This is a genomic window from Lentimicrobium saccharophilum, from assembly GCF_001192835.1.
GTDB lineage: Bacteria > Bacteroidota > Bacteroidia > Bacteroidales > Lentimicrobiaceae > Lentimicrobium > Lentimicrobium saccharophilum.
The window spans coordinates 719,748-777,418 of record NZ_DF968182.1; the positions used below are offsets into that span (position 1 = coordinate 719,748).

37 protein-coding genes are annotated in these 57,671 nt (G+C 48.9%); 7 read left to right on the forward strand and 30 right to left on the reverse strand.

The window, feature by feature from the left end; all coding sequences use genetic code 11:
- From TBC1_RS02565 to TBC1_RS02645, 16 genes are all read right to left on the reverse strand, one after another.
- The coding region (locus TBC1_RS02565; protein ID WP_062038071.1) for a GEVED domain-containing protein at window positions 1–2,828 on the reverse strand (2,828 nt) is incomplete at its 3' end.
- A 433-nt stretch (window positions 2,829–3,261) separates the two neighbouring features.
- On the reverse strand, window positions 3,262–5,091 hold the full coding sequence (locus TBC1_RS02570; protein WP_062038074.1) for a poly(ethylene terephthalate) hydrolase family protein: 1,830 nt from the start codon (window positions 5,089–5,091) through the stop codon (window positions 3,262–3,264).
- Window positions 5,092–5,243: 152 nt separating this feature from the next.
- On the reverse strand, window positions 5,244–11,660 hold the full coding sequence (locus TBC1_RS02575) for a hypothetical protein (RefSeq protein WP_137305386.1): 6,417 nt from the start codon (window positions 11,658–11,660) through the stop codon (window positions 5,244–5,246).
- A gap of 53 nt (window positions 11,661–11,713) precedes the next feature.
- Window positions 11,714–11,980, reverse strand: a complete 267-nt coding sequence (locus tag TBC1_RS02580) for an acylphosphatase (protein ID WP_172668810.1) — start codon at window positions 11,978–11,980, stop codon at window positions 11,714–11,716.
- A 128-nt stretch (window positions 11,981–12,108) separates the two neighbouring features.
- Window positions 12,109–14,046, reverse strand: a complete 1,938-nt coding sequence (locus tag TBC1_RS02585; protein ID WP_062038083.1) for a tetratricopeptide repeat protein — start codon at window positions 14,044–14,046, stop codon at window positions 12,109–12,111.
- Between the two features lie 101 nt (window positions 14,047–14,147).
- Window positions 14,148–18,689 carry a C25 family cysteine peptidase gene (locus TBC1_RS02590; protein WP_062038086.1) on the reverse strand — a complete coding sequence of 1,514 codons (4,542 nt, stop codon included), beginning with the start codon at window positions 18,687–18,689 and terminating at the stop codon, window positions 14,148–14,150.
- 432 nt (window positions 18,690–19,121) lie between these two features.
- Window positions 19,122–23,564, reverse strand: a complete 4,443-nt coding sequence (locus tag TBC1_RS02595) for a C25 family cysteine peptidase (protein ID WP_137305388.1) — start codon at window positions 23,562–23,564, stop codon at window positions 19,122–19,124.
- A gap of 501 nt (window positions 23,565–24,065) precedes the next feature.
- On the reverse strand, window positions 24,066–24,629 hold the full coding sequence (frr, locus tag TBC1_RS02600) for a ribosome recycling factor (RefSeq protein WP_062042668.1): 564 nt from the start codon (window positions 24,627–24,629) through the stop codon (window positions 24,066–24,068).
- Window positions 24,630–24,729: 100 nt separating this feature from the next.
- On the reverse strand, window positions 24,730–25,437 hold the full coding sequence (gene pyrH / locus TBC1_RS02605; protein WP_062038092.1) for a UMP kinase: 708 nt from the start codon (window positions 25,435–25,437) through the stop codon (window positions 24,730–24,732).
- Between the two features lie 12 nt (window positions 25,438–25,449).
- The gene (locus TBC1_RS02610; RefSeq protein WP_062038095.1) at window positions 25,450–27,447 is read right to left on the reverse strand and encodes a M28 family peptidase; all 1,998 of its coding nucleotides are present in this window, start codon (window positions 27,445–27,447) and stop codon (window positions 25,450–25,452) included.
- Between the two features lie 51 nt (window positions 27,448–27,498).
- Window positions 27,499–30,789 (reverse strand): preprotein translocase subunit SecA, encoded by a 3,291-nt coding sequence (gene secA / locus TBC1_RS02615; protein ID WP_062038098.1) that lies wholly within the window; start codon window positions 30,787–30,789, stop codon window positions 27,499–27,501.
- Between the two features lie 227 nt (window positions 30,790–31,016).
- Entirely contained in the window at window positions 31,017–31,238 is a 222-nt protein-coding gene (locus tag TBC1_RS02625) for a DUF2795 domain-containing protein (RefSeq protein ID WP_062038104.1), read from the reverse strand.
- Between the two features lie 112 nt (window positions 31,239–31,350).
- Entirely contained in the window at window positions 31,351–31,920 is a 570-nt protein-coding gene (locus TBC1_RS02630) for a cob(I)yrinic acid a,c-diamide adenosyltransferase (protein WP_062038107.1), read from the reverse strand.
- Window positions 31,921–31,973: 53 nt separating this feature from the next.
- On the reverse strand, window positions 31,974–32,708 hold the full coding sequence (locus TBC1_RS02635; RefSeq protein ID WP_062038110.1) for an ABC transporter ATP-binding protein: 735 nt from the start codon (window positions 32,706–32,708) through the stop codon (window positions 31,974–31,976).
- A 130-nt stretch (window positions 32,709–32,838) separates the two neighbouring features.
- Entirely contained in the window at window positions 32,839–33,633 is a 795-nt protein-coding gene (locus tag TBC1_RS02640) for an O-methyltransferase (RefSeq protein ID WP_062038113.1), read from the reverse strand.
- A 27-nt stretch (window positions 33,634–33,660) separates the two neighbouring features.
- Complete coding sequence (locus TBC1_RS02645) at window positions 33,661–35,199, reverse strand: YifB family Mg chelatase-like AAA ATPase (RefSeq protein ID WP_062038116.1); 1,539 nt, start codon at window positions 35,197–35,199, stop codon at window positions 33,661–33,663.
- 265 nt (window positions 35,200–35,464) lie between these two features.
- Between TBC1_RS02645 and TBC1_RS17755 the strand changes: the two genes are divergently transcribed.
- Entirely contained in the window at window positions 35,465–35,662 is a 198-nt protein-coding gene (locus TBC1_RS17755; protein WP_137305390.1) for a DUF1289 domain-containing protein, read from the forward strand.
- Here TBC1_RS17755 and gldB read toward each other — a convergent pair whose 3' ends face one another.
- Together gldB and TBC1_RS02660 are read right to left on the reverse strand one after the other, a co-directional pair.
- Window positions 35,663–36,685, reverse strand: a complete 1,023-nt coding sequence (gene gldB / locus TBC1_RS02655) for a gliding motility lipoprotein GldB (protein ID WP_062038120.1) — start codon at window positions 36,683–36,685, stop codon at window positions 35,663–35,665.
- A 91-nt stretch (window positions 36,686–36,776) separates the two neighbouring features.
- Window positions 36,777–37,367: a porin family protein gene (locus TBC1_RS02660; protein ID WP_062038123.1), complete on the reverse strand. Its 591-nt coding sequence runs from the start codon at window positions 37,365–37,367 to the stop codon at window positions 36,777–36,779.
- 132 nt (window positions 37,368–37,499) lie between these two features.
- On the opposite strand from TBC1_RS02660, the gene TBC1_RS02665 reads away from it, so the two are divergent.
- Window positions 37,500–38,195, forward strand: coding sequence for a porin family protein (locus TBC1_RS02665; RefSeq protein WP_062038126.1), 696 nt, complete (start codon window positions 37,500–37,502; stop codon window positions 38,193–38,195).
- Between the two features lie 217 nt (window positions 38,196–38,412).
- Window positions 38,413–40,062, forward strand: a complete 1,650-nt coding sequence (locus tag TBC1_RS02670; protein ID WP_062038129.1) for an NAD+ synthase — start codon at window positions 38,413–38,415, stop codon at window positions 40,060–40,062.
- A gap of 673 nt (window positions 40,063–40,735) precedes the next feature.
- Here the strand turns inward: TBC1_RS02670 and TBC1_RS02675 are convergent.
- A complete protein-coding gene (locus TBC1_RS02675) occupies window positions 40,736–40,981 on the reverse strand; it encodes a NifU family protein (protein ID WP_062038132.1) in 246 nt (81 codons plus the stop codon).
- A 33-nt stretch (window positions 40,982–41,014) separates the two neighbouring features.
- Window positions 41,015–42,115 (reverse strand): Mrp/NBP35 family ATP-binding protein, encoded by a 1,101-nt coding sequence (locus TBC1_RS02680; protein ID WP_062038135.1) that lies wholly within the window; start codon window positions 42,113–42,115, stop codon window positions 41,015–41,017.
- Window positions 42,116–42,279: 164 nt separating this feature from the next.
- On the opposite strand from TBC1_RS02680, the gene TBC1_RS02685 reads away from it, so the two are divergent.
- Window positions 42,280–43,572: a T9SS type A sorting domain-containing protein gene (locus tag TBC1_RS02685; RefSeq protein WP_062038138.1), complete on the forward strand. Its 1,293-nt coding sequence runs from the start codon at window positions 42,280–42,282 to the stop codon at window positions 43,570–43,572.
- 83 nt (window positions 43,573–43,655) lie between these two features.
- Entirely contained in the window at window positions 43,656–44,681 is a 1,026-nt protein-coding gene (locus tag TBC1_RS02690; protein ID WP_082189451.1) for a S1 family peptidase, read from the forward strand.
- Window positions 44,682–44,686: 5 nt separating this feature from the next.
- Here the strand turns inward: TBC1_RS02690 and TBC1_RS02695 are convergent, their stop codons facing one another.
- The 6 genes from TBC1_RS02695 to TBC1_RS02720 all read right to left on the reverse strand — a co-directional run bounded on the left by TBC1_RS02695 (window position 44,687) and on the right by TBC1_RS02720 (window position 49,834).
- Window positions 44,687–45,031, reverse strand: a complete 345-nt coding sequence (locus TBC1_RS02695) for an MGMT family protein (protein WP_062038144.1) — start codon at window positions 45,029–45,031, stop codon at window positions 44,687–44,689.
- Window positions 45,032–45,036: 5 nt separating this feature from the next.
- Entirely contained in the window at window positions 45,037–45,693 is a 657-nt protein-coding gene (gene trmB / locus TBC1_RS02700) for a tRNA (guanosine(46)-N7)-methyltransferase TrmB (RefSeq protein ID WP_062038146.1), read from the reverse strand.
- Window positions 45,694–45,810: 117 nt separating this feature from the next.
- Window positions 45,811–46,770, reverse strand: coding sequence for an HU domain-containing protein (locus TBC1_RS02705; protein ID WP_062038149.1), 960 nt, complete (start codon window positions 46,768–46,770; stop codon window positions 45,811–45,813).
- 124 nt (window positions 46,771–46,894) lie between these two features.
- Entirely contained in the window at window positions 46,895–47,674 is a 780-nt protein-coding gene (kdsB, locus tag TBC1_RS02710) for a 3-deoxy-manno-octulosonate cytidylyltransferase (RefSeq protein ID WP_236695631.1), read from the reverse strand.
- Window positions 47,649–48,263 carry a deoxynucleoside kinase gene (locus TBC1_RS02715; RefSeq protein ID WP_062038153.1) on the reverse strand — a complete coding sequence of 205 codons (615 nt, stop codon included), beginning with the start codon at window positions 48,261–48,263 and terminating at the stop codon, window positions 47,649–47,651. The genes kdsB and TBC1_RS02715 overlap by 26 nt, the downstream gene beginning before the upstream one ends.
- Before the next feature lie 38 nt (window positions 48,264–48,301).
- A complete protein-coding gene (locus tag TBC1_RS02720; protein WP_236695632.1) occupies window positions 48,302–49,834 on the reverse strand; it encodes a GH3 auxin-responsive promoter family protein in 1,533 nt (510 codons plus the stop codon).
- A gap of 193 nt (window positions 49,835–50,027) precedes the next feature.
- On the opposite strand from TBC1_RS02720, the gene ispE reads away from it, so the two are divergent.
- A complete protein-coding gene (gene ispE, locus TBC1_RS02725) occupies window positions 50,028–50,843 on the forward strand; it encodes a 4-(cytidine 5'-diphospho)-2-C-methyl-D-erythritol kinase (RefSeq protein WP_062038155.1) in 816 nt (271 codons plus the stop codon).
- A gap of 115 nt (window positions 50,844–50,958) precedes the next feature.
- On the opposite strand, the gene TBC1_RS02730 is transcribed toward ispE, so the two are convergent.
- Together TBC1_RS02730 and tgt are read right to left on the reverse strand one after the other, a co-directional pair.
- Entirely contained in the window at window positions 50,959–52,035 is a 1,077-nt protein-coding gene (locus TBC1_RS02730; RefSeq protein ID WP_062038157.1) for an LptF/LptG family permease, read from the reverse strand.
- A 47-nt stretch (window positions 52,036–52,082) separates the two neighbouring features.
- Window positions 52,083–53,213 (reverse strand): tRNA guanosine(34) transglycosylase Tgt, encoded by a 1,131-nt coding sequence (gene tgt / locus TBC1_RS02735; protein ID WP_062038159.1) that lies wholly within the window; start codon window positions 53,211–53,213, stop codon window positions 52,083–52,085.
- A gap of 279 nt (window positions 53,214–53,492) precedes the next feature.
- Here tgt and TBC1_RS02740 point away from each other — a divergent pair, with 279 nt between their 5' ends.
- On the forward strand, window positions 53,493–54,026 hold the full coding sequence (locus tag TBC1_RS02740) for a hypothetical protein (RefSeq protein ID WP_062038162.1): 534 nt from the start codon (window positions 53,493–53,495) through the stop codon (window positions 54,024–54,026).
- A 191-nt stretch (window positions 54,027–54,217) separates the two neighbouring features.
- Here the strand turns inward: TBC1_RS02740 and TBC1_RS02745 are convergent, their stop codons facing one another.
- Both TBC1_RS02745 and TBC1_RS02750 read right to left on the reverse strand, forming a co-directional pair.
- Window positions 54,218–56,575, reverse strand: coding sequence for a glycoside hydrolase family 3 N-terminal domain-containing protein (locus TBC1_RS02745; protein ID WP_062038164.1), 2,358 nt, complete (start codon window positions 56,573–56,575; stop codon window positions 54,218–54,220).
- Window positions 56,576–56,669: 94 nt separating this feature from the next.
- Window positions 56,670–57,452, reverse strand: a complete 783-nt coding sequence (locus TBC1_RS02750; RefSeq protein ID WP_236695633.1) for a glycoside hydrolase family 16 protein — start codon at window positions 57,450–57,452, stop codon at window positions 56,670–56,672.
- Between the last annotated feature and the right edge of the window lie 219 nt (window positions 57,453–57,671).

The window sequence follows — 57,671 nt, forward strand, 5'->3', positions numbered from 1 at the left end:
GGAACAAGCATAAGATCGGTAAAAATCTGCTCGTTGGGATCGCTCCAGGTTCCGTTCATGTTAAAATCGATCCAGGCGTTCAGCAGGCCGTTTACAGATGCAACGATGTTCAGGGTGGCTGCCTGTCCGGAGACAATGGCCGAGGTAAAGGTTACCCCGTCCTCATCATCGTTGGGCGGCGGATAAAGGATGTCGTTGTCGTCGCCCAGGGCCTGCGGATCGGGTTGCCCGTCGGGTTCCGCATCAATGGAGGCGCCGAGCATAAATCCGGGGACAATCGTATGGTAAGCCCCGTTGCTGGCACCCAGGGTCGGGTAAGGCCCGTCGGGGGCATCGCCCCAGTCGAACTCTTCGGGCTGGGGTTCAATATTTACGGCGTAATCTTCCACTTCCCCGTCGGGGGCCATTCCTGTAAAAGAAAGTCCCTGCACGGTGCTGAAGCGGAACCTGGCATAGGTCTGGCCGGTTGAGGCAGTGGGAGGTATCAGCATCACAAGAGGGTTGAGCCCGGCAGGGATAAGGATATCGGTGAATAACTGTTCACCCGGATCAAGCCATGATCCGTTGTTGTTGAAGTCAAACCAACCATTCAGGAAGCCCTGAACAGATACTGTAACGTTGATATTTGCCGGCTGACCTGGAATAAGTTGTCCCTGGAAAACAACACCGTCTTCATCATCGTTGGGGGGCGGGTAAATAAGATCGTTATCATCGCCCAGGCACATGGGGTCTGGCTGTCCATCGGGTTCCGGATCAATGGATGTGCCCATAAGGATTCCCGGTACGATCAGGTGTCTGGCGCCGTTGCCGGAGCTCAGTGTCGGGTAAGGCCCGTCGGGGGCATCGCCCCAGTCGTATTCATCCTGCCCTGATCCTGATATAAATACCTGATAGTCTTCGACTTCCCCGGGGCCTCCATTGCCATAGAAAAGGATTCCTCCGTAAGTATTGAATCTGAATCGCGCAAAGGTCTGACCCGGAACGGCGACCGGTGGAACCGCGAATGTAAGATTGTTGACGCCGGCACTCAGTTGTATGTTCTGAAAGATAAATTCTCCCTGGTCGGCCCAGACATTTAAGCCGTTAAAGTCAATCCAGGCATTCAGCCAGCCGGCTACAGAAGCAGTTACCTGTACCGAGGCGGTCTGGCCGGGGATCAGTTGACTGGTAAAAACAACCCCGTCGTCATCATTGCTTCCGTTAAGGTCGTCGCCGGTTGCATTTGCATCTGGCTGTCCGTCGTTTTCAGCATCCACCGTATTACCCATGTAAGTGGTCCCGTCCATCAGGTGATATGCGCCATTGTTTGCCGAGCGTGTCGGATAGGGTACGTCGGGGGCGTCCCCCCAGTCGTAATAGGTCTGGGGAGGAGGAAAATTCAGGATAGCCGCCTGGATATCAGGTCCGGGGCCGATATTGCCTGAAGGCCCGGATACCTGCGGAGTGCCGTAGGTGGCAAGGTGCGACCGCATGTATGAAGGGGTGGGGGGTATGGTTGAAATATTGGCATTGTAATAACCCTGTGCACAGGCCAGGGCGCCCGCAACGATGGGCGATGCGCTTGAAGTGCCGCTGAAATCGGATCGGTAATAATAGTTGGGCCCTTCGCTGCTGTAATAGGTGCCGTAGCCGGTGGTGAACACATTCTCACCCCAGCCCTGCATGTCGAAACGGGGGCCATAGCTTGAAAAACTGAGTCGCTGCAGGTTGTTTGAGGTGGTGGCTCCTCCGGCTCCGACAATGATTGCTCCCGAGTTGCCATACCACTGCAGATTCTGGGTATTGACATTGCCGTTGCCTCCGGCTTCAACTACATGAATTCCGTTGGCAATGGCGGTTACAATGGCTGCATATACGCCGTTGTAGCTTTGTTGGTTGGGAGAATAGTCGGTCCACCATTCAATAGGGATAAAGTTTTGCGTTCCTGAGGTATATTCCCATTGCTGTTCAAGCAATATGATATCTCCGGCAGAGAGGGAGGCAATTGCATAAGCAATGGCACCCGGTACATCCCAGCCAATGCCTGAAGTCCAGTAAGTTCCGCAGGTCATGAGGGTTGCACCGTAGCAAATCCCGGTGGTCCCCCAGCCATTGTTATCTGAGACAAGTTCACCTATCACTGCCGTTCCATGATTGTTGTCGTTAAACGGATCGGATATGGCGTTGGGGTTGATCTGTGAGCCGGGGGCCTGGGTGAGGTCGGCATGATTGTAATTCCAGCTGTATTCAAGATCGCATACAGTCACTCCTGTCCCCGTCCCCCCGGTTTGGGTCCATGCATAAAGGGCGTTTACGCCTGAAGGGTTGTTTGAAGCGGCATTCAGATATCCTTGTTGACTCTGGTAACTGCCCGGCGGCATTGCCGGAAGGGGCATGGGTTTTGGTACCGGACGGGCAAGGTAAATGCCCGGCAGGGATTCCAACCCGGCAGCCAGCGACCAGATATCAGTCCCGCGGGGAATTTTCAGCCTGAAGATGTTGTTCAGGTTATAAAGATCCTCGCCGGTCCGCTGTTCACCATTGATTTCCCATTGATCGAGCAGGGGCTCGGGAAGGTCGGTCATCCTGTACCACTCATGCCAGGGGAGCGCCCCAAGGATCGACGCAACGCCTTCCAGCGCATTTGTTTCAAGGTCAATGATGGTTCCGTTGCGCATCCTTACCCTGGACTGCCGGTCAAATAAAACTTCTATCCACTGCTGTTCACAGGCGTATCCGGGATGCGAAACGGATGATTTTTCATGCCCGCCGCTTTGGGCCATTAAGGGATTGCTTATTGCGTAATCCATCAGAAAGCAGAAAACCAGCAGATAATGAATCTTTTTCATAAGGAACTGATTTATAAATGAATGATTTTTCAGCCAGAAATGGAATTCAGTTCAGCAGTGTATTATAGCCCTGACTCAGGATATTGAAAATTGAAATGTTTTAGTCAGAATTGCCAGTACGACAAGGTTAAGTTATATGACCTCTGGAAATTTAAGCGGGAAGGATCAGCTTGATTAGCCAGTGAATCAGGGTAATCCAGGGGCATATGCAATTACAGGAATTTGCAGAATAAAGGTCTGATTGACTTTAGTTAAGGTTTGTGTCTGCTCAGGCAATTCTTGATACCTGTAAATATACAATATAATTAAATAAATTGCAATAGTATTTCCATTGATTTTGGAATCTGACGCGAATCGATTCAGCATTAAATGAGAATGGCAACCGTCACCAGCAAAAAAAAACGTTGAAAATTGCCGGATTACTCATAGCGACTCAGGGAAGTGCGGCATTCACAAATGCTGCAGCGTTATTGTCTATAAGGGTCATATCGGCAGTATCGGTAATGCCGTCCCCGTTTACATCGGTTGGCAGGTAGCCGGTAGAAAAGCTAAAAGCGTCATTTTCTACTTTCGTCATGTCGGCAGTGTCAATTAAGCCGTCCTGATTCACATCGCCCGAATAGATCAGCCCGGACCCGTCTGCAGCCAAAAAGAGGTTGGCCCCGAAAACACTGCCGGGATCTGTAAAATCAATAACAATCTCATCGCTGAGCAACGAAACGGGGATCGCTGAAGCGGACTCTATGCTGTTGCGGTGCTTTACAGTGATATAGTATGCTGCCTGGAATTCAGCCGGAATTAACACCTGAGCCAGGCCTGCCGTTGTGAGTTCAGTATTTTCACTGATGTAGACAGGGATTCCGTAACCATCTGCAGGATGCAGCTCTACCGTGATCAGGTCGGCGATATTCCCGGCATACTGATCGCCGGAACCGTTGCGGGCTTTTCTCATTGTCCCTTCAGATTGATACAATCCCTGCAGAAGCACGGTAAGTGTCAGTACCTTGTTTTCAGGCAAGGTAGTAGTTTCGGCAAAAACTCCCTGTGAATAAGTGAATGCGCTGTTGTAAGAAAAGGCCTTGTAATGGCAGGTGGACGACGCCATCAGCCCGTTATGGACAAAGCTGTTTCCAGGCCCTGAAAAAAGCACTTCACCGCCGCCCGGGATTGTTATTCCCGGCTGATATGCTGTGCCCGCATCAGGTTCGCCAAACAAGCCATCCAGTGCATAACAGAGCAGCACAGGCTGGTCGGCAATGTTTGGTGTCCAGGTAATTTCTACCTGGGTGCTGCCGTTGGCGATCGCGCTGAGGTTAAGCGGAGGTGCAATCTCATCGCACAAAACGCAGTTTTTAAGCCAGGTAACTTCAGGATCGACCCTCAGGGTGGAATCAAACACCTCGCCGGCCGCTGCATCGCCCTTCAATATTGACTGAAGCCAGGGGATCAGGTACCGGTTGATCACTACATGTTGCTGTGCCCGGCTGATGGCTGGCGAGGGACTGCAGGTGGCTTCCCCGAAAGCGCAGTAAAAGTTGTATTCCGCCATCTGGCAGTGACTGCCGCCGGTAATGCTGATATAGGTTTTGCAATCACTCTGCAAGGCGTTGTACATGGGTAGCTGATGGTCGGGGGGCGGAGTAACGCAATCGTTGCCCCCGGCAAGCAGCAGGGAGGGAATGGATAGTGACGCGGCAGCATTGATGGCCGATGGTGAGGTTTCCGCCGCAGCCAGGGTGGCGATGGCTTTGATGGATGCAGACTGCTGGGCGGCCAGAAATGCTGCCCCGCCGCCCATGCTGTGGCCCATCACACAGTTCATGCTGTCGATACGCTGATATAACAGCGAAGCACTGTTCTGCCCCAGCACCTGCATCTGCGTTGCCACAAAAGCCAGATCGGTGCCAAAGGCACTGTGCGACGGGAAAAGAGAACCTTCCGTTTTCGGGAACGCCAGGATAAAGCCCTGTGGCGCCAGCGCTGTCCAGATATTTTCATACGCACTCCATGTCATGGTAAACCCATGGCCGAATACCAGCACCGGAAACCGGTCCTGCACAGCTGTTGTGACCGGTACATTGTTGCCCGATACATCGGCAGGATAATAAATTTCGGTGGCGATGCTGCGGTTGTTCCGCGCCGGATCAGTGAAAGTAACACTTGTGTGCCCGGTCTGAAACGGTTGCGCAATCCCTGTGAGTGTTGCGCCGATGGCCAGGGCAGCCACAATGATTTTCCATTTGGCGGTACTGAATGGTTTCATGGTACTACTTTTCTCAAATATACGTATAAATGCCTGATTCTGCGCATCATTATTATATTTTTTATCATGGCAGCCCGGATCTGAATCAATGAGTCCCCGGCTGCCGCTAAAGCAACCGGGGACTTTTGTCTGATCATTGAAATCCTGGTTTTTCAGGGAGTGACGCTGCTCACAAATGCCGCGGCATTGTTGTCGATAATGGTCATATCTCCTGTGTCAATGGTACCATCCCCGTTTACATCAGTGGCCAGATAGCCGGTAACAAAAGCGGAAGCGTCATTGTCCACCGGAGTCATATCGGCGGTATCCACCGAACCGTCCTGATTCACATCGCCGCCGTAAATCACATACTTTCCGTCAATCATCATCAGCAGATTGCCGCCAAAGGCTTTTGAAGGATGGTCGAGGTTAAGCGCAACATTGCTGGCGCTGAACGAAACAGGTGCAGCAGTGGTGGTGGCCAGGCTGTTACGATGGCGGATGGTGATGTAATAGGAACCGCTGAATGCACCGGGTACAGTCACAACGACCTGACCGTTTGTGCCCAGATTCACAGGCGGTGAGGTATAAACGATGTTACCGTAGCCTGAGGCATCGTGAAGTTCAATCACAATCTGATCGGCAATGCCGGGGCCGAAATGCGGCCCGTTTTCATCAAATGCCTGCCGCATGGTATTTGATCCGTTGTAAAGCCCTTCCAGGAAAAGCTCCAGCGTAAGCGTTTTCTCGGCAGGATCATTTGAAAATTCATCTGCTCCGATATCCGGGGTGGCCGGTGAACGCGGATCTCCGTCAATATCAAGTACAACAGCGGGGACTGGGGTACCGAGGTTATCGAAAGCAAGGCTGGTACAATGCAGGTCGGTATTGCTCACAAAGCCGGGGTCTGAAGAAACGGAATTCATATCATGCCCTGTAAGCGACCTCCAGGAGGCCATATCAGGATAAGGTGCCTGATCAACGGAAAACATGACCGGACCGTCAGTAACCAGATTGTTATAATTCATCTCCGTGATAAATCCGGGGTTTTCCAGGAAGTTGTTGTATGTAACGCAGATCCCTCCCGATTGATTTACAAGATTATTATTCAATATCGTGTTGGTGTATTCCTGAGGCGTATCTGCCCCCTGGAAACCCAGCAGTGAGGAGATGTTTTCCGGGGGGCCGTAGATATTAATACTATTGTGGACAAACAGGAGATGTGTTGTTACGCCCAGGTAAGCCCCGAAATTTATAAAACTGCCTGATTCCAGGGTAATGAAGTTGTTAGAAATCAGCATGGGTTGCGATGCCTCCATATTGCAATCAAACAGCTGTATGCCATACTTTACTTCAGCATTTCCTGTAAGCTGAATCCGGTTATTACTGATATCAGCTCCGTTGATTATATCTGCGAAAGCTATCCCGTTTGCCCATTGTGTACTCAGCGGGTTGTTGCTTAAGAAATTTCCGGTTATTTCAAGGTGGTCAATAAATCTTAAATCAATGCCAATGTAACGGTATCCGGTTATCTCATTGTTCCGGATCAGCAGATTGTTCACTGGTCCGGTATTTAAGTTTGCACCTTGTATGTTGATACCGGTCATCCCGTTGCGGATCCGGTTATTTTCAAACAGCAGATCGCTCCCTGAAAAGTAACTCGCATAAATCACGGCGTTCTCAAGACCGTAGTGTGCGTCATCGGTAAACCCTTCGAAATAGTTGTTAATAAATGATAATTGGCTGCATCCGTTACCCAGATGAATCACCCGGCCATAGGTATTCTCGAAATCCGAAGAGCCCAGCGATTTCAGGTGCAGGCCGTCGAAGGTCAGGTTGGTGCAGTTCTCGAGCCGGATGGTGAAATTGCTGGTTTTTGTCGGCACTGCTACAATGGTTGCCGTATCTGCATAGTCCGGATGGCGGGTAAACACGATTCCTTTATCCGGTCCCAAACCGTTTATTTGGGTGAAATGCAGTTGCCCGATAAATTCTTCCGGCATCAGGCGGAAGGTCACGGGGTCAGACATGCCGCGGGTAAGCAGTGCATCCAGTGCTGCGGCGGGACTTACAAAATCGCATTCAGCACTACCGATCGTGTAAATGCCGTGCAGCGCGTCCGTGTGGTTCACCAACGGATCATACCAAAGTACATAGTCGTTGGCGGTGGTATTGTCGCAGTTTCCGTTTCCGTTATCACAATTGAGGCCAAGGGCGATGTGCCACGTGCCATAGGTGAAGTCGAAACCAGGTATATTTCCGGCATCTGCAGAAAAGGTTACATCGAAGAATTCGTCCACCTCAAGGGGTGGGATCTTTGTGGTTCCCAGGGTAACTTCGGGCGTGCCATCCGGAGGCGAACTTTCGAGATAAACGGTAATGGAAACGGAATCGGCCAGGTTATAATATCCCCAGTTGGCCAGTCTCATCCCGATATCTATCGTGGTGCCGTGCAGGTTAATCGTGCGCATGGTGGAATCTTCTTCTTCCAGATTGCTGCATGCCCCCGCCATTCCTATGACTAACCCATTGTTTCCGGCCCTTAATCCCGATGAATTCACGGCTCCGGTTACCCTGTAGTAATACCGCTGATTGGGGACGGCCGTAAGGTCTGTATAATAATTGTTGAGGGTATTGCTGTAGTTGGCCAGGGTGGAGTACACCGGGTCTTCAACCGTGGCGCGCTGCACCCGGTAATAGGTTGCTCCATCGGCCGGTTGCCATGTTATGGTGACCCTGTCGGCCTGCGCACCGATGGTGGTGCTGACAACAGGTGCGGCGATCCGGCGGTAACCTGCATCGTAAGTGGCATAATTACTCACTATATAGTTTGTATCACTGGCCACCCTGATGGAGTATTGATACAGGGCGCCCGGAATGCCTGTATTGTCGGTCCGGCTGGTTCGGGTGATCCAGCCTGATACAGGGGCATAAGGGTCAATGGTACTGTTTCGCCTGTAAACCCTGTAATAGGAGGCTCCGGTCACGGCGGTCCAGGATACATTGGTATAACTGGTCGATGTGCCATCGGTGGCCGTAACCGGCGGCGGGATAAAGTTGCGGTAACCCTCGTCCTTTGGGCCGTAGCCTGTGGTTATTGTTCCGGCGGCATCCTGTGAGGCTTTGATCCAGTAATAATATTTTATGGCAGTCCCGGCGGTCAGATCGCTGAATGAGGTGGCCGTTTGCCAGTCACTGACCGGATCCGATAAGAGCGGATGAGAATATGTACCCCGGTAGACGCGGTAATAATTAGCGCCGGGCACGGTATTCCAGGTAATTTCCACTCTGTCGGTGTATGTTCCGTCGCTGGCCGTCGCGGTCGGAGCGGTAACAAATCCCAGATATCCGCTGTTGGCTGCACTGAAGCCGGTTGCATATGACCCGAATTGACTCATAGCGGCCCTTACCCAGTAGTAATAGGTGTTCCCGTAAGCCGGGCCGTAATCGGTATAACTGGAGTCGAGCACTACCCAGGTAGGCCCGGTGATGACATTCTGTTCGGTTGCCACAGGGGTAAGGCTTCTGTAAATGCGGTAATGGGTTGCCCCGACCACCGGTGTCCAGGTAATTACCACCCGATCGCTGTAGGAGCCGTCGCTGGCTTCCACATTTGCCGGAGTTACCAGCGCGGTGTGGCCTATGTTGTAGCTGCTTTGAGCGGAAGGCCTTATGCCTGAAGGATAACGGGAGGCTTTTACCCTGTAATAATAGGTTTGACCAGGCACTGCCGAATAGTCATCATAGGCCAGTGAAGTGGTCCATGCCGGGCTGATCTGATCAGGGGCCAGGTCGAATAATGACTCGGCCCTGAAAACGGCAAAATACAGCGGTTCACCGGTATTGTTTTCCCAGGTAATGGTCACCTTGTCTGGATAATCCCCGTCGCTGGCCTGCACATTGACCGGCGCGGCAGGATTTGCCGGGATCACTACCTGTGTGGAAGCTACCCATTCATTGTTCATTTCATTGGTTTCGTCTACCTCTTCCAGATTGTCGATCAGCAATCCCAGGTAATAAGTACCCGGGGCAAGTTCCGGTAACGCAGCGGCCACATCGGTAGCAAGCTGGGCAAGGTGATTCATCCCCGGAGCAATGTTGGAAACTTCGGTTTGAAGCAATAAATTGTCGTTGTTTGAAATAACATTATTTTCTGAAAGGTAGTATCCATAACTGAACTGGTTAATGGTAACCATCGATTGGCTGGTATGGTACTGATTGTAAGAGTTTACGTAGGTTCCGTTGATGGTGGTAGTATTTTCGGTACCGCAGTAAATATCGGGTACATAGGAGGGTAATACCGTTGTTTTCCAGATGCCCCTGCCGAAAGTTCCTGCAAAAAGCTGAGCCGGCGTGGTTGAATAATTGATGACCATATCTTTTACCTGGGTCAGTGGAAGCCCGGTTTTAAACGGCACCCAGTCTGTCATAGTCGTATCTTTATAATATACCCCGGCGGTGGTCCCAACATACAATCCTTCCGGGGAGCCGTTCATATAGGCAATGGACAACTTGCCCAGTTCGGTCAGGTTGCCTGTGATGTCCTGCCAGCTGTTGCCCCTGTTGATGGAACGGTAAATATTGATACCTTTTACAATATAAACAATGTTCGGGTTGGTCGGATGCGTTTCAAATCTTACACCACCCATGTCATTGGGTTGCTCTAATTCCACCCAGACGGGAGAGTAGTCAAGTGCGTTACTCGTCCGGAACATCCTTCCGTTGTTGTAAGCAATGTAAAGAAGACTTTCCTGCGCCCTGGATTGTTTCATATACTCAATGGTAGTGCCCATGTCGGTACCTGCTATGTTGTCGGATATCTGAAAGAAAGTCACAATGTCAGGGTTGGCTGTTTTGATGTTGTTACTCCAATAAACATCGTGGGCCCCGTAAAACATCATGTTGGGATTAAAATAGCTGATTGCGTATGCAGTTTGCCAGTTCCCCTTTTGGGTGATGCCATTAACGCCATTTGAAGCAATGGTTCTGTACAGGGAATCTATAACGCCTCCATTTGTAGCTCTTCTTACATTTCCTTCCTGACTGCTTGTATATATATAATTTTCATCTGTATGATCAAAACGGCAGGTCATGCCATCCCCGCCACAAACTTTATGGGTAGTGCTGTTTAGTGTAATAAAAGTAGCTGCATCCTGATTCCCTGAGATAATCCGGTTTGGATTTTGTGCCGAAACATCAATGCGGTAGCTTGAAGTGATATTCAGCCCGTTGCTTGAATAGTAGTAATCTGTTCCATTGTCTGTATACCAGATGCCTGAATCATTTCCGATATAAAGCCGGTGGGTTACAGGATGAAATTCAAAAATATGCTGGTCATCCGCATAAACAGGTTCCTGGTTTACAAATGTTACGCCTCCGTCTGTTGATTTGTAAAAGTTGATCATGCCTGCATAAACGATATCCTGATTGTTGGGGTCTATGATTACATCCAGATTGTATCCTCCCTGCTTGTCGCCCGGAGTAATCCCTGTTGAATAAATTGTTTCGAACGTCTCACCAGAATTGGATGAGCGATAGACTCTGTGAAACTTTGAATCTTTGGTGGTGAAAAGCAACACTCTTTCGGGGTTTGCTGCCGTGACCCCTATCGCCATCCGGTGGGTTGTCTGCGTCAGTTGAGCGGTCCAGTTGTATCCGAAATCTGTTGATTTGTAGAAAGTTGTTTTACTAACGGCATAAAGCGTCAAAGGTTCTCCCGGCTTTTGTTCCATATCAATGATGTAAGCTATCAGTCTTTTTTGCCAGGTTTCTCCGCCATCTACAGAGTAAAAAATTCCATAGTTCGAGGCAACAGTCATGATGTTCGGATTGGTTGGGTTGAAATAAATTTTATGTACAATTTTATCATGCCTTGTTGTTAATGGTTTGGCTTCCCAGGTAAGGCCGCCGTCTGTTGATTTGTAAATCCCCTTGCCAAGGGTATTCTCACTATCCCTGTCTCCTGTACCAATAAAAATCGTATTGGGATCCGTCGGGTGCACTGCGACTGCTGATACGCCCAAAGAGGTAATGATATCTGTATTCATGTTTTCCCAGCTATCACCATAGTTAGTGGATCTCCACAACCCTCCAAGGGGTGCACCTACATAAATTGTATTGTTATCATGAGGGTTGAACCCGATTGTGGTTACACGCCCCATGGCTGCGGTAGTAGTGGTCGTTTCATTTACATAATTGATTGGCTGAAAAGGACCCGCGTAAGACCAATCTCCGGAAATCGTCATTGAATTGGTTTGCTGCATAATTTCCAATGCCTGTTGCAGATCGTCCTCCGGCAACCGCAGTGTACCATCCGGATTGGCATAGGCCTCCTTATGCGTCAGCCACCTGCTTATCTGCTTGTATCCGGAACCCTTGACCGGAATTTTATCTTTCCAGTAGTCATGAAACTCATTTTTAAGTTCAAAGAAGTTGATATCTCTGTCCTGAATTTTCTCCTGCCAGTAATCCAGGCTGCCAAAAGTGGGTGGAACCGGTTTCTCAGGTGCCTGTTCAGCGGTTTGTCCGGGGCAAAAAAATGTGATCAGCATCAGGGCCATCACCATACTAAGGCGGGTCAGTGTTTTCATGATTTCAGTATTTTATATAATGCGAAAATGTATAAATCAATACTTATCAAATGCTAAGCGGTATGCCGGTAGATGTCGAATTCTTTGTAGTTGAAAGGCTGGCGGTTTAGTTGCTGATTGTTGAAGTGGTTGATAAGGCCGGCATGCTGGTTGATCCAGTCAATAAAAGCCGAAAGGCTCTCTTCCTCCCCTTCAGCCAGGATAGTAACCCCCTGCTGGGGGCTGTAGTCCATTCTCCCGCGGATGCCCAGCTTATAGGCAGCCTGCATACATGAAAAACCGAAGCCATCATCATAGGTGGCCCGGTGAAACGTAATCATGGAGCAGGTGGTCATAGCTGAATGTGCCGGATACACAAATTTAAGCCTCCAACAAAGGGTTCAGCAAATTTTAGGGAGGGACAAAGAGGGGGACAAAAATGAATATTTTCTGCAGCAGGAATCTTTGTTCAGATCTTTTTCAGCTCGGACGTCAGGTCGCAACTGGGAGGCAGGTTCATTTTTTTTCGCAGCCGTTGCCTGTTTTTATGCGCGGTCTCAATAGATACATTCATCATACCGGCAATTTCCCTGGAACTCAGGTTGATGCGCAGACAGGCTGCCAGGCGGGTGTCGTGCTCGGTAAGATCAGGATAGTTTTCCTTCAGCCGGTCGAAAAATCCTGAATGTACCTGCTCAAATTCAAGCCTGAACTTTTTCCAGTTGTGATCGGTGTCGGTATTTGAATTGATAAACCGGACAAGTTCATTTAAGGCATCACCGTTGCCGGATGTCCGGATCCTTTCCCGGATCTCATACATAATTTCATTTTTTCTGACAATATTGAGCAGTGAGTTGGCCAGTTCATTGTTTTTTACGTCAATTTCAGCCATGTGTTTCTCCCGCTCCAGCCTGTTGATCTGCTGTTCGGCGAATATCCTCTCCTCCAGTACCTGATTCGCTGTATCCTTCCGGGCAATTTCAAGATTTGCCAGATAATTGTCCTGTTGCAGGATCAGTTGTTGTTGATTAAGGTATTTTGACCTTATCCTGAAAAGACTCAAAGCCATGATCAGCAGCAGCAATAGTCCTGCGGTAAAAATCAGCAGCATTTTCTGCCTTCTTGCCTTGATCTCATTGTCCCTTAACAGCAGTTGGTTTTCTTTTTCATGTTTTTCAGTTTCATACATAATCTCGTAGCGGGAGATAAGATCATTCGTTTCGTTTGTGAAAATGGAGTCTTTTACCCGGGAGTAATCCAGGTAGTAATTTAATGCAAGGTCGCTGTTTTCCTGTTCTTTCGCCAGCTCAAAAAGGCTTTTGTAACTGCGGCTCAGATGGTGTAACGACTGGTTGCGCGATGCAATCGAGGCGCTTTCTTTGTAACAGGCTTCCGCTGCCAGGATATTGCCTGTTTTACGGTATAAGTCACCCATATCTGCCAGGGTAATGATCTGGGATTCCAGGATGCCAGCTGACCTGAAAACGGCCAGCGCTTCCTCGTGCAAACGGATAGCTTCAGCATATCGTCCCATCGCAGCCAGTACGCTGCCGATTTCATTTTTCCTGACTCCCGCCCGGATGGGTTGTTTGTATTTCATATCAATTTCAAGCGCCTGATTAAGGTACTGAAGCGCTTTTTCATAATCTTTCAGATTATACCAGGCCATGCCGATATTACTGAGCTTAACCGGTTTTTTAGATTCCTCTGAGGTAAGTTCAAGCGCTTCGGTATAAAACTCCAACGCCCGGCGGTGCTTACCCCATCGGCTGTATACCATCCCCAGGTTATTCAGCGAAATGGCAATGGCGGAAGAGTCTCCGCTTTTTCTGTCTATAGAAAGCGTCCTGTTGAAGTAATCTACCGCCTTATCGTACTGCGCCCTGAAAAAGTAGTTGGTGCCGATGTTGCAGAGGTTATTGCTTATTTCTGTCTGATTGCCAAGTCTTTGCTGTATTCTCAAAGAAGCGGAATTCAATTCCAGCGCCTTGTCATAAATACCCAGCTCCTGGTAACAATAGGCGGCATCGGTAAGCCTTTCGGCCATGAATCCGGAAGAATCCCTGTCAATTTCATAACTGTACATGGCTGATTGCAGGTAGAAATCGATGGCTTTAAGGTAATCGTTTCTGTAGTAGCAGGCCTCAGCCATCCATCTTGCTGCCAGCGAGAGCCGTTGCAGGTCATTGATTTCCGTCGCCATTTCCAGCGCTTTGCCGGCCATTACGAATGCCGTGTCCGGATTCTCCTCCGCCATCCGCCCGCTGCGCTCGATCAGGGTGTCGATGGAAGCAGCTTTGTTTATTCCCGGAGTTGACTGCAGGTTTTGCCGTGCGGGCTGGCCTCCCGAAACAGAGGAGAGGGCCAGCAACAAAAAGGTAATAATGATATTGTAAATGAATTGCATATCTGCTCAGGCTTTCAGGTTAATCATCCCGGGGTTTTTTATGCATCAGCTAACTTTTCTTTGAGGTTCTCATTTCCGGAAATGGCGGCGGATGACCGGATCTATGGCGTGATGCTGCTCACAAAGGCCGCCGCATTGTTGTCAATAATGGTCATATCTCCTGTATCTATCATACCATCCCCGTTTACATCAGTGATCAGATAACCGGTAGCAAAAGCGGAAGCGTCATTGTCCACCGGGGTCATATCGGCGGTATCCACCGAGCCGTCCTGATTTACATCGCCGCCGAAGATTGCGCAATGGCCATCGGTCATCAGCAGCATGTTGTTGCCATATGCCTGGGTTGGACCATCGAAGCTATAGTCAATGATATCGGTTCCGAAAGAAACAGGGAGCTTTGAGGTAGTCGCCAGGCTGTTTCGGTGTTTAATGGTAATGTAATAGCTTCCATTCAGGTTTGCCGGGATTTCAACCACTGCTTCGCCTGTAGTGCTGAGGCTGACAAAGGGCTCTGTATAAACAATGTCACTGTAATTCAAGCTGTTGTGAAGTTCAACAGTGATCTGGTCGGCGGTGTTGCCCGCATATTGGTCGCCTCCGGCATTCCGGGCTTTGCGCATGGTGCCGCTGCCGTTGTAAAGGCTTTCAAGGAAAACGGTCAGATTCAGCGTTTTATTCAATGCAGGAATAATAATGGTGTAGTCTTCCGCTTCCCCGTAAGTTGCCTGATCGCATGGGCCCGGATTACTGCTGTACCTTTCGGCTACCCTCATGCGGTAATTTCCGGGCGGCAGACCTGCGGGGACAGCGATATTTCCGGAAAGGATATGCGTGCCGGACGTGCCTGGCGTTTGTCCCAGGTCAATGGCTTCACCGGTGTCGGTAAAGCTGCAGTTATTGTTCCAGTCAATCCAGGTAAAGCATTGTTGGACCCATGCGCCGTTTACCGTAATACTTACAGATACGGGATATGTCTCTCCTGGCGTGAGTTCCGTTGAAACGGAAGTGAAATCGGAATATGAAGTTGAGCCGCTCGCATTGTTTATGGTATTCAGCTGCACATTGCTGATAAAGTCATCCGAGAGATTGGAGTAGGATGTCTCACAATAGGTGCAGTTGACCACATTGATATAATTTGCTTTAACCTTAGTGTCAGATCCATAGGCGTTGGTAACAGTCAGGGTAACGCTGTAAAAGCCCAGGTTTGAAAATAAAACTTCAGGGTTCTGGGAGTTTTCTGTAGTTCCGTTCACAAAAGTTACATCCGCCGGACTGAAACTCCAGACCCATGAGGTGGGCACATTCTCCGAAAGATCAGAGAAGATCACAACAGAATTTAAAGCCGGAGATGAAGTGGATGCTGAAAATTCTGCTACCGGTGGCTGGGCAGGGTTATAGCAACTGATGGAAGCCACCCAGCCGTCGCGGGTCACACTGCCATCGGAGGTGAAATTGATGGTCAAGGCACCCGGTGAGTTGTTAGCAGTGATGGTACCGGGGCCGGATGTGCCGTTCCAGGTTCCCATCAGGGGCGCGGAAGTGCTGGTTCCGTTATAGATGCTCAGAAAATCATATCCCGATTCAGTGTAAAAAGCAGAGAATTCCAGACGGATCAGGTTGCCCGCAGTTGCGGGATAGATCGTCATGGTCAGGTCCTCACTATCGCCGTATGGTGCAGATGCTCCTCCCGAATCATAGAAATATCCGGTGCAGGTGGTAATGCTTGCGTCGGCCATATTATACTCCGGAATCAGGCCGATGATTACCTGCTTTGTTTCCTGAACTGAATATTGTGAGGCTGCTCCTCCTGAAAGGGTAAACAACAGGTCAACCGGAGTGCCCAGCGGAACGGAAGCTTCAGCAGTTACATTAAAAATGGCTGATGCTGTTCCGCCGATGCTCAGAGAGCCCAGGCTGTAAGATGTGCTGTTGAGTGTCAGATAGGGGCTGGCTCCGCCGGCTATTTCCAGCAGGCCGTTTACATTGGAAATGGCGCTGTGCCCGGTGTTTGAACATACGATCACCAGATCGGCCGTTTCGCCGGGATCAAGAATGCCGTCGTTGTTGCACCCCGGTCCGTTATCGGTCACGGTCATTGCACCGATGGTCAGAAGCGGTGCAATGGCTGTGATGTTAAAGTTTGAGTTCCAGGTGTCTGTCCCGTCTGTCGCCGAAACCGTAAAAGCAACCACTTCCTGGTCAGGGATGTTATCGGCCACCTGGAGCATATATCCGTCTGCAACTGTAATTGTTTCATTGGGATTGATGTTTCCATATACTGCCGAATTATCAGTAATGGAAATGTACGGATCCGCTGTTGAAAGATCTGCAACCACGTTCAGGGCTGTTTCGATACCAACATTTCTCAGTGCAACGGAAAGCAGGATGTCCTCACCGTAGTCCACATGGCCATTGTTGTTTCCACCTGGCAACGGGTCGCTGATCTCAACGTCATTAAATACAACATAAGGGCCTTCGGCAGGAATAACATCGACCAGCGCGCGGTACCTGTAAAAATTTTGTTTGGTTACCGTAACAACCATCTGCGAAGGTGGTACTTGTGGAGGGATCAGAATACTGAGCAGCGAACCGGTGCCTGTTCCGGTCCCGATGATTTCACCGTTTACTGTTAAGGCTATCAGGGATCCGGCATCGGCCGTGACACTGAAGGAATTGGCTCCGGCGAACAGAACAGGGTTGTGCGCCACACTCAAATACTGTGGCACTTCTGAATAAACTGTGAGAAAAGCATCTCCGTGATGATGAAAAAGATTGTAGGTAACCTCTTTATTCCCTGTATTGTAGGGCCAGTTTGATTGTGCAAGAAATATTTTCCCGGCTGAATTTCCGAAGGCCGGCAAAATACCCCTCGAAGCAGGGGTAGTGCCTTCGGCCGGCATAAAATCAGGCCACATATTATCGTACATTCCCCATACATACGTGTCGTTCACAAAGGAATACGAAACTTCCGAGGCCGCCATGATGCCCAAAGCGCCGGCATTGTTGTCGCCGTATGTGTAGCGGTGGAATTTTTCCGCGAAACATTCGCTTGAATAATTGTACTTCCCGGTAAGGCAGTTGATCGACATTATATAGGTCAGGTCTGTATTTGCCAGTCCATTGATATTTGAATTGACATAGTAGGGCTCCCCCCAGCCTGTTTCCATGCCATGGTCGCGGTGCTGAAGCATAAATGCCCCGCTGTTGATGGCGTTGTTGATGTCAGTGGCATTACCACCGGTCCAGTTTCCGAGGGTCTGCGGGCTGGAAGGGATATACCCAAGCCCCGATGGACCGAAATAGTTAACAACCGTGCTGGTATTGGTGGCTGTTGACCAGGGATCACCCGAAGGATTGCCTTCATAAACTTCATTGATGCGCACGGGGTTCTTCCCCAACTCATTTTTCCAGAAGCCGCCAACCGTTTCTGAACAGATCTGGAACCACCGTTCGGTCTGCCAGCCGAGGGCTGTGATGGGATGGTCGTAGAAATCAGCACTGGTAGGCGGGTTGCGTTCATAATTCAGAAATTTTGTAACCATCACAGCCAATTGTGCGGCATTGTTGGCAGTTATCCTGGCCATTGAAATTTCAGGCAGGTGGTCGCCATCAACATCTCCGTATATATTATCCGAAACGCAATAACTGTCATAAATCGGTGAAATAACACTGTTGCCAGCGTCGGTCCCGTAATCGCCCAGCAAGAGTATTGCAGCCGGAGGAATTGTCCAGGTATTATAGGCATTGTTAATGTATGTTTCTATGGCGGTGGTTGTATTTCCCCCTACCTGCGAAAGTGTCCTGATAAGTGTGGTAATACCCTGTTCGGTCCTGAATTTTTTTATGGAATCGGCCCATTGCACAAAATCGGCCCCGTTTGGTGTAATTATCAGATATTCGGCCCCGGTATCTTCGGTCGGGCCTCCGGATGTTATGTTCCTGTTGTAGTCAATGGCCGGCAGGGATGAGCGATTGAAAAGTGCATCTTCGAGAATTGGGTCCCACCAGCGGCTGCGCAGACGGTCGTCGCCGTAATGGCCATTCCCGCCGCTGAAAGTGATTTTTACCTTCAGATCGCGGTATATGATCAGCTCTTTTGTTACCGGATTATACTGGAATGGAGTAATTCCCAACATTACGGCATCAACTCCCCTGATTTTCATAGGGCTTGAAATAATTACCGGTTGTGCGGGATAAAAGGCGTCGGTTGAATAAATTTCCTTGTTTTCAGCGTACTGTAACGGTATATTCTCATCATCTTTAGGTATTCTGGGTGCCGGGGCAATCTCTACATTGTGCATCTCTTCGGTTCGTGAGGAGATAATTTCAAGCGAAGGCACGCTCCCTTGCGGGATGGCTAATAACTTTCCGTTACCGGGAAGATCAGGCGCCCCTTCATTGTTGAAAAGAAAACTGCCGGGCAATGAAATGTCCTTCATTACTTTCCCTTCAACTGTGAGGTCCTCCAGGGAGAACGAATTGATCGAATAGCTGACTTCAACGAAATCCCGGTGATTGCCCTGTAGTGAAAATCCATGTTTGTTCCAGGCATCAGGATAACTGAAATGCTGGGCATGGCCAGTTCCTGCGATAATCATGAACAGAATTATTCCCGGTAATTGAATCGTAAGTGATCTTTTCATTGGTATTTTTTCTTTGATTGTTGTTACTGCATAAACCCTCCCGGCATAACCCGTGATCAGAAATACTTATATTACCGGCCGGACATTGACCGAATCAAATTTATCAACCCCGGCAATTTAAGAATTCGGATAGCAGGACTTTCTGTTTTTATCAATCCCGGTTCTTCGTTTTTAAAATTATAAATAGGTAACCAGTAACGAAATAGTACTTTTCTGAACCATCCGTAATCAAAAACACGCATTTCCTCTCTTACCGCTCTTTACTATCTGATCTGCCCCCGGGTTCTCTGTCTGGCCTTTCTCAATGCCCCCCTGCCTTCAGCTGCCTGTGTGAATACCACAACCCTTTATTTTATCCAATATTCTTTCGGATTCCTCACTGCGTTGAACTTTTTATTGAAAAAGTCATCAAATCCCTGTTATGGCCGGTTTTCAGGGCGTAACTGTCCCTGTGAAAGTGGCTGCATTATTATCAATAATCGTCATATCCCCGGTATCCACCGTGCCGTCGCCGTTTACATCGGTAACCAGGTAACCGGTAGCAAAATCGGAAGCGTCATTGTCCACCGGGGTCATATCGGCGGTATCCACCGAGCCGTCCTGATTTACATCGCCGCCGAAGATTGCGCAATGGCCATCGGTCATCAGCAGCATGTTGTTGCCATATGCCTGGGTTGGGCCATCGAAGCTATAGTCAATGATATCGGTTCCGAAAGAAACAGGGAGCTTTGAGGTAGTCGCCAGGCTGTTTCGGTGTTTAATGGTAATGTAATAGCTTCCATTCAGGTTTGCCGGGATTTCAACCACTGCTTCGCCTGTAGTGCTGAGGCTGACAAAGGGTTCTGTATAAACAATGTCACTGTAATTCAAGCTGTTGTGAAGTTCAACAGTGATCTGGTCGGCGGTGTTGCCCGGATATTGGTCGCCTCCGGCATTCCGGGCTTTGCGCATGGTACCGCTGCCGTTGTAAAGGCTTTCAAGGAAAACGGTCAGATTCAGCGTTTTATTCAATGCAGGAATAATAATGGTGTAGTCCTCAGCTTCCCCGTAGGTTGTCTGATCGCATGGGCCCGGGTCCGTCGAAAAACGTTCAGCTATCCTTATCCTGTATGTGCCGGGGGGTACATTTGCAGGAACCGTAATATTCCCGGTCAGGATATGCGTTCCCTGAGTGCCCGGCGTTTGTCCCAGGTCAACAGCTTCCCCGGCATCGGTAAAAATGCAGTTGTTGTTCCAGTCTGTCCAGATGATACAATGCTGGGTCCATGAACCGTTTACTGTTACACTTACCGACACCGGGTATGTTGTTCCGGGTGTGAGTTCAGTGGCAATGGAAGTGAAATCGGAATATGAAGTAGAACCACTCGCATTGTTTATGGTATTCAGCTGCACATTGCTGATAAAGTCATCCGAGAGATTGGAGTAGGATGTCTCACAATAGGTGCAGTTGACCACATTGATATAGTTTGCTTTAACCTTAGTGTCAGATCCATAGGCGTTGGTAACAGTCAGGGTAACGCTGTAAAAGCCCAGGTTTGAAAATAAAACTTCAGGGTTCTGGGAGTTTTCTGTAGTTCCGTTCACAAAAGTTACATCCGCCGGACTGAAACTCCAGACCCATGAGGTGGGCACATTCTCCGAAAGATCAGAGAAGATCACAACAGAATTTAAAGCCGGAGATGAAGTGGATGCTGAAAATTCTGCTACCGGTGGCTGGGCAGGGTTATAGCAACTGATGGAAGCCACCCAGCCGTCGCGGGTCACACTGCCATCGGAGGTGAAATTGATGGTCAAGGCACCCGGTGAGTTGTTAGCAGTGATGGTACCGGGGCCGGATGTGCCGTTCCAGGTTCCCATCAGGGGCGCGGAAGTGCTGGTTCCGTTATAGATGCTCAGAAAATCATATCCCGATTCAGTGTAAAAAGCAGAGAATTCCAGACGGATCAGGTTGCCCGCAGTTGCGGGATAGATCGTCATGGTCAGGTCCTCACTATCGCCGTATGGTGCAGCTGCTCCTCCCGAATCATAGAAATATCCGGTGCAGGTGGTAATGCTTGCGTCGGCCATATTATACTCCGGAATCAGGCCGATGATTACCTGCTTTGTTTCCTGAACTGAATATTGTGAGGCTGCTCCTCCTGAAAGGGTAAACAACAGGTCAACCGGAGTGCCCAGCGGAACGGAAGCTTCAGCAGTTACATTAAAAATGGCTGATGCTGTTCCGCCGATGCTCAGAGAGCCCAGGCTGTAAGATGTGCTGTTGAGTGTCAGATAGGGGCTGGCTCCGCCGGCTATTTCCAGCAGGCCGTTTACATTGGAAATGGCGCTGTGCCCGTTGTTTGAACATGCGATCACCAGGTCGGCCGTTTCGCCGGGATCAAGAATGCCATCGTTGTTGCACCCCGGTCCGTTATCGGTCACGGTCATCGCACCGATGGTCAGGAGCGGCGCATTGGCTGTGATGTTAAAGTTTGAGTTCCAGGTGTCCGTTCCATCGGTTGCAGAAATCGTAAAAGCTACCACCTGCTGATCAGGGATATTATTGGCTACATTGACTAAGAACCCATCAGGAACAGATACCGTTTGATCGGGTGCAATGTTGCCGTAAACTGCATTGTTGTCTGTTATGGTAATGAAAGTGCTGCCTGAGGATAAAGTTGCAACAACATTGCCAGCAGTTTCAACGCCAACATTTTTCAGGTCAACCGAAAGCAGGTTGGTTTCATCATAATCCATGACTCCGTTGTTATTTCCTGAGGGTGGCGGGTCGTTGATGGTGTTGCCCGTGTAAACGATATACGGCCCTTCCGCGGGTATCACCTGAATGGTGCCTGTGTGCGGCTGCCGGTTCTGTTTTGTAATCACAATGTCCAGATTGCCCGGTGCGCTCAAAGGGGAGAAGTTCAGCGTAACCGAACCTGACAGCCCTGTTACCTTTGCATCGAGCAGCACGCCATTGCCGGATAAGGCCACGGTTGCATAGGCTTCGGTGGTAACAGTCAGCGAATTCATCCCGATCATCAGGGTGTTGAGATAGGTTGCACTCAACGGTGGCGGTACCGAATAATAGATCATCAGCGACGGGTCGCCCATCAGGTGGTAGATTTCCCAATAGTAGGTTTTCATGCCTGAATTTGATTCCTCCACGGCATAATTGCCACATACCACCATTTGTCCCTGGGTAACGAACCAGTCATCCGTTGGTTCGCCATGGTCATGAAATGTGCCGTCATATGCACCAATATGATTGCCATCGTACACGGGGTTCAGGGCAACTGTTTTAAATCCGCAGCCCCACCAGAAATCTTCATCCCAGTAAGTACTGTTTGATCCGCCAATATAACCGACTGCTCCTTTGTTTTCGGCCCTGAGGATTTCTTCGGCAAAGCAGGTGCCATCAAACGTTGCCGACTGGCAGCAATTCCCGACAAGCAATCCGTACTTTCCCTGGTTGGTCAGCGCCGGAATGTGTGCAGTGGTAAAGGACGGATCGGCCCAGCCGCTGGAGCTGCAATGTGCCGTATAATTTCCATAGGCCACGCCGTCTGATACATTATTACGGATCTGTTGCGAGTAGTTGCCTCCGGAAGGTTCAGGCTGCAGGTAGGTATGCGACAGGATGTTGTGCGCTGCATTAAAATATGTTTCAGTTCCATAATTTATCTGACCGTTGCTCCATGTCTGATGGCCTGCATCTGCTCCCGCTACCATCACCACTTCTCCCAGGAAAGAGGGGTCGGGCATCAGGTATTGCTCATATTCAAGGGTTTTATCGATCTGCGGTTGCAGTTGCGCCGGATTGTTGGCCGAGAAACGTCCGTAAAACACTTCAGGCAGGTTGTCGCCGGTGTATTCGCAGTACCTCAGGTCGGTAACATGCGATCCGGCTGAACCTGACCACGCCGGAATCTGGGCTACATCGCCCACAAACAGCACAAAGCTCGGAGCGGCATATCCGTCCGGCGGCGTATTGTAAAGGTTTTGCAGGTATGTTTTTATGGATGTTGTGGTCGTCCCCACGGCCGGATTGCTGGTGTATGCCTGTATGACATTGAATCCTTTTTTAACCTTCCACTGTATAAAAGGCTGCAATGCTGACTGGAACATCGGATCCGAAACAATTACGTAGGTTGCCGGTGCGCTGGTTATCAGGGCATCCTCCGGACCGGGCGACCTGTAATTTGCCGCCATTTTGTAAGTGCTGATAAAATAGGGAGATGCCTTGGACAGTTTCAATTCTTCAGTACCCTGAATATCGGCATTTTCAAAAACAATTTCGATTTCCAGATCATCATAGATTTTCAGCATCCGGGTTACCGGGTTATATTGCACGGGTGAAATATCGACCCTTGCCAGGTTGAGAGCCCGCATCAGACCAATGTTGGTCACTGTGACCAGTTCATCTTCAATATACCGGTCGGTATTGTATAGAACCTTGTTTATAATGAAAGGCACCTTGTCGGGATCATCGCTTTTCGACAAGGGCGGCTGGGCAGGAAATACAGGGAATCTTACCCCGTGCTGACCAAGGTCGATTTCCGTGATGTGGCTGTGTCTGATCCTGACAGAATATGTAGCCCCCAGGGGGACCTCTATCAGCTTCCGGTAAACGGGCAGTGCCGGCTCCCCTTCCGCATTTCTCAACCCGAACTCCTTTATATTAAGCAGGGTAAAAAAACCTTCAGATGTATTGACTTCGCTGAAACCAATGCCCGATACAGTGGCCCTGAAAACCACTCCGGTATATGATCCCTCAGGGATAGAAACTTTAGTTCCGCCTTTTTTAATACTGATATTTTCTCCAATGGCAGAAGCCGGAAAAATTGCTGTAAACACCAGCAGTGATAAAGCAAATGCAAAAACCGATTTTTTCATATAACTGAAATTAAAGATGCTCACCAGGAGACATAAAAATAAAATGAGAGTTTGAAACGGGTAGGAGAGAGTGCTTTCCGGAAAGTAATTGATTCCGGACCGGAAGGATCAGTCTATGGCCACAAGTAAAACCAGTTGCCAACAATCAGGTTAATTCTCCTTTAATAAAGAAGGATAAACACAAACAGTTGGTTGAATGTAACAAACTCTTTGTCAATTATATAACTGAGCCCCCTTAGGATTTCGTTGCTCAAACCAACGAAAGTATCCTTTGTATTTGATTTATTAATTCAAAGATAAGCGATTTGTCAGGGAATTGTCAACAGATATAAATATTTTTTATAATCGGGGGGAGAATATATGAGGTTAATAGATTGTGATAATAATAAGAAAAAGAGGATAATCAGCAATGCTATTGATTTCTGACAGGGAAAATGCAGACAGGCAAAAGGCCGGTCATATCATGTTCCGGCCCTGATTCAATATGGCAATTGAAAACTATTATACGGTCATAATATCCTTTTCTTTCAGTTCGAAGAGTTTGTCAATTTTAGCCGAGAATTTATCGGTCAAAGTCTGGATATCCTTTTCAAGTTGTTTGATCTCGTCTTCGGGGACTCCTTCTTTTTCGAGTTTTTTTCCGGCATCTATGGCTGACCTGCGGAGATTTCTCACGGTAACCTTTGCATTTTCAACTTCTGCTTTGGCTTTTTTCACCAGGTCCTTGCGGCGCTCCTCGGTAAGCGGGGGGACGGCAATGCGAAGCACTTCCCCGTTGTTTTGGGGGTTAAAGCCCAGGTTAGCGGCCAGAATGGCTTTTTCAATGGGTCCCAGCATATTTTTTTCCCACGGTTGAACGATGATCTGTCTGGGGTCCGGGGTGTTGATGTTTGATATCTGATCGATGGGCGACAAGGTTCCGTAATAATCTACCCTGACACCTTCGAGCATGGCGGGACTGGCTTTCCCGGCGCGGATTTTGTGAAATTCCTTTTCGAGGTGGCTGATGGCCCCCTGCATGCTCTCTTCTGTTTCATCCAGTATAAATCTGACTTCTTCGTTCATTGTCTGATTGGTTTTTCTGATCATTAATCATTAGGCAATGATGCTGCAAATATACAAAAGCAAGCCGTTTTAATCCAAGGCTGATGTCTATTTACAAAACTTATCCCTTTACAAGGGTGCCGACCGGCTCACCGGCGATGATTTTTTGAAGGTTTCCCTTGATATTCATGTTGAAAACCAGGATGGGAAGCCTGTTCTCGCGGCACAGGGTGATGGCGGTGAGGTCCATGATATTCAGTCCCCTCTCGTAGACTTCGGTAAAGGAGATGGTGTCAAATTTCTCTGCATCCGGATTTTTCTCGGGATCTGCCGTATAAACACCATCAACACGGGTGCCTTTCATAATCACGTCAGCCTCTATCTCTACCGCGCGGAGCGCTGCAGCCGAATCGGTGGTAAAGAACGGATTTCCTGTACCGGAGGCGATAATCACGATATTTCCCCCGTTCAGGGCTTCGATGGCCCTTCGGCGGCTCATAGCCTCTGCAATGGGATCAATGGCAATCCCCGAAAGCAAACATGTTTTCATGCCGTGTTTTTCCAGTTCGGCCTGAAGCGCCATGCTGTTGATAACCGTGGCAAGCATGCCCATATAATCGCCCTGTACGCGGTCCATACCTTTGGCAGCACCCTGCAACCCCCTGAAAATGTTGCCTCCGCCGATTACGATGCCTACCTGAACACCCTGACTGGCAACCGAACTGATTTCTCCGGCATACATCGACAGCCTTTCAGGGTCAATGCCGTGCTGCTGTTTACCCATCAGGGCTTCACCGCTTAATTTTAAAAGAATCCGTTTGTATTTCATTGCAGTTTATTATTATCGGATAATGACCATGGGCATCACTTTGCTGAACCGGTCGGTTTTCAGTTGATAAAAATAGCGACCAGGCGTCAGTTGATTCAGGCCGGCCACAATCAGGTGGTTTCCGGCGTTGAAATAATCGTTTGCCAGCTGCGCTACCGGTTGTCCGAGCATATTGTATATAATCAGCTGAACATCCGAGGGCTGCTTCAGCTTAAACTCAATGGTGGTTGTTCCTTTGGCGGGATTGGGGTAATTCTGCCCGAGATATTCGTCTTCAGCACTCCCGTTCAGCGTAAGCCCGGTTGTGGGATCAAGGTATAAGATATGCAGACACCAGTTGTTGAGCGTTCCGGTATTCCCTGCTCCTCCGTCATTGATACGGATTTGCCAGTCGCCCGAAACTGTTTTCCCGTTGAAGGCGCTCAGGGCCATCTCCGGGCGGAACCGGCCGGTGAAAGGCGGCGTACCTTCAGTAATCATCATCTCGGCCTGATCGTCGAAAGTGGTGTTGGTATAATTGTCCCCGTTTCCGCCATTGCGGTCGCTCAGCATGGATACCGTGCCATCGGGCCCGGTAAGAATCAGCCGTAGCTCTCCTGTACGGGTATGCGTTATGTCAAGGTTCACATCCACATCCATCACCGTGCCGGTGGATTCCACCGTTATCAGGTCGTAGGTGTTCTGGTAGTCAATGATTTCAACCGGGGTGGTAGTTGAGCAGGTATTTGCGGAGAAAATGTTGTCGATCACATAAACGAAGAAAGATTCGGGTGCCTGGGTTCCCGGAGGGTTAATGCCAAGCCCTCCGGCAGGGTAGGAGGCTGTAAGCCTTCCCAGAGAATCCTGGACAGCAAAATAATAGCTTACTTCTGTTCCGAATGCAAAACCGGGAATCATAAAGCGAAGGGTGTCACCGCTCACTTCATAAGGAGTGACAAAATCGAAGCCGGAACCGTTTCCTGAGTAGTATAACCGCGGAGGATAATTGAGAATATCCACCGGATGCGAGCCTTCTACAATAAGCACCGCTTCGCGCTCTTCCACAGAGTTTCCCGAAACTACCGGATCATGATGAAAATAAAATCGGTGATCCCATCCCTGCGCTGCAATATTGGCAATGGAAGCCCTGACAAAAGCAACGTAATAAGGCATGTTGAGGATGTCGATGTCGTCGCCGGGGGTGTGATAGTATTCATTGAAATCGTACCAGTCTTCAATGGCCAGCATGGCCGGATAGTCAAATTGCCAGAAAGAGGCATGGTCGCTGGCCGTAGTATAATAATAGTTATGATTCAGCTGGGGCTGGTAGTATGCAGTGGTCCTGAGAAAATCATTGGTAAATCCCTGGGAAAGGGTATTGGTTGCAATCGAATACGTATAGTCATTGTCCGAATCCCAGGCAATCATATCCAGGTTCAGCACCCCGAGGATCTGCTGACCCTGGTTGGCCGCACGCTGGGCATAGGCATAACTGCCCACAAGTCCGATCTCTTCTTCGTCCCAGGCCGCAAAGCGTATGGTATATTCAGCGTCGAACGGCGCCAGCAGGCGGGCTGCTTCCAGCACGGCTACCGTACCGGAGGCGTTGTCATCGGCGCCGGGTGCAACAGATCCTGATGGCATATTGTCATAATGCCCGCAGATAATGAATTCCTTGTCCGGATATTTCGTCCCGGTTTTTGTGGCGATGATATTTTCTCCCCGACCGTTGCTGAAAGTGTGGACTTCAGGGGTGTAGCCGTATTCAGTGAACTTATCGAAGATAAAGTCGGCTGCCTTGCTGTTGTTCGGATTGTTGTAATGTCGCGAAATGATGGTGGTGGGTATGCCGTCGATTAAGACGGTTGTATCTCCTGCCAGCTGCCTGGTCAGCAACAGGATCGACTGATGGTCGGCCAGCTGGATAAGCGAATCAAGAAAAGGACTGTAAGCAAGCTGGGCTTTCATGCTGACGGGCGAACTGAACCCGAACAAAGTCAGGGCAAAAAGCAGGGTAGAGATTTTCTTCATCGCATTTAAGGTGTAGTTTGAGTGCGTTAAATTAAGGAAAACCGTCCGTGGTTATTCATTTTGTCCGTGGCAGTTTTTATATTTTTTTCCGCTGCCGCAGGGGCAGGGGTCATTGCGTCCTACCTTTTTCTCCACCCTTACCGGCGCGGTAACCTGTGGCTGTGAGGTACGGCCTGCCTGGCTGAGCATATCGGTGCGCTCTTCCTTCAGCCTGCTGTTGTCGGAACGGCGGGGAAGATGGGCTTCTTTTACCTGCGAGGGCTCCTGTACCGGCAGGTTTGCTTTGATGATAAAGGAAGTGATATCCCTGTTTACCTTTTGGATAAGGGTTTTAAACAATTCAAACGACTCAAATTTATAGATCAGCAGAGGATCTTTCTGCTCATAGGTGGCATTCTGGACCGAACTGCGCAGTTCGTCCATCTCGCGCAGGTGATCCTTCCAGGCATCGTCAATCACGCCAAGGGTGACGCCTTTCTCTATAGCCAGCGTAATTTCTCGCCCCTTGTCAAGGTAAGCCTTCTTAAGGTTGGCAACCACCTGCATCGATTTTATCCCATCGGTGATGGGAATGGCGATATTTTCATACCTGGGATGGTTTTCGAAAACATCCTTGATCACCGGATAGGCACGTTGGGCGAGGTGTTCACATTTGGTCCGGTAATTTGAATAAACCCTGTCGAAGAGTTCTTCAGTGATGTTTTGTTTATTCCGGGAGAGAAATTCATCCTCTGAAATTCCCGGTTCCGTAGCCAGGGTTTTCAGCAACGACATCCGGTATCCTTCATAGTCGCGGTCTTCCTGATGGCTGGCAACAATGCTTTCGCAGACATCGTAAAGCATATTTGAAACATCCACGGCCAGACGTTCTCCGTAAAGGGCATGGCGGCGTTTCCGGTAGATCACTTCGCGCTGCGAGTTCATCACATCGTCATATTCAAGCAGCCGTTTACGGATGCCGAAGTTGTTTTCCTCAACCTTTTTCTGCGCCCTTTCGATCGATTTTGTGATCATGGAATGCTGAATCACCTCGCCTTCTTTCAGGCCCAGACGGTCCATAATCTTGGCGATGCGCTCCGATCCGAACATGCGCATCAGGTCATCTTCTAGGGAAACAAAAAACTGTGAACTTCCGGGGTCTCCCTGTCGACCTGAACGGCCGCGCAACTGCCGGTCAACACGGCGCGACTCGTGCCGTTCGGTACCTATGATGGCCAGACCGCCCGCTTCTTTTACCCCTTTGCCCAGCTTGATGTCGGTACCACGACCCGCCATATTGGTGGCAATGGTAACCGTGCCGGCCTGTCCTGCCTCGGCAACGATGTCGGCTTCCTTCTGGTGAAGCTTGGCGTTCAGTACATTATGTTTTATTTTGCGGAGGGTAAGCATGCGGCTGAGCAACTCGGAGGTCTCCACCGAGGTGGTTCCCACCAGCACCGGCCTGCCCTTGTTGATGAGGTCTACAATTTCATCGGCTACCGCGTTGAATTTCTCCCGTTTGGTTTTGTAAACCAGGTCCTCACGGTCGTCCCTGATAACCTTACGGTTGGTGGGAATCACCACCACATCCAGTTTGTAAATATCCCACAATTCCCCGGCCTCAGTTTCAGCGGTACCTGTCATACCGGCCAGTTTCTTGTACATCCTGAAGTAATTCTGAAGCGTAACCGTAGCATAAGTCTGGGTAGCGGCTTCCACCTTCACACTTTCTTTGGCTTCGATGGCCTGGTGCAGGCCGTCACTGTAACGGCGTCCCTCGAGGATACGTCCGGTTTGTTCGTCAACAATCTTGATCTTGTTGTCCATTACCACATATTCGACGTCCTTTTCGAACAGGGTATAGGCTTTCAGCAGCTGATTTACGGTGTGAACACGCTCCGATTTCACCGAATAGTCGCGCATCAGTTCGTTTTTCTTCTCCAGCTTCTCATCTTCCTTAAGGCCTGATTTTTCCAGCTCAGCAATCTCTGCGCCGATATCAGGCAGAATATAGAACTTCGGATCCTCATAGGAAGTGGTAATCAGGTCGATGCCCTTTTCGGTAAGTTCAACGGTGTTATTCTTTTCGTCAATCACGAAGAAAAGTTCATCATCGATGATGTGCATGTTTTTGGATTGCTCCTGCATGTAGAAGTTTTCCGTTTTCTGCATCAGGGCACGCATGCCGGGTTCACTCAGAAATTTGATCAGCGCTTTGTTTTTAGGCAGTCCGCGATAGGACCTGAACAGCTGTTCCCCGCCCTTTTTCTCATTATCGGGACTGGCACCATCGGAAAGCAGCGATTTGGCTTCGGCAAGCAGTTTGGTTACCAGGTTACGCTGCGCTTCATAAAGCTTCTTGATTTCAGGTTTAAGTTGTTCAAATTCCTGATTGTCTCCCCTTGGGGTAGGCCCCGAAATAATCAGGGGGGTACGTGCATCGTCAATCAGCACGGAGTCAACCTCATCCACAATGGCATAATTGTGCGGGCGTTGCACCATCTCCTCGGGATTGCGGGTCATGTTGTCGCGCAGGTAGTCAAATCCGAATTCGTTGTTGGTCCCGAAAGTAATGTCGGCAAGGTAGGCGTTTCGACGGGCTTCAGAGTTGGGCTCATGCTTGTCGATGGTGTCCACTTTAAGGCCGTGAAATTCATAAAGCACCCCCATCCATTCCGAGTCACGTTTGGCAAGGTAATCGTTCACCGTAACCACGTGCACGCCTTTGCCGGGCAGTGCATTCAGATAAACCGGCAGGGTGGCGACCAGTGTTTTTCCTTCACCGGTAGCCATTTCGGAGATCTTTCCCTGATGCAGCACAATACCGCCGATAAGCTGAACATCATAGTGTACCATGTCCCAGGTGAGCAGGTTTCCGCCGGCAGTCCAGCGGTTATGGAAGTAAGCCTTGTCGCCCGTTATTTCAATATGGGCTTTCAGGGCAGCCAGGTCGCGGTCATTCTGCGTGGCGGTAACTTCAATCACCTCGTTTTCCTTAAAACGCCGGGCTGTGTCTTTCATCACAGCGAAAGCTTCGGGAAGGATGTCGTTCAAAACCTCCTGGGTGATCTGATATGCTTCCTTCTCCAGCTGATCAATCTGTTCATACAACCGCTCCTTTTCGTCCATATCCATATCAGGTTCGGCTTCTATCTTTTCACGGATACCGGCGATCTGCTGCTCTTTTCCTGAGACTGCCTCGGCAATGCGCTTTCTGAAACCTTCAGTTCTGGCGCGGAGTGCATCGTTGCTGAGTTTTTCTATTTCGGGGTATATTTCCTTTATCTTATTGAGGATAGGGGTGATTTCCCTGATGTCTTTTTCGGATTTGGTGCCGAGGAATTTCTTAAGAAATGAAAGCATGTCTGATATAATTATGCAATGGAATTGCTTTTGATGTTTATTCGGTTTGTGCCTGTCCGGCGCAGAGGAAGTACCAAAAATGTGCCGGGGTTTTCAAACAGATGCAAAGTTAGCCTAATTTCCTGTAAAAATGCGGATGAATTTTCCAGGCCATGCATCAAAGCCGGAAAAGAGGGGGATTGAATTGCAAAAAAAAACCGCGACATTTTGTCAGCGGCTGTTGTGTTTTAGTATTCATCTTCATGAAAGAAGAAATCTTCCTTGGAAGGATAATCAGGCCACAAGTCCTCGATGCTGTCGTAAACTTCTCCTTCATCTTCAATCTCCTGAAGATTTTCAATAACTTCCATTGGCGCTCCTGACCTGATGCAGAAGTCGATCAGTTCCTCTTTGGTAGCCGGCCAGGGAGCATCTTCCAGTTTAGAGGCTAATTCTAAAGTCCAATACATTCTTACAGAAGTTAACGGGTTTAATTTTTTGCAAAAATACTCTAATTATAGTCAAAAGCAAGTCAAAAACATTTCAAATAAACATTTGGTTCATGTTTACTTTTAATTTTTATTAAGTTCTTGCTTTCCAGGGTGTTTCAATGGCATTAAGCGTATGTGAAAACCAGCGGGCCAGTACAAACAGGTAGTCAGACAGACGGTTAAGGTACCTGATTACCATTTCCCCCTGTAAAGTTGAGACCTCATTTTCCACCACTTTTATGGTAAGACGTTCTGCCCTGCGGCATATACACCGGGCAATATGACAGTGCGAAACAATGGGATGCCCTCCGGGCAGAATAAACGAACTGATAGGCGGAAGGGATTCATTCATTTTGTCAATCTCATTTTCCAGCAAAAGGATATCCTCTTCAAAAAGTTTTGGAAGCGTTCTGAGGTCTTTAGCGGGATCTGCGGCCAACAGCGATTCCGCGGTAAAAATCCTGTCCTGGATCTCAAGCAGGAGTTCATGAATGCTGGCATCTACCCCCTGATCGCGGATCAGTCCGAGGTAGGAATTGAGTTCATCAAGCGTGCCATAAGCTTCAATGCGCTCATGATACTTGGGCACCCTGGTACCGCCGATCAGTGATGTTTGTCCCTTATCGCCGGTTCTGGTATAAATTTTCCAGTCGCAATCCATCGAAATGTTTAATATTAATTAGAAAATCTTAAACAAGTTGATTTGCTAATTGTTCATCCGGCAGTAACTTTCTGCTTGTAAAAATCCATGGTCCGGATATTGGAGTTGAGCTCGTCGGAGGCGACCAGTCCGTCAGAAAGTCTGATGATCCGGTGGGCGTGGCGGGCAATGTCTTCTTCGTGTGTGACCAGGATAATGGTGTTCCCGGCTTTGTGAATATCTTCAATCAATCCCATGATTTCAACCGAAGTTACAGAATCAAGGTTACCGGTGGGCTCGTCGGCCAGGATAATGGAGGGTTTGTTCACCAATGCCCGGGCAATCGCCACACGCTGCCGCTGACCCCCGGATAGTTCGTTGGGCTTGTGTTTCACGCGATCGGTAAGCTTTACATCCTCAAGCACCTGCATGGCCCGTTCCAAACGATCAGGTTTGGGCGAACCTGCATAGATCATTGGCAATGCCACATTCTCAAGCGCGGTAAGCCGGGGCAGGAGGTTGAATGTCTGAAAAACAAATCCGATCTCTTTGTTTCTGATCTCTGCCAGTTCATTGTCCTCCAGCTTGCTGACATCCTTGCCATTGAGCCAGTAGCTTCCGGAAGTCGGGGTGTCGAGACAGCCCAGCAGGTTCATCAGGGTGGATTTACCCGAACCTGAAGGCCCCATAAGCGCGACAAACTCATTTCTTTTAATGGTGAGGGACACTCCCCTGAGGGCGCGCACCACTTCGGTGCCTACTTTAAAAAAACGGGTGATCCCGTCAAGCCTAATAACTTCCTGGTTCATGGTCCTGGTTTACTTCACAACGAACAAAGTTAGGAATAATTGTAAAAGCGGGGATGATTAAATTTTCAACCTCTTCACTTCGGCCTTCTGCTTTGGCCAATGAGCGGACTATATGTTATTTATACAGCTTTCAGAACCGGATTACGAAGTGCTGCCGGCTCAGTTCCCTGCGGAAAAATACCAGTCCCATGTCAAACAGGTCAATTGTGACTGTTACACGCGGATGTTTGATAATTTCCTCCCAGGCTTTTTCCATCTCTGCCGACCAGTGAATATCGTGAAAAATCAGCAGTGCATCGTTCCCTGACTTCGCTGCAATTTCGCCAAAATAATTCACGGTGGCTTCGTAGGTATGGTTTCCGTCGATAAAGGCGTAATCAACCTTCAGGAGCGACCCGAGCGTTTCGGGCAATACTTTGTTGAAATTTCCCATCACCAGCGAAACATTGCTGCACCCGGCCGAATTCAGGCTCTCCTGGGCAAGCGCAGCAGTGGATGCACAGCCTTCTATCGTTTTAATCGTGGCAGAGGGTGCGGCGATGGCCTGATACATAGTGCTTATGCCTGCCGATGTGCCCAGCTCCAGCATTGTTTCCGGTTTGAAGTACCTAACGATGCGGAACAGCAACCGGCCATATTTCCGGGGGATACCGGTGGTTGCTGCGATTTCCTTTACCTTCCTCAGTTTTGTTGTATAACCTGTCCTTCCCTTCCGTGCACCGAAATCCACGGTCTCAATGCTGTTGGGATTCCGCCTCAGCCGGATTACCTGTTGTTCAACAGTTTTATAGTCAGGGTAAACAGTTTTATCTTCCAGTACATTGCAGATAAAATCATAAACGAAAGGGGAGTGGACCGCATGTTTTGTTTTGGCTTTCAGTCGGTAAGTCAGAAATCTGAAAAGTATCTTTATTTTGTTCAACATGTTTTCGGTGAGGTTGAGGTTAGTCAGCTAAAGGCCCCAGGTTTCCCTGTCGAGACTGCGGTAGTGTATGGCTTCAGCCAGATGGTCGGGCCGGATGTCAGGGCTGTTGTCAAGATCGGCGATGGTGCGTGCCACCTTCAGGATGCGGTCGTATGCCCGTGCCGAGAGGCTCAGTTTTTCCATGGCATTTTTGAGCAGGGTGTGCCCGGTTTCGTCTATCCTGCAGATGGTTCTCAGCATTTTACTGCTCATCTGGGCATTGGCATGAATGCCTTTGTGCTCTTTATATCTTTCTTCCTGTATCTGCCTGGCTTTTACCACCCTTTCCCTGATTGCATCGCTTTTTTCAGAAATCCTTACATCCGAAAGTTCACGGAAAGGCACAGGCACTACTTCCACCTGTATATCTATACGGTCGAGCAGGGGGCCGGATATTTTGTTAAGGTATTTCTGCACAACCCCGGGTGCGCAAACGCACTCCTTGTCGGGATGATTGTAGAAGCCGCAGGGGCAGGGGTTCATGGCGGCTACCAGCATAAAGCTTGCGGGATATTCCACGGTGAGCCTCGCCCTCGAAACCGTTACCAGCCGGTCTTCAAGCGGTTGCCGCAACACTTCGAGGACGGTCCGCTTGAACTCCGGCAATTCGTCAAGAAACAGCACTCCGTTGTGCGCTAGTGAAATTTCTCCCGGCTGGGGATTCGACCCGCCGCCGACCAGGGCCACGTCAGAGATGGTGTGGTGCGGACTGCGGAATGGTCGTGCCGAAATCAGGGAGGCATGGCGGCTCATTTTTCCGGCAACAGAATGTATCTTTGTGGTTTCCAATGCTTCATGAAGATTGAGCGGCGGCAGTATGGAGGGAAGCCGCTTGGCCAGCATGGTTTTACCCGAGCCCGGTGGACCAATCAGGATTACGTTATGACCTCCGGCAGCGGCAATTTCGAGCGCACGCTTTATGTTCTCCTGACCTTTAACATCCGAGAAGTCAAATTCATATTCGTTCAGCTGGGCATAAAACTCTTCACGGGTATTTACTATCTCCCTTTCAAGGCTTGCATCTCCGTTGAAAAACCGGATAACATCCAGGATGTTCTCCGCCCCGTAAACTTCAAGTTCGCTCACAATAGCCGCTTCCCGTGCATTCTGTTTCGGAAGGATAAAGCCTTTGAAACCCTGCCTGCGTGCCTCTATGGCAATGGGCAACGCCCCTTTGATGGGTTGTAAGCCGCCGTCGAGCGACAATTCGCCCATGATTACATAGTTACCCACGGTAGCCGGGTTTATCTGCTCCGACGCGGCCAGGATTCCTGTGGCAATGGTAAGGTCGTAGGCCGATCCCTCTTTGCGGATATCGGCCGGCGCCATATTGATGACGATCTTTTTTCCGGGAATTTTATACCCGTTGTTTCTCAACGCGGCTTCAATCCGCTGGTGACTCTCTTTAACGGCACTGTCGGGCAGACCAACCAGGAAAAACTGTATCCCGTTGTCCATGTTCACCTCAACCGTTATGGTGATTGCATTGATGCCTATGATTGAACTGCCGAATGTTTTTACGAGCATGTTATCAGAATTTTTCACGTATGAAACGGAACTGAGCCGCTTTTACCGCTACCGTAAAATATGACACCTGAAGCAACTATTTAATCTACTGAATATTAGTATCTTAAAATATCATACAAATGTAGGAAAAATTTCCGGTCCATTCAACAAGTCTTGAAAATCATTTATTGAATTCCTGAAATAAGCATGACAGGAACCTTATTTTATCATTGTGAACAATTAGATATCTTACAGGTTTATAGAATGATCAAAACGACAATAATTAGTGGAACCGGAAAAAGTAATCCCTGAGCCAAAATCTCCCTGCAAGCGGGTTTGCCGGCTTGATGAGGAAGGTATGTGTGTTGGCTGTTTCCGCAATCTGGATGAAATAGCCAACTGGTCCATCCTCACCAGGGAAGAAAAGCTGGAGGTGCTGCGCAAGGCCCATCTTCGTATGCAGCTCAGGGATATGAAGTTCTGATTATCCTTTTCCTGGCTTATAGCCTGATTTCTCCAGTATTTCCTGTGAATTGACGTTGTCGAGGAGTTGTTTCAGGCTCACATTATTCTTTTTCATATAGGCTTTTACAATCTGCCAGCCCAGCCAGGCTCCGGTGCGGGCCGGCGATTCCTGCGAAAAGGAGGATGTAAACGGACCGTCTACCATAAACATACTCATTGCTTTCGAATCAGTTTTATACAACAGCTCATTTTCAATGATAAACTGCCAGAGATTGCGCTCATTTTTAACACACCAGTCCAGTTGCGCTGCAGTGAAGCCGATTTTAAACTGATCTTCTGTATTTCCGGTAGTAACATCGGTAAAATAGAGGGTTTTTCCCTGTTCTAGCATTGCATCAAGCAGGGTATAGGCGCTTCTTTTTTCAGGAATCAGCAGCATACCCGCTTCTTTCATCACATCAGGCAGGATATGGTCTCGGGTAAAACGCCGGGATAGATAGAGCGGAATCCCCAGTTTCTTGTACATTTCATGATCCTCCCCGAGATACATGTCAAGGGCAATGATCAGTACCGAATCGGCATATTTGACGGGTAAATGAAAATCGTATCCCGAAACATAGGAATAGGTAAGTGGTTTCCTGCCTCCCGGAATTTCCTTTTCGAATATTCCAAAGGCCTGTTCAAGTTCTTTTTCAAGCCATCCCAGGTCAGGATACTGCTGCATTACCGACTCATAGGAAGCTTTGTTCTGAGGATCACTGATAAACAATTTCAGTTGATTTACCTCTTCATCGCCGATATCTCCGGTTCCCAGAAAAACAGCATAATCAGGGGCAACGGCCCTGAGCCTTTTTTCCAAACCGGCTTCACCCGGGCCAAACAATACCTGTTCGTACCGCCTGATCCTGAATCCTTCTTCCACATTCGTGAATGATGATGAATCTGAGCCGTCTGACGCGGTTTTTTTTTCCGTGTTATTGCCGGTGCAGGCAGCAAACAGGAGAAGGGCTGGGAAAATCAGTGTAGCAAGTCTGGAATTCATTATACCTGAAAGATTGGTGTTTATCCGGCACAAAATAACGAAAAACCCCTGACATGGGGAGGGCAGGGGTTTTTAAACGTAAAAAGGCAACCTAAAGTATTTTCCAGCCAAGACTTACGGTAAACATATTGTTTTTCAGTGTCAGGCCTTCGTTTTTTGAGAAGTCGGAAATTCCGAATTCATACCTCAGGTCTATGGTGAACATAAGCAGATCCACCCCGGCGCCGGTTTGAATGCCCCAATTGGCGGCACGGATATCATCACCGGTGAGGGTGTTTTCCCAGTTTTCACTGTTGATGTCTTTATTAACGGCAAGCGATGCAACCGGACCGGCCAGAATCCTGACATTGAAAAGATCCGTATCAATTAGTTTGCCGCCGAGTAAAACGGGGATATCCAGCGTTTTTATGTGCAGCGATTTCGTGCTGCCGGCCACCTCTGTTTGAGAAAGATCACCCTTTCGGTTCATAAAAAGCAGTTCCGGCTGAAGGTAAACCCTGTCGCCTATCCTGACGAATGCGCCGAAATGAAGGGAGCTTTTCATTTCTTCTTCTATCTGGTCCTGATCAGCGTTGAATCTGGAGAATGAAGCACCGGCCTTGGGGCCGAAAGTAAAATACGGAACCTGCGCGGTTGAGGTAAAAGCGAAAAGGACAAGTATTGCGATCAGATACTTTTTCATTGCTTTTTTGTTAAGGTTGTCTGAATAAACAAATGACCAGTTTAATTTGTCAATAACAATAAACTTGCCATTCCTCTTATTTATTGTGGCAAAAGGTTTGTATTTTTGTAAAAATACTTAAATTTCCCGATTATGAAATTGATACAAAGAACGCTGCTCCTTGCATTATTGCTTTTATTTGTTTCCTTTACCGGTGCGTTCGCCCAGTATAAATCGATCGCCATGGGTGTTAAAGTTTCCCCGAATATTGGCTGGCTGCGGACGGATGCTGAAGACTACTCCTCCGAAGGTGCTGTTCCCGGCATCTCCTGGGGGCTGATTACCGATTTTTACTTTGCTGAGAATTACGCATTCTCTTCAGGGTTTAACGTCACCTTCCACAATGGTAAAATATCATATCCGGATATCGAATCCTTCAACATCGGGGTGTTGAACCGGCAGTACCGGCTTAAGTATATTGATATTCCCATGCTGATCAAGATGAAAACCAATGATATCGGGGATTTTCGCTTTTTCGGACAAATCGGTCTGCAGCCCGGGGTCAGGATAGGCTCAAAGGCGAAAGACAGTTTTAAATCGGTAACCCCTCCATCAACGGTAAACAGAGACTGGCGTACCATTGATTCACAAACCAATCTTTTCAGGGTTTCCATGGTGGTTGGCGCAGGGGTGGAATACCCCATTGATAACTCCACAGCGCTGGTTGCCGGCATCAATTTTTTGAACGGATTGAGCGATGTGCTGAAGGGCGATAATGAGGTAGACAGCACCGTTGAGCATCATGCAGTACCAAACGCTTTTGAAATTACCCTTGGAATTATCTTCTGAACTTTTCTGATATAGCATACTCTTTTAAGCTGCTGCCGGTTCATCTCCCTGGCAGATCTTCGGATTTTACGAGTGTGCATACCCGGGAATTATTTGCTCCCGGTGTGGCACTTATGCCACAAAGTGCGGTTTTGCGGTATATTTCGCTGAATCGGTCCTGTTGTCAGTTTTAAGCTTCAGAATTGCGTAATTTCGTCCCTCTTAATCCGGATGATTTATGAAATTAGCATTGGTGCAACTGAATTACGTCATAGGTGATTTTGATGGCAACACCCTGAAAATTATTGAACAACTGCGTCTGGCTCAACGTTCAGGCGCCGAAGTGGCTGTTTTTGCAGAACTTGCCGTCACCGGTTATCCCGCCCGCGACTATCTCGAATTTGACGACTTCATCAGCAGGTCGGAAGAATGTATGCAGCAAATTGCTGCGGAATGCCATGGCATCGCTGCGATTGTCGGCGGGCCTTCGCGCAACCTCACCGGCAGGGGAAAGCCGCTGTTTAACTCGGCCTGGATATTTGACGGCGGGCAGGTAAAACAACTGGTACATAAAAGCCTGCTGCCCAATTATGATGTGTTTGATGAATACCGTTATTTTGAACCGGCGACCGGATCAGGAGTGGTTGAAGTAAACGGGACCCGCCTGGCTGTTACCATTTGTGAAGATATTTGGAACACCGGGGATATTCCGCTTTACCGGAGGTTTCCGCTGGATGAGGCGTTCGCAATGAAACCGGAATTGATTATCAATATTGCCGCTTCACCTTTTCATTACAACCAGGCAATTGCCCGCAGGCGGGTGCTCAGGGATAATGCGTTGAAATATAAATTGCCTGTGATTTATGTGAATCATACCGGGGCCCAGACCGAGCTGATTTTTGACGGTGGCTCCATGGCCTGCGACAGCGGTGGAAATATCCGGGAAGCCCTGCCTTTTTTTAAGGAAGGAATGAAGATTATTGAAACCGGTGAATCCTGGTACAATGCACCGGTTGCGCCTGAAGTTAAGATAGCCGAGGAAGTACGCGATATCGCCCTGATTCATGATGCGCTGGTGCTCGGCATCCGAGATTATTTCGGGAAAATGGGATTTGGTAAGGCGATACTCGGGCTTTCCGGCGGTATTGATTCTGCGGTCACCCTTGCCCTGGCTGCAGAAGCGCTTGGTCCGCAGAGCGTACACGGCATCCTGCTGCCTTCTGAATTTTCATCGGACCATTCCGTTGAAGATGCAAAAGTGTTGGCGGTCAACCTGGGCTGTCCCTATGAGGTCATCCCGATTTCAGATACGTTCCATACACTTGAAAGCACCATGCAGCCTTTTTTCAAGGATTTGCCATTCGGGTTAACCGAGGAAAACATGCAGGCACGGATCAGGGCGGTGATCCTGATGGCACTGGCCAATAAATTCGGTTATATTCTATTGAATACCAGTAATAAGAGTGAAGCAGCGGTGGGGTATGGCACCCTATACGGCGATATGTGCGGCGGGCTTTCGGTGCTCGGCGATGTCTACAAAACCGATGTTTACCGACTGGCGCATTATATAAACCGGATCACGGAAGTTATTCCGATGAACTCAATCGTAAAACCGCCCTCGGCTGAACTGCGGCCCGGACAGAAAGACAGCGATTCGCTGCCCGAATATGATGTACTCGACCAACTGCTATTCCAGTATATAGAGAAGCGTAAGGGAAAAAGGGAACTGGAAGCAATGGGATTCGCCCCGGCACTGGTTGCCCGCGTGCTGAAAATGGTGAATACAAATGAGTGGAAACGGTATCAGACTCCACCCATCCTGCGCGTTTCGCCCAAGGCTTTCGGTATGGGCCGGCGTATGCCGATTGTGGGGAAATACACAGGTTAATATATGCAAACATGACTTTTCTCGTTTTGAAACGAAGAAAATCATAACCATTTTCGTTTTGGAACGAAAAAGGTTAAGGATTCAGTTTTATCATATAAGTACAACAAGATCAAAAAAGCCTTATTAATTGATACTTTATGGCCTTTCGGAATTACAACCGCTGAAATTCTACCAGGTTTATTGGAATAGAATCCCAAAACTTTGTAAGGATGGATACTTTTTGGAATGAAATCCCAAAACTTTGAAAAAAGAGATAGTTTTTGGAATGTAATCCCAAAAATATTGACTACTTACCAGCATAATTTTATGAGTACATACTATACCCGTTACGGATTAATAAAACTACGTTCTAACAACTAAAATGGATAGAAATAACTGGATGAATAACAATAAGTAATCAATTTTCATCTTTTGTGAAATAGATTTTGAAACGCAAGACTATCTTCCATTAGTAATGAAAGCTATCTTCCATTGGCAATGATAAATGCCGCATTTGAATATCTGGGTTCGAAATTCAGTCAGCGCATTTTGTCGGGAAAAGAAATAGCCCCAAAGCTATTTTGTAAATACTTTGGGGCTGAATGATTCATGTTGCATCCACTTTTACAGCAAACTCTTATTAACGCAACAGGATGTTAAAAAATAGTTGTGCAAAGGGTTGAGCAAAAATGGATTACATATTCAACGCTTCCACCGATTTGATTTCGGGCAGGGCTTTTCTTACGGCTTCTTCCACGCCGTTTTTAAGGGTCATACGGCTGAACGGGCAGGAACCGCAGGCGCCCTGTAATTCAACATTTACCACCTTGTCTTCGGTTAGTTCAACAAAGCTGATATCGCCGCCGTCGGCCTGCAGGTAAGGCCTGATCTGCTCAATGATGTTTTTGACTTTTATGGTCAGTTCTTCGTGGTTTGACATGTTTTTTGTGATTTAGGGTAAAGGTTTGATGGGTTACTTGGTGATTTCCACAATTTTAGTCGGAGCCAGGGTGGCATTGCGTATGGCGATCTGCTGGGCAGTATTTTCAGCCAGTTTGACAAAGGCTTCAGATACCGGTGAACTGAAATCAAGCGCGATGGGACTGCCCTTGTCGCCCGATTCGCAGATCCCCTGTACCAGCGGAATCTGGCCAAGCAGCGGGATGTTGTGCTCTTCTGCCAGGCGTTTGCCGCCCTCTTTTCCGAAAATAAAGTATTTGTTTTCAGGCAGTTCGGCCGGGGTAAACCATGCCATATTTTCAATCAGGCCGAGGATGGGAACGTTGATGCTCTCCTGGGTAAACATACCGATGGCTTTCCGGGCATCTGCAAGCGCCACTTCCTGTGGCGTGGTAACGATGCATACGCCGGTTACAGGCAGTTGCTGCACAATGGTCAGGTGAATGTCGCCGGTTCCGGGGGGCATATCAATAACCAGGTAGTCGAGCTCGCCCCAGTCGGCTTCGCTGAAAAGCTGGGTCAGCGCATTGCTGGCCATGGGCCCGCGCCATACAAGGGCTTTGGCAGGATCCACAAAAAAGCCGATCGACAGAATATCTATCCCATATTTACGAACCGGAACAACATATGCTTTCCCGTTTTTCTCAACGGCAGCCGGTTTGGTATTCATCTCGTTGAACATCAGGGGAACGGAGGGCCCGTAGATATCGGCGTCAATGAGTCCCACCCTGGCGCCTGTGCGTCCGAGTGCCACGGCCAGGTTGGCGGCTACGGTCGATTTACCTACGCCACCTTTGCCTGAGGCTACCGCAATTATATTTTTTACACCCTGCAGCAGCGGCTGTTTGTCGGCCCGGCGGGTGGTTACCCTCGAAGTCATCTCCACATTAACTTCTGCCCAGGGGTCAACCAGTTTCTGAATGGCAGCAATGCAGTCTTTTTTGATCTTGTCCTTCAGCGGACAGGCGGGGGTGGTGAGTACAACTTTAAAAGAAACTTTGTTGCCCTCCACCTGTACATCCTCTATCATGTTCAGCGAGACCAGATCGCGCTTCAGGTCAGGGTCATTAACAGTTCTTAAAGCATTGATAACGTCTTCTTTAGAGAAAGCCATGGCAGTAAAGTTTGTATTAATTTAGATTTGGTAAAGATAAGGGTTTTTTGGAAATGCGCCGGCGTTTGCAGTTTTTCCAAAAAGCCGTTTATCTGCTGGTATTACTTGGGGTTTTGACTTATCTTTGTAATAATCATTCAAATAGATCAGTAAATTTATTGCGGATGAAGAAGCTGCCGAAGGGTATATGGATATTGTCAGTGCTGTTGATGATATGCAGGATTGAAGGGATTCATGCACAGATCATTGCCGATCATACAGTGGTTGACAAGTATGATCAGATTCCGCAGCAATATATCGATAAGGTGAAAGAGATGTGGGTGATTGTGGCCGGGGAGTCTCACTCAAAGGGATACAGAATCGGTTGCCGTTTGCTCGAAGAGCTGGATCCGCGATTCCAGGTCAATATCAGGGAATCAGGAACCCCCGAAGGTTACACCAATGCCTACATGCGCCTGAGCAGTGCCACCTGGGGCGACCTGAACAACAGCAGCGGATGGTTTTACAGCTACGGAGAGGAGGATTGGTTTACCAATGCTACCGCGCTGACCCGTACACGGGACCACCTCACCCATTGCAATACGAATAACCTGGCCATTGCTGCCATGGGCTTCGGCTGGTGCTGGGACATGACCAGCAACAACTGGCCGGCCGGAACCCCAGATCCCGTTTACCAGGTAAGGTGGGCGGGGCGTTCTTCGGCAGGCCCGGAAGGGAGCAAACGCTGGGGATTGGATGCCGGGGATTTCGCCCTCACTGATAACTCAGTATGCATGGATACCTATCTGAGTGCCACCGATGGGTACAATACGCATTGCATCGCCAACGGTTACCCGACAAAAATCTTTTACACCACCGGCCCTGTGGATGCAAATGAAAACCTCGGCGAAAACGGGTATCAGCGCTTTGTTAAACATGAATATATCAGGAATTTTGTCAAGGCAGATGCCGGTCGAATCCTTTTTGATTATGCCGATATTCTTTGCTGGAACGATGCCGGGGAGCGAAGGGTGGTTTCGTGGACCGATTTCGGAGGGTTAACGCAGGAGTTTCAGGCAATTCACGCTGATAATCTGATAGATCTGGATGGAGGTTATGTTGAAGACGGCGATCATATCGGTGAAAAGGGGGCCGTCAGGCTTGCAAAAGCGCTCTGGTGGATGCTGGCCCGCATGGCTGGTTGGGATGGGCAGCCCCTGGCGGCTGATGCCAGGCAATTGGCAGATAATACAATCATTTACCCTGTTCCAGCGAAGGATTTTCTGGTCGTTGAGACTGGAGCCAACACCGGGATGGTACTGGCTGAATTATTTGACATCAGAGGAAATTTCATCCTTGCGGAGCATATCCGCGGAATCGGCTCACGGATCAACCTGAACGGCATCAACCCGGGCGTTTATCTTTTAAGAATCACCGCCGGGGATAAGATTGCATACCGAAAGGTCATCAGGTTGTGAGACAGAATGGAACCACAGTGCTTTTGTATTGCTGTGCAAATTTTAAGGATTGGCTCCGGCGGGTCATTTTTCAATAATCAGCTATGCGATACCGCTTGTTAAAAGTTTTATGTATTGCACTAATGCTATGCGGATGCCGGGTTACCTCACCGGTTCAGCACAACAACGGTGAAACAGGGCAGGCCTCTGTATTTGAAAATAATCCGATGCAGCGGCAGTTTGAAAACCTCACGCTCCGGGTTTACAGAATTGTAACCTATGTTACTTACGAATCGCAGGTTTTTGAACAGGGAAGCGGCCTTACACTGAATGACCTTTCCGGAAAGGACTTTGATTTTTCGGTGGTTAAGGCCCGGCTTGTTCACAACGATTCATACAGCGGCACCGGCTTTGCCATTAAGGTCAGTGAAGGTAAAGCCCTGTTGCTTACCTGTGCGCACACCATTGATTTTCCCGACACGGTATTTACTTATGATGACAATGCCAATGCATCCGGACAACGCTACCTGCTCGGCTTGTCGGTAAAGACAAGTCAGGTAATTCAGGTCAGCGGCAACAATCTGCATTGCAGGGCCGAAATCCTTGCCGCTGATCCCGCCAATGACCTGGCCCTGCTCGAAATTCCGCTCACATCCGGGGATGATCGTGCAGTTGTTCCCATGGCGGAAGGGAATAAACTATCCTGGGGCGACAGGGTTTGGCTGACCGGATATCCTTCGGGAAGGTTTATGATGACTTCCGGCTTAATCAGTAATCCTGGCGCATCAGACGGTTTGCTGATGACCGATGCGCCTTTTAGTGAAGGTTACAGCGGGGCGCCTGCCTTTGTTTTTGATCAGCGTGCAGACGTTTTCCGGCTGGCCGGTATCGGGCGTTCTGTGGCCGCCAGAAGCAGTTATGTGCTGCGGCCGGAAAAAGAGATCCATGAAGCGCCTTACAATACTTCCCTGCCTTACACCGGTCCGGTATATGTGCGCACGGAGCGCGAACCGGCGCCAGGGGTCACATTTCTGATTGGCAGCAGCATTTTGGATGATTTTTTAGAATCCTGTGATGCAGTGCTTCAAACGAACGGTTGGGGTGGTATTGCCCGTGAAATGCGGAAGTGAGTGAATTAGTATCCCAGTTCACGGGAAGGATCCCAGAATAGCTCTCTGAAATTCAGAATCTTATCATCTTCTATCACAGCGCCTTCCTGCTCAAGGAGTTGTTGCATCAGATCCTGGTTGCCGAAATGATGTTTGCCGGTAAGCAAGCCGTTGCGGTTAACCACCCGGTGTGCAGGAACCGGCTCCGGGCAAGCGTGTGAGGCATTCATCGCCCACCCTACCATGCGTGCAGAGCCCCGGCTGCCCAGAAATGCAGCGATAGCCCCGTAAGAAGTTACCCTGCCGTAAGGGATCAGTTTTACGACCTCATAGACATTTTCAAAGAAAGAAGCCTGGGCATCTGCTTTCACCGTTTTTATTTTAATCTGAATCTCAGGTACTTGATAGGAATGCCCTGTGCGAGAAATATCTTTTCGTAATGGGTTTGTGTGAGCATCACATCTTCCGTTAATCCGCTGTTGTACAGATCAAACGTATGCATCAGCAGTTCATGGCCTTCAGCGGCAATTGTTTCGAGTGTATATTCAAAAAATGCAAGGTTATCGGTCTTCAGGTGAATGATGCTGCCGGGTTTGAGCAGGGTCTTATACCGGTTCAGGAACATGGGTGAAGTCAGCCGTTTTCTGGCTTTGGCAGGCTGGGGATCGGGAAAGGTGATCCAGATTCCGTTTACCTCTCCCGGGGCAAAGGCGTTAAGTATCATGTCGATGCGCATGCGCAAAAAGGCCACATTGGGGTAACCGTTTTCGAACGACGTCCTGGCGCCCCGCCATATTCTTGCCCCTTTGATATCAACGCCAATATAATTATTTTCCGGATATTTTTCTGCAAGGGTAACGGTGTACTCCCCTTTGCCACATCCGAGTTCCAGGATGACGGGGTTTTCATTTCCGAAAAAACCGTGCCACTTGCCTTTCTGATCGAAACCCCGGACCAGTTCCTCGAATGCCGGCTGGAAAAGGTGCGGAAAGGTGGCGTTTTCCGCGAATCGGTCTAATTTTCTCTTGCTCAACGATGGGATGATTATGACCGGACTGTGGATGTCCGGGATTATTGGCCTGCAAAAATAGCAAACAGCAACTTAACTGCAGTAAAACAGCGGATCAGGTGTAAGAATTTTTTTTAAGGATTACCTGCGTGTCAGCAGCCAGGCATCGGGAAATTTGCCATGTCGAAGTTCATTCACCTTGCTGATTGCCAGATCTTTGTTACTGAATCCGGCGGCGCTTACATGGTAAAGGCCCCGGCTGTTTTGCCCTGCGATGGAAGCATCATAACCTTCCGCCCTGAGATCGCTGACCAATTTCTCGGCATTTTCCTGAATGCTGAAAGCCCCGGCAATTACAAAGTAAATGTCAGGCTTTACGGCTTCGGCAGGCTCAGGGGCTGAAACAGGCTCCGGGGTGATTTCGGCCGGGCTTACCGTATAGGTTGCCACTTCAGGGTTACCGGTATTCACCTGGACCGGCGATTCGGACTGCGCCGGGATCAGGGAGGCATAATTGTTCTTCAGGCGGGTCAGACCTCCCGTATTCAGCGCACTCCAGACCGAAATGGCAGCAAGGGGCAGCAGTATGGCGGCCCACCTGAGCGTGGAAGGAAGTTTGCGCATGGCAGGTAATGCCCGGCTTCCGGTCAGGCTGCGGCTGATCTTTTCCTGAAGGCCTTCACGGTTAACAGGCTCGGAAGTAAATGGAACAAGACCGAAGGCATCATCAAGAAAGTTTGATCCCTTTTCAGGAGTAAAACGCAGGTTGTTCTCACGGTCTGCAGTCAGGCGCCCGATTCCTGCCATTACGATTTCGCCTTTTTTGCCCAGTACGTTCAATAACCCGTTCACCGCTGACTCTATCAGCCTGTTGGCTTCCGCATAGGTGATTCCTTCACCGGAAGCAATGGCGTTGGCCAGGATACCATCGTTGTTGCATAACCTTGCATTGAAAGCAAGTTGCCTCGAAGGGGGCATGAAGGTGTGCGTTACCGGATGGATGGTGGCCGGGGTGTAATTGGCGATAAACCCTCCAAGACCGGGGATAATCACGCAATCGTGCTCAAACAGCAGGCTGCTGATGTACTTTTCAAGATCCATAACAACGGTTTTGCTTCAAAGGGGCCGGGTTAAACAATTTGTGCTGAATGAATTCCGGTTCCGGCTGATTAAAAGTTACGCCCTTTCAAACGCAGCGCTAAGATAAAGGGTTGAAACCGCTTTTTCAAGAGATGTTGGTAAGTTTTGATAAGTCTTCGGGGGTGTCAATGCCAATGGTTTCAAAATCAGTGATATCTGTTTGAATGGGATATCCGTTCCATAGCCAGCGCAACTGCTCCAGCGATTCAGCGGTTTCGGGCGGGGCGGGCGGAAGCTGGGAAATATCCTGCAGCGTTTGCGTTCGGTAGGCATAGATGCCGATATGCCTGTAAAATGTGAATGCCGATGTCCATACTTCATCTGGAAGCTGCCTGATATGCGGAATGGGCGACCTGCTGAAAAGCAGGGCCCTGCCGGTTTTGTCAGTAACCACCTTTACCACGTTGGGATTGAACAGGTCTTCCGTTTTATCGATAACCTTGATCAGGGTGGCTATCCGGGTTTCGTTGTTGCTGAATAAGTTTACCACACTTTCGATCTGTTCCGGACGTATGGTTGGCTCATCGCCCTGGATATTCACTGCAATATCATAGTGTTCACCGTTTTCGTCAAGTTTTCTGAGTGTTTCGGCAATGCGGTCGGTTCCGCTGGGGTGGTGCGGGCTGGTCATAATGACCCTTCCTCCGAAACCGGTAACATGGTCGGCAATCCTGGCATCATCAGTGGCCACGATCACGGTGCTGAGCAGCGCGCAGCCGGAGGCCTGTCTATAAACCCGTTCAATCATGCTCATTCCCTGGATCATCACCAGGGGTTTCCCCGGGAAACGGGTGGAGGCGTATCTGGCCGGGATGATACCGGCAACAGTAAGGCCGGTATCAGAAAAGTCCATGGATTTCGGCATTGATTTTGTCGATTACCACCGCCAGATCTTCGGGTTTTTCCGAAAAATTAAGGTTATCCACCTCCACAATCAGCAGCTTACCCAGTTTGTATCCGCCAATCCAGGCTTCGTAGCGGTCGTTCAGGCTTTTCAAATAATCCAGCCTGATGGAGTTCTCATAATCCCTGCCGCGCTTCTGAATCTGCGAAACCAGGGTAGGTACACTTGCCTTCAGATAGATCAGCAGGTCGGGCGGCTTTACAAATGTGCTCATCAGCTCAAACAGGGAGGAGTAATTCTGAAAGTCACGGGTAGTCATCAGGTTCATCGAGTGCAGGTTTGGGGCGAAGATGTAAGCGTCTTCATAAATGGTCCTGTCCTGAACCACCGTTTTGCCGCTGTTCCTGATTTCGATAATCTGCCTGAACCTGCTGTTAAGGAAGTAAACCTGCAGGTTGAACGACCAGCGCTGCATATCCTCATAGAAACTGGGGAGATACGGATTGGTTTCTACATCTTCGAAATGGGCCTGCCAGCCAAAATGCTTGGCAAGCAACCCGCAGAGGGTGGTTTTCCCTGAACCGATATTTCCGGCGATGGCTATATGCATTGGATTTGTTTTGTGTTGTGTCTTATTGAGATTAATTGTCAGCCCTGACGGTTCATTCCCAGGATTTCATCCACATATTTCCGGTCATTGGAGAGCCTGGGTACCTTGTATTGCCCCCCGAGCCTGTCCCTGAGTTTAAGCCATTGATAAAAGGTGCCCTCCGGCATTGACCTTACAATGGGATTGCCCAGGATCATGTTGTGATAGCGTTTTGCTTCATAATCGGAGTTCAGCGATTTCAGTGCATTATCCAGCACTTCGGCAAAATACTGGAGATCTTCGGGCGGGGTGGCGAATTCAATCAGCCATTCATGTGCCCCGCTTCCGGTATCTCCGAAATATACCGGTGCAGCAGTGTATTCATTCAACATGGCGCCGGTTTTCGCACAGGCGCAGTCAAGCGCTTTCAGCGCATTGTCGATGATCAGTTCCTCCCCGAAAGCATTGATGTAATTTTTTGTTCTGCCGGTGATCCTGATGCGGTAAGGATCGGTGGAGGTAAAGGTAACGGTGTCACCGATCTTATACCTCCACAAACCTGCATTGGTACTGATGATCATGGCATAGTTGATTCCGGGTTTCACATCCCCGAGCACAACCGGTTTGCCCTGACCGGTACCTTCATCATCCAGCGGGATAAATTCGTAAAAAATGCCGTAATCCAGCATCAGCAGCATATCATCGGCAATGGTCCGGTCCTGTATCCCGAAAAAGCCTTCGGAGGCGTTATAGGTTTCAAGATAGTTCATGGGTTCCGGAATCAGTTTTTTAAACTGACTGCGGTAAGGGGTAAAGCTGACACCTCCATGGATAAAAAGCTCAAGGTTGGGCCACACTTCCCTGATATCCGTTTTACCTGTAATCTCTAATATGCGTTTCAGGAGTACCAGGGTCCACGAAGGGACGCCCGTTATATTTGTTACGTCTTCCTTACTCGTAATGGATGCTATTTTTTCAATCTTTTGCTCCCATTCACTCATCAGGGCAACGGAAAGTTCCGGGGTGCGGATCAGTTCTATCCAGGTGGGGAGGTTCTCCATCAGGATTGCTGAAACATCACCCACCATCGTCCCGGCCTCCGGATTATCAGGAAAATGTGAGCCGCCCATTCCCAGCAGCTTACCGGTAAAAATCCGTGTATCGGGATTGTTGTTGCAGTAAATGGATAACAGGTCTTTCCCGCCTTTGAAATGGCATTCTTCCAGCGCTTCCTGGCTTACAGGAATAAATTTGCTCTTGTCGCTGGTCGTTCCTGATGATTTGGCAAACCATTTTACTTCCGAGTTCCAGAGTAGATTCTGTTCGCCCCGTCGCAAACGGTCGATGTACGGCTTCAGGTCCTCGTATTCATTTAACGGAACACGCCGGGCAAAGGCTTCATAGTTTTCTATGCCGGCATACCCGTATTTTTTTCCCCATTCTGTGTTCCGTGCCGAAAGGATCAGCCGCCTGAACCATTCTTCCTGGACATCGTGGGGGTATTTCATGAAAAGCTCAAGCTGATGCATGCGTTTTTTCATGAACCATGAAATCACGGAATTGATTATCGTCATCTGGAACTGTTTTGTCATTACAAAATTAATTTTTAATCCGTAACCACCACGGGCTTTCAATGCGAATGATCCTTTTTTGGAAAAAGTATTTTCCGCCCCCGGTCGTGAACGGAAAAGTGAGATCGGGCCCGGTGAAAGTTTACGCAAGCCGGCAGTTTATAAATGATTGCACGTATATTTGCATTTACGTGCGTGGAGAAACGGCTGTCTTATGATTGTATTTCCAAATGCAAAGATTAATCTGGGCCTCAGGATTCTGAGAAAAAGAACCGATGGATTTCATGACATTGAAACCATTATGATTCCTATTGGCCTGTCAGATGCATTGGAGATTGTTCCCTCCGCTGACGGAGAATTTGCATTCACCTCTTCAGGAATTGCAATTCAGTGCGATCCGGAAGAAAACCTTTGCGTTAAGGCTTTCAGGATGATGCAGCGGAAGTACGGGCTTCCGGAAGTGAAAATTCACCTGCATAAAGCGATACCGGCCGGGGCCGGGCTGGGCGGGGGATCGTCGGATGCCGCCTTTGCCCTGAAGCTGACCCGGCGGTTGTTCAGCATTAAAGTTTGCGGAAATGAATTACTCGAAATGGCGGCTGCCCTGGGCAGCGACTGTCCCTTTTTTATCGAAAACATAACCTCAGTTGCCTCCGGCCGGGGAGAGGCGCTGCAGCCTTTTCCCTTGTCCTTGAAGGGATATCATCTTTTACTGGTTAAACCGGATATCAATGTTTCCACGCCCTGGGCGTACAAAAGTATTACCCCGTCCGGAATACCGCTTCCGGCCCCTGATCAGCTTCAGGAAAACCCGGACGCCTGGGATGCAATGCTTGTCAATGATTTTGAGCCGGCAGTAATGAAATCTTATCCGGAGATAAAGGAGGTTCGTGACAGGATCCGGGGCCTGGGCGCATTTTATACCGCCATGAGTGGCAGCGGTTCTGCGGTTTTCGGATTATTTAAAAGTGCTCCTTTTGTGAGAAAGGAAGATTTCAGCGGGATGTTTGTCTGGCAGGAATTGCGCTGAATTTTCCGGTGAGGAAAGATTTGCAGATCACCGTTTAATAAAATCAATCACAATCCTTAAAAATGCGAGTGGGGACATTCAGGCCGTTGAACTGCTGCTCTGCTGATATCTTTTGCTATTTGGGCGCCACCCTGAGCAGGTAGATGCCCAGCAGTCCAAAGATAAAATTGGGTATCCAGACAGCCACTACGGGCGGCAGATTCCCGAATGTGGCAAACACGGTGGTTACCTGCATAAACAGGATAAATGCAAAGCAGATCGTAATGCCCACCCCGAGGTTGAAGCCAATGCCCCCCCTGACTTTCCGGCTCGACAGGGATACCCCGATCAGGGTCAGGACTATGGTCGCAAATGGGAATGCGATTCTTTTGTGCTTTTCAATCTGGAATTTCATCAGGTTTCCTGACCCCCTCATCTTTTCGGCATCGATAAAATCGCGTAATTCCCGGTAATTCATATAAATGGCATCATCAACATCCACGGCAAAATCTTCGGGCCTTAAGTTCAGCAGGGTGTCAAACTGCTGTCCGCGGGTGATTATTTCCCCGCTTTCCTGAATTTGTCTTTTTACCCAGTTTTCTATTTTCCACATGCCGGTGATGCTGTCCCACCTGAGGTAATCGCTGCTGAGCTTGTAGTCCATGCCTCCCTCGTGATAACCTTCCAGCGAAAAGCGGTAACCTGACTTATTCTTCATGTCAAAACTTTCGACATAGGCAAAAACACCAGGGCTGATCTGCATATGGATATTGTTCATATTCGCCTTGCGCTGACTTTTCAGGTATTTTTTCTGGAACTCCTGCATGTTCTTGCTGGTTTCCGGAATCACAAAATTGGTCAGTCCGAACGACATCAGGGCAAGGAAAAGTGAGGAGATCAGGTAAGGCCTGAGCATACGCCTGAAACTGACGCCGCTGTTGAGTATGGCAACAATCTCGGTGTTGGCGGCCAGTTTTGAAGTAAAGAAAATAACGGCTATAAACGTGAACAGCGCGCTGAAAAGATTGATAAAATAGGGGATGAAATTGGCGTAATACTGGAAGATGATTGCTTCGAGCGGGGGCTTGCGCTCCAGGAAGTCATCTATTTTTTCTGAAATGTCGAAAATAATGATGATAACCGCCAGTAAGGCAATGGCATAGAAGAAGGTGCCCAGGAACTTGCGTATGATGTAGAGGTCAAGTTTTTTCATGCTTTTCTGCCGGTACCGGGATTGTTAACGGGCTTCGGTTGTCTTTATTATATGCGTTGTCCCAGACGTTTAACCATTTCATCCTTCCAGGTGCTGAATGTCCCTGCTTCGATTTTTCTGCGCGCCTCGTCAACCAGCCAGAGGTAAAAGGCGATGTTGTGCTGGCTGGCGATCATGGGCCCGAGGATTTCGCCGGCTACGAACAAATGCCTGACATAAGCCCTGCTGTATGCGCTGTCGACAAAAGATGTTCCTTCAGGATCCAGGGGCGAAAAGTCGGCTTTCCATTTTTCGTTTTTCAGGTTGATGATGCCCTGGCTGGTAAAGATCATGCCGTTGCGGCCGTTGCGGGTCGGCATCACGCAGTCGAACATATCCACCCCCTGAGAAATGCCTTCCAGAATATTTACCGGAGTGCCTACGCCCATCAGGTAACGTGGCTTGTCGTGAGGCAATATGCTGCAGACCAGTTCGGTAAATTCATACATGGTTTCCACCGGTTCGCCCACGGCCAGGCCGCCGATGGCGTTGCCTCCGGCGTTGCATGAAGCGATTTTCTCGGCCGACCGTATCCTCAGATCTTTGTAAACGCTGCCCTGTACAATGGGGAAGAGGGTCTGGCGGTAGCCGTACAGATCTTCGGTTTCATTGAAACGGGCGATGCAGCGGTCGAGCCAGCGGTGGGTGAGCTCCATGGATTTGACGGCATAGTTGTAATCGCAGGGGTAGGGGGTGCATTCGTCAAAGGCCATAATGATGTCGGCGCCGATGATGCGCTGGATATCCATGACCCGCTCGGGACTGAACATATGTTTCGATCCGTCGATGTGCGACTGGAATACGACGCCTTCTTCCTTCATTTTACGGCGGTCGGTAAGCGAATACACCTGGTAACCGCCGCTGTCGGTTAGTATGGGTTTCTTCCAGCCGTTGAATTTATGCAACCCGCCGGCTTCACGCAGAATATCCAGTCCCGGCCTGAGGTAAAGGTGATAGGTATTGCCTAAAATGATCCGGGCTTTCACATCTTCGTCCACATCCCTGATATGCACGGCCTTCACGGTACCGGCTGTACCCACGGGCATAAATACCGGCGTGGCAATTTCGCCATGATCAGTAGTGATCAGGCCTGCGCGGGCATTTGAACGGGAATCGGTATGCGTAAGCCTGAAATCCATGAAATAAAATGTGTTTTAAAAAATTTGAGGATGCAAAGTTAGCAATCTTCGGGGGATTGAAAGGAAAAGGAATTTCGCAACCGGAACAGACATTCCGCATGAAGTTTTATGAAAGGGATTATCAGGATAAGTATGCTGAACGGGATTGATGTTTTGAAGTAAAAAAAAACTACATTAGCTGTGCTTTTGAAAGGATCGGGTAAGCGTGCATTATGGATTGGTGGCAAATCGAAAATATACGCATTGATGTACATATACTTACGTTGGCAACAATTGTAAATGACAGATACACAGCATAAATACAACAGACCAACGGACACTATTTTTTACCAAGTAGTTTTCTTGACATTAATTGGCATCTATGGATTTATTATTGTTCGAGAAGCACATTCTCTATTTGTGGACTTTAGTGTTAAAAGACTAATCGTGTTATTGTTGCTTTCCTTTGTTGTTCTTGGAGTTGAATATTTGATCTTGCAGATTCTTTTAATGCGAAAAGAATACAACAACATTGATAACGACAAAGAGATTATTATTGACAACAATAATAGACAGATTTTGATTAGGCAATTTGCAATAGACAGGGTTATAAAAAATGAGGAAATTGATTCATCCGAGGTATATGAATCATGGGTCGCAGCCTACCCATTGGGATATTTTAAATTTATCAAGATTACATTAAAAAGTGGAGAGAGTTTTCTGATTACTGGATTCACTTTGCCATTATTAGAATCTGACTTATCAATTTTATTAAAGGGAACTAAAATGAAGATATACAGACGATTTATTAACCGGACAAACAACTGTTGGTAGCAAAAACTATATGTCAATTGGGGTTTCGGTGCATACAACAAAGTTCGCAGCCCGCAACAACCTCGGTGGGGTTCGACAGGAAAGCAGCCCGCAATCCCCAACTGCATATCGTTCCGTCCGTTACTCCTGATTTCCGCCCCTTTTTTTCACGTCATTACCCGGCTTTAAAATTCCTTTATTCCCTGCCGGCTCTAATCCGGATCTCCCTGCTTCGCTTTTCCTTCCAGAACCCGGGTTTCAGTTACGGTAATTGTTTGCGACAATCCTCCGGCTGACAGGGTGAAATCACCTTTTTCCAGGATAAGTTTATTATTCTGGTTTACAAAGGCAAGATCGTTGACCGGAAATTCCAGATTTACGGTGCGGGTTTCGCCCGGCTGCAGCATGACCTTGCTGAACGCCCTGAGCCGTTTAACGGGAGGAGTGAGGGAAGCGTAATGGTCGCTGACAAAAACCTGCACGGTTTCCATGCCTTCCCTGCCGGAATTGTTCTGGAGTTTCACAGAGATCCTGACAGTTTCCCCGGGATGGTATTCCTTTTTGTCAGGTTTCAGCTCCCTGTAAACAAACCGGGAGTAACTGAGGCCGAAACCAAAAGGATACTGCGGCTCGGCTGCGGTTCCGCGGGGTACGCCTTTGATCTTTAAAACTTCCGTGTGTTTGTGGTAGTAGGGTTCAAGACTATAGGAATACTTTGGGTAGGTATAAGGAAGTTTTCCCGAAGGGTTTGTTTCCCCAAAGAGGATGCGGGCGAGGGCTTCGCCTCCGTAATTGCCCGGCAGATAGGCATTCAGGATGGCTTTTGCCAGTGGTTCGACCGTGCGGATAATGCGTGGCCTCCCCTGAACCAGTACCAGGATGACCGGCTTGCCGGTGGATGCGGCGATACGGATTAGTTCCTGCTGATTGTCAGAAAGATCCAGCCCGGTATCATTGCCCGAAAATTCGGTGTAGGAATTTTCTCCCGCGCAGATCACAATATAATCGGCTTTGGCAGCCTTACCAGCCAGCTGGTCCGGCTTCCGCTTTCTTTCGTTCCTGAACTCACCGGTGTCGGAATATATTACGCCTTCAAGCAGCTCAATATGCCCGGGAACTGATGAAAGGTCTCTGATGGCCTCATAAATGGTGGAATATCCTTCTGTAAATTCATTGACCAGATTGCCCTGCCAGGAATAGCTCCACCCTCCGAGCAGGGGACGCATATTGTTGGCTGCCGGGCCGCATACGAGTATTTTTGCATCGGCAGGCAGCGGCAGCACATCGCCTTCATTTTTTAAAAGCGTGATTGATTCCAGGGCGGTGCGGCGTGCATCACACGCGAAGTCCGCCGATGCGAAACCAGGATAATCCGACTGTTTCGTGACCGGTCTGTCAAAAAGGCCAAGAAGATATTTAACCCTCAGTATCCGGCTTACCGCATCATCGATGCGCGACATGGGAATTTCACCTTCCCCGGCCAGTTCAACCACATAATCGGCAAACCTGAAGTTGTAGGGAACCATCGACATATCAATGCCGGCGTTAACGGCAATTTTCACCGCTTCCTTGTGGCTTGCTGCCACTTTGTGGCGGGTGTGGAGGAATTCTATGTCCTGCCAGTCGGAAACGACCAATCCTTTGAATCCCAGTTCTTCCTTGAGCAGTCCGGTGATCAGTTCATGGCTGGCATGCACGGGTGTGCCGTTGATTTCCCCTGAATTGACCATCACGGCCATGGCTCCGCTTTCAACGCCTTTGCGGAAGGCAGGGAGATGGTACTCCCTGAGGACACTCATGGGGATCAGCGCGGGGGTTCGGTCCTTACCGCTTACCGGTTGGGAATAGCCGAGATAATGCTTGAGGCAGGCGGCGATATGGCGGACATCACCGGGGTCATTGCTGCTTCCCTGCAGGCCGCTGATCAGGGCGCTGCCCATGGCCGAAGCAAGCAGCGGGTCTTCGCCGAAGGTTTCCCATTGACGCGGCCAGCGGGGATCCGACCCAAGGTCCATCACAGGGCTGAATGTCCATGGACACCCGGCGGCCCTCGACTCGTAAGCGGTAATTTCGCCGGCCCTGCTGATCAGCCCGGGATTCCAGGTCGCCGCCATGCCGATCTGTTGCGGAAACAGGGTGGCTTCTGCGACGTAGGAAGCGCCGTGTATCATGTCAAGTCCGTAAATTACAGGGATTTTCAGCCGGGAATGCGCGAGGGCGTATTCCTGAATCCGGCCGATCAACCGGTTCCAGGTTTCCCGGTCGCGGGCCCTGTTATTGGCGGCATTTAATACAGATCCGATCTTATACTTACCGAAGGCCTCCTTCAGGATGGCGGTGTCAAGCACCAGCGGTTCATTGCTTTTTTCAGGGGATATGCCTTCCGTGAGCAGGTCAAGGGTCACCTGGGTCATCTGCCCGGCTTTTTCTTCCAGGGTCATCTGACTTACCAGTTCTTTGACCTTTAGGTCAATGTCATCAGCGGCAGGATTATTTTTAATCTCTCTCATACAGGAAAACAAAACGAGAACCGGCGACAGCAGCAGGGAAATCAGGATGTGTCTATTCATGACGCATGTTTTTCATTGAATGAACAGGGAAGGCTTTCTGTGCCGCAAGAAATCAGTTAAAAGGGAAACAGGCTGAAAAAATCAGGGAACTGTTTCATAAACGGTAAGCCCTGACATAATCCACCTCCATGGTAGCTTCTGTCAGTGCAGGATCAATGCCTTTACGTCCACCCCAGCCCCCGCCTATGGCGATGTTAAGGATAAGATGAAAATGCTTGTCGAAAGGCCAGGTCATGAAGTCGCCTTTATGGTCATTTTCGAAAGTGAAATATTTCTGATCGTCGATAAAGAAATCAATTTTATCGGGAGTCCATTCTATGGCGTAAACATGAAAGGATTCGTTAAATCCTTTAATATTCATGCTGTTGCCAAGCTGAGTATCTTTCAGGTGGTTGTAAGCGCCGGTGTGCACGGTGCCATGCACCACCGCCGGGTCATAACCCACATGTTCCATGATGTCGATTTCTCCGCATTCCGGCCAGTTGCCGTAATCACTGCCGGTTGGCATCATCCAGATGGCCGGCCAGGTTCCCCTGCCCTTTGGAAGGCGCGCCCTGGCTTCAATGCGGCCATACAGAAAATCCTGTTTGTTTTTGGTGATCAGGCGGGCAGATGTCCATTTTCCATCTGCCTTTATTGCCCTGATGGTCAGATGTCCGTTTTTTACAAAGGCATTTTCGATGGAGGAGGTATAATTCTGAAGTTCATTGTTGCCCCAGCCGTGATCACCGGTTTGATAGCTCCAGTGCCCGGAGGCCGGAGCACCTTCATAATTAAACTCTTCGGCCCATACAAGCGTCTTATTACCCTGAGAAAACGCCGCAGATGCAATCAGCATCAGCAGGACCGTGAAATGGGTGAGAATTTTCATTTTCATCCGAAATGGTTTATTTAAAAGAGGGGAGGGACAATTTCACCGTCCGGTCACAAAATCCCGGGTATGGGAAAATCTGTTACTTAGCTGTTCAAAAGTCCGCCAGCGGAAAGAACTGCGCATGCAATAAACATGGTCTTCGTGTTTTTTCTGATAAACAACGATGAGGTTACCGGGACTAAAAACTCTGCAGGTTTCCCAAAGAGTTGAAAATCTGTCGGG

Excerpts from the sequence above, each read along its gene's own strand:
- kdsB (WP_236695631.1), bottom strand. The coding sequence starts at position 47,674 with ATGCCGAAATCCATGGACTTTTCTGATACCGGCCTTACTGTTGCCGGT.
- TBC1_RS02645 (WP_062038116.1), bottom strand. The coding sequence starts at position 35,199 with ATGCTCGTAAAAACATTCGGCAGTTCAATCATAGGCATCAATGCAATC.
- TBC1_RS02590 (WP_062038086.1), bottom strand. The coding sequence starts at position 18,689 with ATGAAAAGATCACTTACGATTCAATTACCGGGAATAATTCTGTTCATG.
- TBC1_RS02640 (WP_062038113.1), bottom strand. The coding sequence starts at position 33,633 with ATGTTGAACAAAATAAAGATACTTTTCAGATTTCTGACTTACCGACTG.
- TBC1_RS02720 (WP_236695632.1), bottom strand. The coding sequence starts at position 49,834 with ATGACAAAACAGTTCCAGATGACGATAATCAATTCCGTGATTTCATGG.
- TBC1_RS02630 (WP_062038107.1), bottom strand. The coding sequence starts at position 31,920 with ATGGATTGCGACTGGAAAATTTATACCAGAACCGGCGATAAGGGACAA.
- TBC1_RS02575 (WP_137305386.1), bottom strand. The coding sequence starts at position 11,660 with ATGAAAACACTGACCCGCCTTAGTATGGTGATGGCCCTGATGCTGATC.
- tgt (WP_062038159.1), bottom strand. The coding sequence starts at position 53,213 with ATGGATTTCAGGCTTACGCATACCGATTCCCGTTCAAATGCCCGCGCA.
- TBC1_RS02625 (WP_062038104.1), bottom strand. The coding sequence starts at position 31,238 with ATGTATTGGACTTTAGAATTAGCCTCTAAACTGGAAGATGCTCCCTGG.
- gldB (WP_062038120.1), bottom strand. The coding sequence starts at position 36,685 with ATGAATTCCAGACTTGCTACACTGATTTTCCCAGCCCTTCTCCTGTTT.
- ispE (WP_062038155.1), top strand. The coding sequence starts at position 50,028 with ATGATTGTATTTCCAAATGCAAAGATTAATCTGGGCCTCAGGATTCTG.
- TBC1_RS02570 (WP_062038074.1), bottom strand. The coding sequence starts at position 5,091 with ATGAAACCATTCAGTACCGCCAAATGGAAAATCATTGTGGCTGCCCTG.
- TBC1_RS02730 (WP_062038157.1), bottom strand. The coding sequence starts at position 52,035 with ATGAAAAAACTTGACCTCTACATCATACGCAAGTTCCTGGGCACCTTC.
- TBC1_RS02740 (WP_062038162.1), top strand. The coding sequence starts at position 53,493 with ATGACAGATACACAGCATAAATACAACAGACCAACGGACACTATTTTT.
- TBC1_RS02660 (WP_062038123.1), bottom strand. The coding sequence starts at position 37,367 with ATGAAAAAGTATCTGATCGCAATACTTGTCCTTTTCGCTTTTACCTCA.
- secA (WP_062038098.1), bottom strand. The coding sequence starts at position 30,789 with ATGCTTTCATTTCTTAAGAAATTCCTCGGCACCAAATCCGAAAAAGAC.
- frr (WP_062042668.1), bottom strand. The coding sequence starts at position 24,629 with ATGAACGAAGAAGTCAGATTTATACTGGATGAAACAGAAGAGAGCATG.
- TBC1_RS02745 (WP_062038164.1), bottom strand. The coding sequence starts at position 56,575 with ATGAATAGACACATCCTGATTTCCCTGCTGCTGTCGCCGGTTCTCGTT.
- TBC1_RS02705 (WP_062038149.1), bottom strand. The coding sequence starts at position 46,770 with ATGGATCTTGAAAAGTACATCAGCAGCCTGCTGTTTGAGCACGATTGC.
- TBC1_RS02715 (WP_062038153.1), bottom strand. The coding sequence starts at position 48,263 with ATGCATATAGCCATCGCCGGAAATATCGGTTCAGGGAAAACCACCCTC.
- TBC1_RS02580 (WP_172668810.1), bottom strand. The coding sequence starts at position 11,980 with ATGATTACGTTTCACCGGGCCACCTATGATGATGGCTTCGGTTTTTCA.
- TBC1_RS02635 (WP_062038110.1), bottom strand. The coding sequence starts at position 32,708 with ATGAACCAGGAAGTTATTAGGCTTGACGGGATCACCCGTTTTTTTAAA.
- TBC1_RS02610 (WP_062038095.1), bottom strand. The coding sequence starts at position 27,447 with ATGAAGAAAATCTCTACCCTGCTTTTTGCCCTGACTTTGTTCGGGTTC.
- TBC1_RS02685 (WP_062038138.1), top strand. The coding sequence starts at position 42,280 with ATGAAGAAGCTGCCGAAGGGTATATGGATATTGTCAGTGCTGTTGATG.
- TBC1_RS02665 (WP_062038126.1), top strand. The coding sequence starts at position 37,500 with ATGAAATTGATACAAAGAACGCTGCTCCTTGCATTATTGCTTTTATTT.
- TBC1_RS02750 (WP_236695633.1), bottom strand. The coding sequence starts at position 57,452 with ATGAAAATGAAAATTCTCACCCATTTCACGGTCCTGCTGATGCTGATT.
- TBC1_RS02595 (WP_137305388.1), bottom strand. The coding sequence starts at position 23,564 with ATGAAAAAATCGGTTTTTGCATTTGCTTTATCACTGCTGGTGTTTACA.
- TBC1_RS02670 (WP_062038129.1), top strand. The coding sequence starts at position 38,413 with ATGAAATTAGCATTGGTGCAACTGAATTACGTCATAGGTGATTTTGAT.
- TBC1_RS02585 (WP_062038083.1), bottom strand. The coding sequence starts at position 14,046 with ATGCAATTCATTTACAATATCATTATTACCTTTTTGTTGCTGGCCCTC.
- TBC1_RS02675 (WP_062038132.1), bottom strand. The coding sequence starts at position 40,981 with ATGTCAAACCACGAAGAACTGACCATAAAAGTCAAAAACATCATTGAG.
- TBC1_RS02690 (WP_082189451.1), top strand. The coding sequence starts at position 43,656 with ATGCGATACCGCTTGTTAAAAGTTTTATGTATTGCACTAATGCTATGC.
- pyrH (WP_062038092.1), bottom strand. The coding sequence starts at position 25,437 with ATGAAATACAAACGGATTCTTTTAAAATTAAGCGGTGAAGCCCTGATG.
- TBC1_RS02680 (WP_062038135.1), bottom strand. The coding sequence starts at position 42,115 with ATGGCTTTCTCTAAAGAAGACGTTATCAATGCTTTAAGAACTGTTAAT.